Origin of the sequence: Sphingobacterium micropteri (genome assembly GCF_014692515.1) — a bacterium.
GTDB lineage: Bacteria > Bacteroidota > Bacteroidia > Sphingobacteriales > Sphingobacteriaceae > Sphingobacterium > Sphingobacterium micropteri.
Window position 1 is genome coordinate 1 of sequence record NZ_JACOIK010000019.1, and the last position, 57,671, is coordinate 57,671.

A 57,671-nucleotide genomic window follows, 5' to 3' on the forward strand; every position below is an offset into this window, starting at 1 on the left:
GCTGGCTGGAACTGTCATCACTGAAGCGGTCCTTCAGTAAAATCTCTTTCTGTTTTCCTCCTGTTGATTTTGACATCTTTTTCCTCTTTTTTACCGAAAAAGTGTCAAGCTATTCTAGGAATAGACACGCTCTACTGCTGATTAACAAACGTATACGTCTCACCGGCCTTCGTACCAAACTCCACTAGCTTTGTCTCTGGAAGTTTAAAACCTTTCAAATTTGCTTTAGCGGATATCATCGGATCTTTGATCGGATGCACCCGATAGAATGGATTCTGGTTTTCTCCCTCTGCGATGTCCATCATGCGATTACCTTTCAAATTTGTTTCCTGCGCTAAGCGAAGGCGACAGTTTCCGCCTAATGTTGATTTAATGGTCAATGTCTTTAGTTTGCTATCTGCCCAAGTCATGTCAATTTCAAATCCGCCGCGCACTTTCAGACCACTGACGCTGCCATGAGGTAAGGCATCGGGTAAGGCCGGTAGAATGAAAATATTCCCGTCATAAGACTGCACTAGCATTTCCGCGATACCAGACGTACAGCCGAAATTCCCATCAATTTGGAAAGGAGGATGTGCATCCAATAAATTTGGATAAGTACCGCCGCTCTGCCCTTTATCTCCCACCGGCGGGCTCAGCTGTTCCTGAATGAGTTTATACGTTTGGTTGCCATCCAATAGACGAGCCCACCAGTTCACTTTCCAGCCCATGGACCATCCGGTCGACTTATCGCCACGGTAGATCAATGAATTGACGGCTGCTTCTGTCAAATCTGGGTTGCGGAAAGGCGATATCTGCCCGGCCGGATATAACCCATACAAGTGAGAGATGTGCCGGTGCTGGTCAGTCGTTTTATCTAAATCCTCCAACCATTCTTGTAGCTGCGTATGCTGTCCAATCTGCATAGGAGGCAAACGATCCAATGCAGCTTTAACGGAGTCCGCCAGCGGTGTATCTACAGCTAATATTTTTGCGGCATCGATAAAGTTATGGAACACATCAAAGATCAATTGATTATCCATCGTGGTACCGGCTGACACGCCGACACTACCCGGCAGATACGAGTTTTCCGGTGACATCGAGGGGCTGACGACCAGCCATTTTCCGGAACGGTCTTCGTGCAGAATATCGAGGTAGAACAGTGCTTTCCCTTTCAGTATAGCATAATGTTTCTGCAAAAAGGATGTTTGTCCGTTGTACAGGTAATGCTGCCATAGATGTTGGCTCAGCCAAGCACCTCCCATTGGCCACATGCCGTAATAACCGCCATCCACAACGCCAGTAATACGCCATAGATCCGTATTATGGTGCATGTTCCATCCACGGGCGTGATACATTTCCCGCGCGCTTTCCTGCCCGGTGAGCGAAAGATCTTCCAGCATAGAAAATAATGGTTCGTGCATTTCGGAGAGGTTTGTCACTTCGGCAGGCCAGTAATTCATCTCGGTGTTGATGTTGACCGTATACTTACTGTCCCATGGCGGAGATAGCTTCTCATTCCATATACCCTGTAGGTTCGCTGGCTGACCACCGGGCTGCGAGGAGCTGATCAGCAGGTATCGCCCAAATTGAAAATACAAAGATACTAAAGCCGGGTCGTGTGCGGTTGCAAACTCTTGTACGCGTACATCGGTTGTCTTATTAGCCTGTGCCGAGGTACCCAGATCGAGATGGACACGGTTAAAAAAGCTTTGGTATTTTTTGCTGTGGTTAGCCAGTGCCTTATCGTACTTTACGCGTAATGCCTTGTCCAATATGGTTTGTGCCCGTTTGGACGGATCTCCACTTAAATCGTTATACCGGTTGAAATTGGTGCCGATAGAAATATACAAAATCACCTCGTCCGCATCTTTGACATCAAAACTATTCCCGTTTACAATCAGCTGTCCTCCTTTTAGGACCGGACGCACCATACCCTCAAAGTTTACTTTCCCTGTTTTGCTATCCACTGATCCACTGGTGCCCGAAAGGTTCAACTGTTTTTCTGTTGCGGTTAGCGCGTGTACTTTATGAGGAGTGCTGAGCCCGATGGAAAACGAAAGGGCATTTTTCTTGGAGGAAGTTAAGCGAACGATGATAACATCGTCCGTAAAGGAAGCAAACACTTCTCGATTATATTGAACACCGTCCACCTTATACGATGTGCGTGCTACCGCATCTTGAATATCGAGCTCGCGATAGAAATCTCGGAATGTGTCGTGTCCTGGAAAATTTAGCCAAAGACTTCCAAAGGTCTGATAGGGCATCCCATAATCTAAACCATCGGGTGCTTGTCGTGGGAAGGTCGCATTCGAAAGATCCTGTGCTTCCTTGGCTTTACCTTCTGCCAGCAGTTTTCGGATCGCTACAATCTTGTCATACGTGTTTTTGGGAACGTTATTACCCGGTTCACCCGCCCATATCGTTTCTTCGTTAAGCTGTATTTGCTCCTTCGCTGGATTTCCAAAAACCATGGCACCTAGCCGACTGTTTCCAATCGGCAGGGCTTCGTTCCAATCGGCAGCAGGTTTATCATATATCAGTTTTAGCTCCTGTTGTGCGTGCAACAGTGTCCACGGAGCGAATAGTACCGTGGCCATCAATAAAATCGTCTTTAGCATATTTTTATTCCTCATTGTTTCTGTTTTTAATTAAGTTGCACCGCTTCTTTATTTGCACCATGATGGAAACTCATACCACTTTTATCAATCGGGGTGTTATTAATCACAATATTAGACGAATTAGAACCATGTACTTCAACGGTATGTGGTTGCTTCTTATCGAATTGTAGCCCTTTAAATACAAGGTTTTTTGCACTTTCGATATACAATAAAGGTGTTTCCGTTTGCGTATTTAGCATCGCATTTTCTATCGTAATATGCTGTGCATCTTTTATTTCAATTCCTTTATTCACGGTCAGGTTTAAATTCTTCATGTGGATATGTTGTACGGGCATTTCTGGTAGCCCACGAACGAAAACACCTACCTTAGCTCCGTTGCAATGGATGTTTTCGATGAATATATTTCTGATTTGTGGGGTCTCTACGGTTACGGGCGGAATCTCCTGGACTTCATTTGCTTCTGGTGGTTTGGTCCAGTAGTACATATCGAAGAAAATGGCTTCGTCAACAATATTTGACATGTTTATATCACGGATATGAATATTCTCTACGATACCACCGCGACCACGTGTGGTCTTGAAACGTATCCCTTTGTCAGTTCCCATGAACGTACAATCCTCGACAAAAATATCTCGCGCTCCTCCAGACATCTCGCTGCCTACGACAAATCCTCCGTGGCCTAAATATACTTTATTGCGGCGAATGATCACTTTCTCTGTAGCAATTCCCCTTTTACGGCCTTCTTCGTCCTTCCCTGATTTGATACAGATTGCATCATCACCCACATCTAAAATACAATCTTCAACGAGTACGTTGGAGCAGGATTCGATATCGATGCCATCTCCGTTTTGGGCATAGTCGGGATTTTTGATCTTAACATCCCGGATGGTGATATGCTGGCTCATCAGCGGATGTAGGTTCCATGCCGGCGAGTTCTGTAAGGTAACACCTTCGAGTAATACCTTTTCACATTGGGTTAAAACAAGTAAATTGGGGCGTAGGTAGTCCTTAATATCTTCAAAATCTGCCAAGGTTTTCCCTTCGCCCAATAAAACGGACCGTTTTTCCACATGGGCCAGCTTCGTTTTAGCGGATGGAAACCAAGTTTTACCGTCGTCACTGACCAGTCCGCCGGAGGCAACTTTGTCTCGCCATTCTCTTTCGGTTAATGCAATCTTTCCTACCATGCGCCAGGCGTCACCGTTGCCGTCGATTGTACCGCGACCGGTAATAGCGATGTTTTTCAGGTTTTTGCCGCTGATCGGCGATTGATTACGAGCAGATGGTTTACCTTCGTAATTTCCCTCTACAATTTGATACTGATCAAAATCTGCCGTGAACTGTAAGAAGGCGTTGTCGTCTAAATGTAGGTTCACGTTGCTCTGTAATTCCAGTGGTCCGGAAAGCCAGTATCCAGCGGGGATTAAAACGACACCACCGCCGTTTTTGCTCGAGGCGATAAGCGCTTCTTGAATACTGTGGGTATTGAGCGTGTGACCATCGCCCTTAGCGCCGAATTGTTGTATGTCGATGGTATCTTTCGGAAATTCCGGTTGTATAACTTGCGGTAGATTGTCCCAATGATAGGGACTTGTGGTGGACTGTGCCTGCGCGTGATGGATGCCGCTTAGCATACATAAAACAGTGGCTCTGAGCAAAAAAATCTTCTTTGTGCGGTTAAAAATCATATTCGTTCTTTAAAAATTACAGTTCCTATACTGATTGATGAATGTTTTATCTAGGTGTCGTTTACCCATCAATTATCAGCTATTACCAAATTTATATCATCGGCGATAAAGTTGGGGTGCTTGTCTCCGATTACTTTATCATAACTGAAGTTAGCAGCTTGCTCATCGTTTAGCTGCCTAGACCATGAAACGCGGGTATCTATGCTAGCGCCTGCACCGGTAGATTTGTATTCGGCATAAAACGCTGTTTTTTCATTATCGGGATTCCCCCAATTATGCCACCCGGGTTGCTGTATGTGCTTATCCATAGCGCATTCGATGAATATAACCTTTGCATTCGGACGCCAGGGCCTACCGAGGTAGACGGAATTGCTGGCGATCTCCGGGCGGGCCGTAAGGGTACAATGATGAAACACATACCCATAAGCCTGCGCTTCGGGAGTAGATGCAGCCGTGATATAACCATTTCGGGTACTCTCCAGCTGGCAATTGTCAAAAAAAGCCGTAGACCCTCCAAAAATAAAATCGACAGAGCCTTCTATAAAACAATCTTTTAGATATTGATAAGTGCCATTGCCAGCATACCACGTATCCTGATGACCTAAAAATCGGCAATTCCGAAACGCAGATTGGCTTCCGTTGATGTTAATCGCCAATGCCTGTCCGGCACTTATCCCGGCGGTGTTTTCAAAGGTTATATTTTCGGCCACGAAGTTATTGCCCTGTACAAAGAATGAGGCAGATCCGCTTGTGCCATACTCCGATCCATCTGGTTTTAGTCGGCTGGCGTAATTGTCATACGTTAAAACGGTAGTTACTTCGTTTTCTCCGACCACGTATATATAGTCTTTATTCCTCGGCACGGTGACGACCTCTTTATACGTGCCTTTTTTTATATAGATGTAGTAATATGCTGTCCTATTATTTGGTGCGGCATTAATCGCGTCTTGCAAGGATGTGAAATCCCCGGTGCCATCTGCCGCGACAACGGCATCTGCGTTGATCGTTTTGTCCTCTTCTTCTATCGGCGTAGTTTCATCCGTTGTTTCCGGACTTTTAGAACAGGATATCAAGATAGGATAAACGGCTATTAGTAGGATAGAGCATAGCATAGAGATATGCGGCATATAATTTTTTATTTTCGATATGGAGATCATACTGTATTTATTTTCTATTTACGATACTGTTGATGTATACTTCGATATTGTCATAAGCTGTACTAAGATCACGTCCATTGGCGTTTGGCTTATGAGGATCAAGGTTATGGGCAATCTCCCAATCGTCCGGTATGCCGTCACCATCCGAATCTTTTGGAGCAGGCTCTGATTTTAGCTCGGGCCAACCCCCTACATCGTTTGGACTGTCGATAATCCCAAACCGGCTATTTTGATCGCCGCTGGAACCATGGACAGTATATGTTTTATTTCGTACGTCATTTACAATACGGAGATCAACAGCGTCTCTTTTTAAACTAGCTCCGGCGTGCTCCAAAACTTTTTCGTAAGCTTCTTGCGCCGTATGGGTTTCGATATTGCTTTGATTGTCATGAGGAATATCAATGCGCATCGCCGCTTTATCTGCTGCCGAGACTTCGCCATAGCTGTGATGGAACTGATTGTACACACCGTAGGTCCAGTTATCGCTTGTCACTTCCGGTTCGCCCTCGAAATAGTTTCCTGCGATATAATATTTTCCCCATATATCATACATGGGCTCATTGGGGTTCTTGCTTTTATCAATTGAATAAACCCGTGTCTTTGCGCGTGTGGCAGGACCCGGTTTATAGTAATTATTGACCAGATTGATATGCATGCCCTCACCGCCGTAGGCACTGTTGCCGGCCCAATTATAGATCACATTATTTCGATAGTCTACAAGTGAGCGTTTAGCAATATCTGTTCCGCCACGTTCTCCAAAACGAGGATTGCGACTATCGTGATGTGCCAGCAAATTGTGGTGAAAGGTAGCCTTTATCCCACCAAATATGCCCCCATACCCGTGTGCGCCTTTATCATGCGCAGAAACCCGCAAACTCTCCGAGATAATGCACCATTGCATGGTGAAGTTTTCATTGCTATAAAAAGATACACATTCGTCGGTAGACCAGCTCATCGAACAATGATCGATAATGATATTTTTTTGTTCGAACCCGCCCAGAGCATCGGCCTCTACATTTTTTTCATCGCCCATTCGGAAGCGCATATAACGTATGATAACATTCTCGGTGGAAACGACCACCGGATAATTTTTAATGGTAATACCATCTCCTGGAGCCGTCTGCCCAGCTAGCGTAATATGAGGGTTGCGGATGTTTAACTGCGATTGTAATTCTATGGTGCCAGAGACCTCGAAAACAATTATTCGTGCTCCCGAAGCGCTTACAGCAGCGCGTAAGCTGCCCAGACCCGCGTCGTTCAGGTTGGTGACTTTGATAACCTTTCCACCACGGCCACCGGTTACTTTTTGTCCAAAGCCCTCTGCTCCTGGAAAAGCTAATGCTTCTTCCACAACGGGCGTTGGTACGTTATCGTCGTCACTACCGCCACCGCTACCATCCTCAACCACACCGCTACCTTTGCTACAGAAAGTAAACCCGATTAAGGATAAAATTGCCAACGGCATAAATAAATTATAATACATTTTTTTTATGTCCATAAATAAGCTGTTTAGATCTTAAACTCGTTATCGAGTTCAAAGAAAATATGCCTACAGGAAAGCGATTCCCTGTAGGCGCATATATTTGTTTACTACTCAATCCACCGCGGATCGCCAGCTGTTCCACGACCGCCAAACCCGTTGTTTGGTTTAATCCTAAAATCGCCGGCATCTGGATCGACAAAAAGATCGGTAGCGCTACCGCTGAAAAGCGTAATATCTGCAAATCCACGAGAATCCCTCTCTATTTCAAACTCATTCGTCCGATAGCTACCAGCGAAGGATACAGGGAGAGAAAAATCTCCATGGTTATAGCTGGTCGCATTCAGCTTCGCACCGCTGTTTGTACCAGAAATAATATTGTTGCCCGCCAACAGTTCTAGCGGTAACCTATTTGTATCAAAACGTAACAACTGGCTCATGGCAGCGTTCTGATTGTAAAACGTACAGTTTTGTACAACAATCTTTTTCACTGCTACCCTCACATCCATGAGCTGGGTAGCAAGATCCGTTAGCGTGCTGTTGGTAAACTTGATAGAATCGACAACGGCCTCACTTCCTCCCACATTCACGACTCCCCAACCGCCATTTTTATGAATTCTGCAATTATCAAACCTGATTTGTCCTACATTGACGGCATTATTCAAGCGTACCACGCCGTTGCCAAAGCCTTGTATATAACAGTTGGTGAACCAGTAGCCTGTAGCCCGCATACCTGCCTGATCGGAAGTGATGAGGAAAGAGCTTCCGCTAATAGCATGAAGATCCACATTCTCAAAAATAACCCTACTGTACTGTGTGTCAGATAATTTGAAAGAACTGATTTGCAGTACTGGATTCTTCCCGTTGGCATTCGCCGTCCCGGTTACGCTGACATTGATAACGCCCGACGGTAATGTTACGGCACCCAGATTATACGGTTGATCTCCCGAGAAATTTAAAATAATCTCTCGTTTCCCTGCTGCCAGTGCAGCGGCAACCAAGGCCGGGATATCATCTCCTGGAGAGACCGGAATGATCTCGCCTCCAGATATACCGGAGGTTACGAGAACCCGAGTACCTCTTAAAACATCGTTGTTAAAAATGGAAACCGCATAGAGTTTACCGGGTTGAAGGTCGGTAATGGTAGCAACGCCTGCTGTTTTATGGGAAGCTGTCAAATCTACCCGTTTTACTTCGGCATCGTCGTTTATCGGATCGGTGATTACAATGTGAGTCACATTGTCGGTCGCCGGCCAGTGCATCGTAATTCGGTCTAAGGATATATCGGCACCCGAAAACAATTGCTCTGCCATGGTTTTAAAAAACAATTCTACATATCCCGACTCTTGGCCGGTCTCTGTATTGATTCCTTTCATGCGTACAGAGTAAGGAGATGTTCCGTCTAAATCCTCGAATATCGTGCGGTACACTACCCGTGTTGGCGTGGTAGAAGGTGCAAAAGGCGTTAAGGTATCCGCTAGGATTTCTACCGTTTTGACAATTTCGTTAAACTCTAAGCTATCTTTGCTGAACTCAAAAATATATTTGTTGGCAGATACGGTTTGGGTATAGCCGATCTCTACATCGGTAGCCCCGATGTTGGTTGTTTCGAAACTTAGCGATCGAAAAAGTCCCGCATAGGAAGGGTCGACATCCCAATCGTTTACTTTCTTCTCGCAGCTTGACATAGCTAGTGCCGTTGCAACTAGCGTAATCATATTTATTAAAATCTTTCTCATGATTGTTTCCCCTAATGCATTAATATCCATATGAATTTTCTAAATAACCTCTTGACTCACGGATATCGTCCACATAGATGGCAAACGGATAGCGATAATTACATACGCCGTTCCCCATTTTATATTGTCGCAGTAAATTCTGGATTTCGGTGCCATACGTCAGTGTAGATAGAAATTCCGAATAGTCGTATGAAACCATCAGACCTGTTCCTGCCAATAATGTTCTTACGGGCCACATCGTGTAATTATAGGTACGGCCCTGCTCTACAGTGGCTGGTTTTTCGGCTGCTTTTGTAAACCAAGAGACAGACTGCCAATCCCCTCCTGGATTAGCGGGAAGATCGCCATAATAGTTTAATGAGCTTTGATCTATGTACTCTGCGTTCCGGAATCTGTAGTAGACGGTTTTGGGGAAATCCGAAGGTTGATAGGTTTTATCAAATATGGTAACAGGCCGTGTATTATCGTACATGAGACAAAGAGCTTTTTTCATGTCTTCGATTTTCTGATATAGTAATCCCCAACGTACCAAGTCTTGTTTTCGGATTGATTCTCCTCCAAACTCCCAAGCCCGCTCGTTAATAACCGCATTTAGGAAGTTGGGATCATATTGGCTTATCTTCGCCGATCCGGCGCCGAAAGCCCTCTCACGTACCTTTTCTAGGGCTTGGCGTGCGGATATGCCGGCAGCTTCGTGTACCGCATCTGGGTTTTCTAATTGGCTCAACGCTTCGGCATACATCAGGTAGACGTCCGAATAGCGCATCAAAATCCAGTTCACCCCGGTAGCAATCCTTCCGCTAGCGGTTTTATGCATCGCCAAATAGGCATCAGACATCCAATATATCCGCCATTTTCCAAATTTAACATCATAGGGATTAGTGCTCACATTTTCCTTGTTATCTGCACCGTATCCAATCCAGGTCAACGTTACATCGCGGCGCTGATCTTCGCGGTCGAATGAGTAAAAATAGTAGGCTGTAGAGGTGACATAGCTACCGCCGAAGCCCCTCGATCCGTATTTAGATCCGCCTGCGACCGCGTAGCCCATTAACGAGCCGATATCACCGTTTTGCCCCATACCGAAGGCAACTTCGAAAAGATTTTCATTAAAGCTGTTTAATTGACCGCCACATACGGTCTCCCATATATGTTGAAAGCTCGGATCTAAGGCGTGCGGATTGTCGGGCGAGCCAATGAGCTCTGCCGTATGCTGAGCAGCAATCTCATAGTAATCACGCCAGTTTTTCGGACGTCCTACGTAGTAACCATTGGTTTCGGGAATGGTGGGGTGTTTTTCCGCGGTGGAGTTTGGAAATAGGCTCGCGTCCCTTAACGACCAGCCTCCGGCAAATAACGCGACTCGTGCCAACAGACCTTTTGCAAAGCCTTTGGTGATACGCTCTACGGTGCCGTATTCGCCAGTAGCACCTTTATAGGGTAGGTATGACTGCGCTTCGTTTAGATCCTGCACGAGATAGTGGTAAATGGTATCTTTGTCTGACTTTCCGGAATATACGTTGGAAAGATCGGATTTAGAAGCTTCTTTTTTATAGGGTGCATCGCCCCAATAGCGAGCAATCTCAAAGAAGGCCAATGATTTGAGCGTAAGTGCTTCTCCCAATAACGGTTTCATGGTTGCGGCATCGCTTTCTAATATGGGTGAGTTACGGATGCCATCTACGACAGCCGTGGACATCTCGGCAAATTCATAAAGGCGCTGCCAGCGGGTGGTTTGATTGTTGGCATCACCAAAAAAGTTGCCGGCACCATAATCACTGGTCGGTTGGACATAGTTGGTCTCGCTAAAGCTACCATTAGATTCCGTATCCGATACGCCTTGCCAATTGACGGCAAGCTTCTGACCGTATATATACGCGTCTGTCATCCGCCCATAAAGCCCCATAACGGCTGCTTTTGCCATTGAGCTGGTGTTGAATACGGTCTCTGGGCTCAACGAAGAAGGTGATTCTGTTTCTAAATACTTCTCACAAGCGGTGAAAAACGTGACGAACACGACAGAAATTATTCCTATTATCTTTTTCATTTTCATCATCTCTTAAAATGTAACATTTAATCCAAACAACACTTTTTTAGATTTCGGATATGCTGAATATCCTACACCGGGCGTTAATGCATTCCGTTGGGTGTCTACTTCGGGATCCTGTCCGGTGTATTTTGTCCACACGTGTAGGTTATATCCCGCAACGTATACCCGTAGGTTTTGCATGAGCAAACGGTTGGCGATATGAGCAGGCAAGGTGTAGCCTAGGGTTAGATTGCTCAGTCGTAAGAACGAACCATCTTCGATAGCCCAATCGGTCAAGATACGTGCATTGGCTGCCATGGGATTCCACATGGTCTTTCCTTCGTTTAATGCCCGGAACATCTCGGGATTCGCTTCGTTTCCAAACATGATGTTGTATCCCGTAGCTGGGTCGATGGTGGTGAAACGCTCCGATAGGCGCATATCTGAACTCAGGTTTTGGTAGCGTTTCGAACCCTCGAAAGCGGTGAAATCAATTTTGTCTGCATTATAGATGTTGTTTCCGTAAGACCAGTTGAACATCGCCGCCAAGTCAAAATTTTTGTAACTGCTATTCAACATAAAACCGCCGGTATGTTTAGGCTGTGCCCTACCGATAACCACCCGATCATCGTCTGGATTGACAACGGTTCCCTCTCCTTCTACTTTTTTTAGTTTGATATGACCCGGCCCAAAATAATTGCCCGAGCGTGACATGACGTGGGAAGCGTCTACCACACCATCGTTCAGTATCCACTTATTTTGATCCCCATCAAAATGGAAATCATCAAAAGTATAATAACCATCTGAAAGAAATCCGTACATCAGCCCGACAGGTTGGCCTACTATAGCTCGGAAATCATCCCGCCCAAAATCCAACCATGCCGAAGCAGGTGTATTCATCTCGTCCAATCCATCTAGAAGCGCTCGGATTTTATTTCGGTTAAACGAGATATTGAAGTCAGCCGATAAACGAAAATCTTTTTTCTCCATTAACACGGCCGAGGCGGAAAACTCTAATCCCTTATTGGAAGTGCTACCGATGTTTTGGTATTGATTTGCATATCCGGAGCTGGAAGGAAGAGGAACTTGAAGAATTAGATCGTTTGTAATATTATTATACGCATCGATGGTGACATTGAACCGGTTGTTCAAGAAGCTTAGGTCTAAACCGATATTGGTAGAGACTGTGCTTTCCCAAGTCAAGTTTTCATTTTTGAGCGTGTTTTTTGTACGTAATGCACTCTGTGGTGTTTCACCGATGTAATACAGCTGATTACCTCCGGTGACGAAGCCATATTCCTGTCTCCAATATGAACCCACTCTAGCGTTGCCCACCGCTCCACGGCTTAAGCGTAATTTTGCATCAGAAAGCCATGCACGCGTATTCTCCATAAAAGCTTCGTCGGACAAACGCCAGGCGAAAGCGGCGCCGGGAAAGAAGCCCCATCGGTTGCCGGGTGCAAAAACGTTCTTGCCATCTACTCTTCCGGTTAGCGTTAAGATATACCGATCACGGAAGGTATAGTTGGCCCGAGAAAAGAAGGAGGAAGTCCGGGATGGCTCACCAATGGTGGTATAGGTCGGTTGCGGTGTACCGTAATTCCACATCGCTAATACATCTTGGGGCGTGAAGTCTTCGGGATAGAACTTGGACTCCACTAACATATCGTTCCGTTGGCTGTTCGTGAACTCCTGCCCACCTACGATGGTGAAGCGATGTTGATCTTCTTGTAGATTGAAATCATACGTCAGTACGTTTTGTATAGAATACAAGGTTCCTTTTTTATCTTCTCTACGGGCCACGGGCTGTCCGCCGTTAGAGCTTGACTGCCCTGTGCCACGCACCCAGATATTATCCGTAAAATCTTTGTTATACCCAAAGGATCCTTTGGTACTAAAGCTTAACCCATCGATAATTTTCCAGTTGAAACCGGCATTAAACGTGAGGTTAAAACGATTTTGATCTTTATATTCGTTTTCCACATTCACGACAGGATCTCGCAAAGAACTTAAAGCTTCTGGCGAGGTGATATCTTCTGCACCGCCAAGGGCATCCTCGGTCAACGAGGCTAAACTACGTACCGGCGCGTATTTAACGGCTTCCCGGAGTTTTCGTCCATCAGATATACTGGGGCCCTGTATCTCGGTGTTGGACATACGGGAATTGAACTCGAAGGATAATTTAGGGCTGATTTTCTTATTTAGTTTGGCACTGACATAATCACGCTGATAGGCAGAGTTTAGCATAATATAGTCCTCATCGTCCCGGGTATAATTGATATTATACGTTAAGCTGCCATCTTGGTCGCCCCCGCTGAGTCCAACATTGTAATTCTGCTGTATACCGGTATTGCCATAAAGTCGGTCCTGCCAGTTGATACCCGCTTTGGATTTGTAGATATCCAAGTCTTCCCACAGCCCGTACATGGAATTGAAACTGTTGTTAGCTGAAGTTGAAGGATCAAGTTCCCGTTGCCAATAGACATATTCGTAAGGGGACAATACTTCTGTAAGGTTGTAGACATTACTTACACCTAAATACGAACTTAATGTGATCTTAGGCGAGCCTCCTTTACCGGACTTGGTCGTGATCAAAACTACACCGTTAGCTCCCTCTGACCCATAGATAGCAGTTGATGCGGCATCTTTCAATACGTCGATCGTTTCGATGTCGGTCATGGGAATGTCGTTGATATTGGCAACCCGGAAGCCATCCACGATATATAGCGGAGAGTTATCTTGCGTGATGGAGTTCCCTCCGCGAACACGGACCTTTATATCGGCATCCGGAGACCCTTCGGTAACGGTGACATGCACGCCAGGCATCCTTCCTGCAATAGCTTGGAGAACAGAGGTGGTGGGGAGATCTTTCAGCTTTTCTGCGTTAATGGAGGCTACGGATCCGGTTAAATCTTTTCGTCGGGCTGTTCCGTAACCGATCGCAACGACTTCTTCAAGACTAGTAGAGCTATCTTGTAACACCACGTCGATTTTAGCACGTTTGTTTACACTGATTTCTTGCGGAGCTTTTCCCACGAAAGAAAAGACCAATGTAGCATCATCCGGGACGCCCTTAATGGCGTATGAACCGTCGGGCTCTGTTGCTACATCTTTAGCGAATCCTTTTACGCTTACTCTAACTCCAGCAATAGGAACACCTTGTGCATCTCTTACAGTTCCCGATACATCTATAGTCGTCTGTATTTTTCCGTTCCAGGCAACGATAAGATTTTTCTCCGACACGGCTGTTGGATAGAAGGATCGCATGCTTTCCTCTCCCAAGGCTCCTTGGGATACGGCAGTAAGCATCAGGAATGTAAAGCTGGATTTACATGAGGGTAATTTAATTTTCTTCATATAAATATGGTTTATAAAAGTTTGTGCTTATGATTGATTATCGTCACTTCCATAGAAATGACAATCCAAATGTATTGGGAACACGCCTTGGAGAGGTCTAAAAATTAGTAAAATTGGTTCAAAAATTAATAACTGCGCCGGGAACTAGGTTTCTGATGCGTTTTTAGAAAACTCTTTAGGAGAAACACCGTACTTTTCCTTAAAGCAGGTGCTAAAGTACTTTGGATTATTAAAGCCCACCATATAGGCTACTTGGGAGATATTCTCCAAGTTATCATTTAACAGCTGGTGAGCGCGTTGTAACCGCATATCCCGGACAAACTCGACAGGAGTGAGTTTGGTTAGGCTTTTGAATTTTTTATAAAATGTGCTTCTCCCTAGGTTCAGGTGATCGGCAACCATATCAATATTAAATTCAGGGTCGGACATTTTTTCCTCCACCGTTTTGACGACTCTTTGTAGAAACTGTTCATCCATATCCGTGATGATCACATCTGTGGGTTTTAGCAGGACTTCTCGTTTTTCTACTAGCGCTTCGAAAAACTGTGTACGTCTTTTCAAAAGATTCTCTATGGAACTTATAAGAAACTCGATATGAAAGGGTTTCGTGATATAATAGTCAGCTCCATAGCGCATTCCTTCTATCTGGCTTTCAATGGCATGTTTGGCCGAGAGTAATACGATCGGTATGTGACATATCGTGACGTTATCCCGAATTTTGCCTAGCATCGTAATCCCGTCCATGTGGGGCATCATGATATCACTGATAATTAGGTCCGGCATGTGCTCTTTAGCCAGTTTTAGGCCAATCCAACCATCTTCTGCTGTGAGGACTTCGTAATACCTTTTTAATTGTTGACTTAAAAAACGTACTAAATCTTCGTTATCCTCAACAATTAACACCAATGGCTTTTCTGTTTTTTCGCCCGTTTCTTTCGGAAGAGCTACAGCGGGTATGGATACGTCTGCAACAGACGTCGACCGAGACTCGGGGAGGGTATTATGGGTTTTATCTTGTTTTTTTGGTAGTGTTACGCTGATGGTAAGGCCTCGGTCCACATTGTTATGGGCCTCAATATGGCCTTGGTGTAGGTTGACTAACTCTTTGGTCAGAGCAAGCCCTATACCACTGCCCTTTCCATGCACCTTCGATGTCGGAGCATCAATGTAAAAGAGCTCGAAAATACTTTTTAGGCTATCATCACTTACGCCCGTGCCTTGATCGACAATACGGACGATGATCTGATTTTGTTTATCATAAACCGTTACGGCAATTGTGGTATCATCGGGCGAGTACTTAAATGCATTTGATAGGATATTAAAAAAAATCGTCTCGAGCTGGTCGCGGTCTGCGTCTATACCCAACGTATCGTTGGGTGCCTGATAGGTCAACAGCATAGACCGTTCTTTTGCTAACGGCTGGAAACTCGCGACAACTTCTCCGAGCACTGCGATGACGTCTATATGCTGCAACGAAAGCTTGAATTTATTTTCCTGTACTTTTCGTAGGTCGAGCAACTGATTGATAAACGATTCCATGCGGATGGCATTCCTCTGTATCATACCTACATATTGCTGGTTTTCGTCCGAAAGACTATTATCGTTTAATAATTGCTTTACGGGGCTCAAAATAAGGGTTAGCGGTGTACGGAGTTCGTGCGATACATTCGTAAAAAAAGTCATTTTAAGTGTTGCAACCCGTTTTTCTATCTCAATCCGATTTTTCAACGACAGCATCGTGGACAAAATGCGCCAGCCTAGGACCAATCCCGATAGACCCAGAATGATGTACAAGGTGTATGCCCACCAGGTTTGCCACCAAGGAGAAGAAACGATGATCGCCAAACTTTTATAAGGAGCAGTTTCATATAGATCGCTATGTCCTTTTACTTCCAACAGATAATTGCCGGGTTTGAGGTTCGTAAAGGTTATCCGGTTCAGGTGTTGGTTGCTGTGCCAAGTTGTGTCCAACCCAATAAGCCGGTACAGATAAGTGTGTCGGCTGTGTCTATAGTCTATGATTGTGAAATCTAAACTGATGTTGTTCTGGTCGTGGTTTAGGATAAGTTGATCTGTATACTGCACGTGAAATTCCTGCCCGTTGATTTTAGGGTTGGGCGTCATCTCTTTATTATTGACCCATAGGTGACTAAATACCAAGGTAGTATTTCCCCTTCCCGCTGAAAAAGTGGTCGGTGATATATCAATAACCCCTTTGTTCGTACCCCAGATAATTTCTCCAAAGGCAGTTTTTATCACAGTTTTCTCTGCAAAAGAGAACCTGGCCCGATCGTAGAAAGAATCAAAAGTGAAAAAATATCCTATCTTGGTATCGTACTTGGAAAGACCGCCTTCCGTAGCAAACCACAGGTCGCCGTTAGCATCTTCAATACCGCTTAATACATAGTCGTTGCTTAACCCTTTCTGTGTGGAAAGATTTTCAATCTCCAATCTCCCAAATGGGTCGCCAATGGCACGAGATATTCCCCCGCCCGAGGTACATATCCACATTTCATTATTGGAGCGCCGGAGGATATATTGAAGATCATTTGCTTCTATATTTGCCGTCGGAAGACGATTGTCTTTAAATGTGCGAAACTCGCCTTTCCGATCATATACTACTAATCCGAAGGTGGTTGCAATCCATATGTTTCCCACTTTATCCGTGCAGAGATGTCTGACCTTGTCAAAGCTCCCTTCAGGATACGCCTCATTATCAAACGGGGTGGGTCGAAAATCAATCCTATTAGACTTTTGAATGACCTGCACTAACCCGGCACCAAAAGTTCCGAGCCAAACATCGCCGTCTTCATCCAATAAAAGGGAATAGATCTGATTAATGGGCAGGTTGCTGTTGTTTTGACGAAAGTTTTGAACCCGATAGCTATTTCCGTTATCCTCAGACGAAGCGACATACACCCCGTGATTCTTTGTTGCCATCCATATATTGCCTTTATGGTCTTCCAATAGAGAATAAAGGCCGCTAAAACCGTCTTTAGGTATATTGACGATGGGAGCAGTTTTATACGCTTCTCCTTCTTTTACAACCAATGTGCCGCCCTTGGTACCTATCCATATCCGTCCTTTGCGGTCGTATAATAAACTACGAACTTCCGGGTCGCCTCCCTTTGTCAATATCTCCGCCAGATTCCCTTTGCTTAAAGCGGCGTCTCGAACTTGTAATTTAATCAGCCCCTTCTCCTCTGAACATAACCAAATGATCCCGTCGTCATAAAAAAAAGAGTAGATCTGTTGGGGAAAAGCAAGATGATTTCCGAAATCGTCGCTATTTTTGGTGATTAACGCTTCCTTTTCTGCGTTATAGTAACCAAATCCCCCACCTTTCAGCGTTATCCATAGCAGGCCTTGACGGTCTTCGAAACACTGAAAAGGTACGTTGGATTCGTAACGCCCAAAGGTGGATCGAAGGTGTTTGGTCTGGTCTAGCTCTCGGTTCCACAAAATAGCACCGGCGTAGTAGGGCTCTAGCCACAGGTTTCCTTTTCTATCTTCGTAGATTCTTTTGATTTCTTCGTTGAACTGTTTTATGAGAACGAGGTGACTTCCATAGATGTCATAAGTAAACAACTTCCCTTTGGTGCTAGATATATAGAGTTGGTTCTTATCGTTAGAAAGTAGAATATGAAGAGTTCCTGGTTCAGAAACCACTATCTTTTTTAAACTGTGGGTCTGTTTATTGTAAATAAGCAGTATGCCATTCGTTGTTGAAAAGTAAATTTGGTTTTCGTCTTCCCGGGCTTCAATCACATTTAATCCTATAGTCTCTTTCTGAATGTATTCGTTGGAGCTTAATCCGGTTTCCTGACCGTCTGATAAAGTTGATAGACCCTGTTGCGCACCAACCCAGATATGTTTTGCGCTATCCTGATGCAAAAAGTTAATCTGGTTGGAAATCAATTTTACGGGAGACTGTTGGGTAGAGTCGATGTGTACGAAATCTAGATGTTGACTGTTTAAACCAATACATTGATATAGTCCATCGTCGGCAGAGGCCAGATATAGTAGCTCTTCATTAATTTTGAAGATTTTATTGATGATAATCTGTCGGTTAAACTTTTTTGTCAAAATCGACGAAACCGAAGTGAATCGTTCCCTCTTTTTATCAAAGAAATATACCTGCGCATCGTACGTCCGTATCCATAGCAATTGTCCAACGGTTTCTTCCAGCTGTACAATACGTTCACTATCTAAGTAAGGTTTGTTATTAGATGTTGACTTATAGGTTTTAAAATGTTTACCATCAAACCGGTTGAGACCATTCCATGTTCCGAGCCAAAGAAAACCATCGCAATCTTTCACAACGGCGGTAATGGTGCCGTGAGAGATTCCATCCTCGCCCGAATAGTGTTCTATCTTACAATTTATTTGCGCTTTTAGGTGAGGGATAGAGATATAGAAGATTGCGAGTAGAAAAAGCAATAGCCTTGTAGGGGCCAATAAAAATCGACTTGATTTAACTCCATGCTTGACAGCTTTCCCCAAGTGTTGTTTCATCGCATCTACTATCGCCGCGTTAAAAATTATTTATTCCATCACACTGAATCCCACAGTTTGCAAATTACCTCTCACAGCCCTTTCATAGCGTCGAAAACTAACTGGGCAACAGCCTTTCCTCCGGCAACCTGGAAATGGGTATTGTCCTTCTGGCCATCAGGATAAGCCTCAAAGCGACCAGCGGGAAAATTCATAAAGTAATGCTGTGTCACATAATCCTGCCCTTTTTCAGTGAAATAGGCCATGGAAAGTTCGTTTAGATCAATCAACTTGACATCCATTTCGATAGCCACGTCCTTCACAGCCTGGGGATACGCACCGTGCACATTGTGTAATTTGCCTTCTTTCCAAGGATAGTTGCGTGCTACTGGGGTAAGCAGAATAGGGAGTGCCCCTCGTTGGCGGGTCTGATCGATAAATAAGCGAAGGAACTCTTTATATCCTTGAATATCTACGTACCTTTCCGGCTTATTCACAGCGCCGTCATTGTGTCCAAACTGCATCATCACCACGTCTCCCTTTTGAAGATTTTTATATATGGCGGCCCACCGCCCTTCCTGAAAAAACGTGCGCGTACTTCGCCCACCTTTGGCCCGATCGTCAACTTTTACTTGTTTCACGTTGCCAAGGAGATGTTCCACGTGCTTTAAGCTGTCCTTGGCAAAGAAGGGCTGAAACACTTGCCCCCAGCCCACCAAAGGATAACGCTTGCTGTCGTAATCGTCTTCCAACGAATAATCAGCCACGGTTGAATCGCCGATGAGGTAGATGGTCGTTACCCTTTGATAAGAGAACGAAGCGAGTATAACAGACAGTACTCCAATAACGAACGTTAGACAATATTTGTGCATAAGATATTATTTACAAAGGTTTCCAACCATTTAGAACTTTTTCTTTGCTATATTTTTTTACGGACGATTTCTTTAATCGATGAGACCAAGCCACTCTTTCAGACAGGTCTTTTGCGCCAGGACCACGACTCCCGTATTCCGCATAAAAGGCGGTCTTCTCTTTGTCGGGAAAGTTTTTATCGCCCGGCCAAGGATGCCATCCTTCAGGTGTAATATGTGCCCCCATTTCGGTATGGAGGAATACCGTTTGGGCGTAAGGGCGCCAAGGCCTACCGAGGTAGACCTTATTTACCTGTTCGTCTTTAGCCGTTAAACGACAGGACTCAAATACAAAGCCATAGGCATCTTCGGCTGTAGTAGATGCAGCCGTGATATACGAATTTGACAGGCTTTCGATCTGGCATCGTAGGAAGTAGGCCGTAGCAGCGCCGAAAATAAAGTCAGTAGTACCATTGATAAAGCAATTTTCGAGGTAAACACGCGTTCCCGCTACCGCCAGATAGAGCGTATCTTGATTGCCAAGAATATGGCAGTTACGGATAACGATACGGTCGTCCGCCGTATGAAGTGCGACTGCCTGTCCCACTCTACCGGCCGTATTGGCGACCGTCAGATCCTCCAGCGTGCAGTCGTTGGCATCAATCAGTAGCGTATACGATGTATAGGTGCTGAACTTCGGGTCGCCGGTAACATCGATTCCACGAAATGGTTTGCCCGAATAATCATCATACTGAATGATTGTTCTCGCTGCTCCTTCGCCTTTTAGCGTAATATTACGTTTAAAGGCGGGAATAACCACTTTTTCATTATAAGTACCTGCCTTGATATGGACAACCACCCGTTTCTCGGCGTGGTCCCTCACCTGGTTGATAGCTTCCTGTATTGTCGTAAAATCACCCGAGCCGTCCTGAGCGACGGTTAGCTCAAATCGATTATCCGAAGTTTGCGCCTTTATCCCCAAAGCAAGGAAGGAGATACACAGCGTTAATAACACATGGCGTACATACATATTTTCTTCCCTTTTATTTTACGGCTTCCACTCGGAACCAATCAAACTCTGCATAACCACTGTCGTTGATTTTATTGTCTCTTACAGCGTACAGGCCCAGTGTAGCACCAATCCATTTTCCTGGTTGAGCAGTGAAAGTTTCACCGATCGCCGTATATTTTTTGTCGTCTAAACTATAATACCACTGGCATACCGCACCCTTGTTTACTTTGACGCGCAAGTATACGTATGCTCCTTCCGTTAAATCCGTAATGTCAGTAACCGACTCCCGACCAGAAGTTAATCCCTTTTTGCAGCTGGCATAATGTAAGGTCTGCTTGCCATTGCCTTGCTTGATATAGACCTGGCTGTAATCCTCTCCTACCACCGCAAAGCCCGCACGTTCATTTTCTACCTTTTCGTTACCGATCAACCGCATTTTGGTGGTGGCCATAAATTCCTCTGCTGGAAATTTCTGGGTCAGCACATTCGGGATATCTAATAAATTCTTATAGGTCTCGGGAACTTGTTGTGTATATAACGTCAAATGGCCATGCTTACTCGGCATAAGCCAGGTACCATCCGGGTTGGCTTGCCATTGCCATTGCTTACCCAGTAGCGGCGTATCGAACTCATCCGATTCAGCAGGGGTCTCTATAGGGTAGGTTTTTCCTACATTCGGCTTTTTATGTGTCAATACTGGTTCGCCAGTACCTTTAACATCATTCTCGATACCTATAACAGGCCAGTCATTTACCCATTTCATCGGTTGCAGATGGGCGATACGGCCATAAGCGTCTTTGTCTTGGAAGTGTATGAACCAGTCCTCTCCTGTTTGGGTATCTATCCAAGCCCCTTGATGTGGACCATTGGTGGCTGCGCTTCCCTGATGCATGGCAACATGCCGCTCGTATGGGCCATATATATTTTTGGAACGTAAAACGAGTTGCCATCCGGTAGCAACACCTCCGGCGGGGGCAAACAGATAATAATATCCATTTCGTTTATGCATCTTGGTTCCTTCAATGGTAGGGTCATCTTCATGGCCGTCGTATACAATAACACCTCGATCCAGTACCTTGCTACCGGTTGCATTCAGTCGCGCAATAGCCACGACACTCTTTAGTCCAGCACGACTCCCGGCATAAGCGAAAGACAGATAATTGTTACCATCCTCGTCCCAAAAAGGACAGGGGTCAATTAATCCTTTGCCCTCAAACACCAGAACGGGCGCTGACCAGTCTCCGGCAGGGTCTTTCGTCTTGATCATATAGATGCCGAAATCAGGATCTCCCCAATAAATATAGAATTCGCCTTCATGATAGCGAATAGAGGGAGCCCAGACACCATTTCCATGTTGCACAATGTTGAATACATCTTCTGGGATTTGTCTAGGTAAGGCGTGTGAGACGATTTTCCAGTTTACTAAATCTTTCGAGTGTAATACAGGAAGCCCTGGAGCATGGTTGAAGCTCGAGGCAGTCATATAGAAGTCATCACCTACACGGATCGCATCCGGATCGGAATAATCGGCGTGTAAAATGGGATTTTGGTACTGTCCGTTGCCCAGATCAGCAACCCATACAGATGAAACATAAGGACGCTGCGCGAAAACTGCGGAGCCGGATGATAGCACAAAAGCAAGTGAAAGTATAGAAAATTTATTCATCGTTGTGTGTTTGATTTACGTATTGGTAATCACAAGGATACACATTTCCCGGAAAGATAACAACAAGTAAATGTGCAATCGTTGCCGGTAACGATTGCGTTTAATTTTATGGTTAATTCTAAAAAAATGTGGAAATTGACATGCCAAAAGAAAAGGGATATTACATAATAAACCAAGTAAATATGTGTAAAAAGAATATTTTGCGGTCATTAACTGGGATACTTGTGTTAGGGATGTTGTGCAGCTTTATAATACAGCCTAGGAAAAAGAACGTATGGATGATCGGCGATTCGACGATGGCCATCAAAGCGCCTGACAAATTTCCGGAAACAGGTTGGGGAGTGGCTTTTGCGACAAAATTTAAGGCACATACAGAGGTTCAGAATAGAGCGAGAAATGGCAGAAGCACAAAGTCTTGTATAAATGAAGGTATTTGGAAAGAAGTATACGAAGGCATTCAGCCGGGTGACTATGTTTTTATTCAATTTGGTCACAATGATGAGAAAGTGCATAAGCCGAATACGGGAACAACGATAGAGGAGTATAAAACAAATCTCTCTTTTTTCGTAACGGAGACACGTTCAAAAAAGGGACAACCGATTTTGTTAACACCTATTGCGCGCCGCGCATTTGAGGGAGAGAAGCTAGTGGATACACATGGCGAATACCCGGATGCGGTAAGACAAGTGGCAGACAGCTTAGATGTGCCTCTTATCGACCTCACGACGGAAACCTCCAGTCTCTTAGCTAAATTAGGAGAGGAAGAGTCAATAAGCTTATTTCTGCATCTTCCGGAAGGATACCCCAACTATCCAAAAGGTGCGATTGATAACACGCATCTGAACGAACATGGGGCCGAAACCATTGCCAATCTCGTTGTTCAAGATATGAAACGACAAGGTATACCTCTAGTCAATGATTTAAAAAAGAAAAGATAATAAAATGAAGAAATTAGTTTGCGTGGAGCCGGGCAGATTTGCGTATGAAGATGCAGATATTCCCACTCCAGGAAAAGGAGAATCCCTATTGCGTATCCGGAAAATTGGGATTTGTGGAACGGATATCCATGCATTTGCAGGTCGGCAACCTTTTTTTTCTTATCCACGCGTGTTGGGTCATGAAGTTGCTGCAGATTATGTCGAGGGAGACGCAGCGGGATTTGTGCCGGGCGATAAAGTGACGGTAATTCCTTATTTTACAGAAGGTAAAGACATTGCTTCTCGGATGGGAAAACCCAATTGTACCAATGATATGCGTGTACTGGGGGTTCATATTGACGGTGCGATGGCAGAGTACGTCGTCGTACCGTCGCATGCTTTGCGTAAAGAAGAAGGATTGGATTATGATGATTTAGTGCTTGTAGAACCTTTGTCCATTGGGGCACATGGTATACAACGTGGTGGAATCATTCCGGGAGAATTTGTGCTTGTGATTGGCGCAGGTCCGATCGGTTTAGGGATTATTGCGTTGGCAAATATTGCCGGTGGAAAGGTCATCGCGTTGGATGTTGATGATAATCGCTTAGCGTATGCGAAGACATTAGGCGCTTCTTATTCGGTTTCCGCGCTCGATGCAGATGTGCATACACAATTGGCGACGATCACGAATGAAGATATGCCTACACTCCTATTTGATGCAACCGGTAATACCGGCGCTATCAACAATGCTTTTCAGTATATGGCTCATGGCGCGCGTTATGTTCTTGTTGGGTTGCAAAAAGAAGAGATACATTTTAGCCACCCGGAGTTTCATAAGCGGGAAGGAACATTGATGAGTAGCCGAAACGCTTTGGCGAGTGACTTCGAGTATGTCATGCAGCGCCTGCAAGATAAATCATTAGATGCCGCACAATTTATTACCGGGCGTGTAAGCTTCGCAAATGCTGCGGAACTGTTCAGTGATCCGAGCAAACCTTTGCTTTCGGGTATTAAGACGATCATCGAGTTTAATTAGGTTTTTTACCTAAAGAGCAGGTATATTTCTTTCGCAAACGTTATCGGTAACGTTTGCGTTTTTAATTTTAGGCTAACTCACTGTTAAACTGATTATTAATACCTACATTTAACATCAACCAGTTAAGAGGGAGTATTTGTATGAAGATAAACCTGTTCATTATTTTGATTTTGTTTGGTGTCCATTCCGTTTGGGCTACTTCTTATGATTTCGTGGTGGCGAAAGATGGTAGTGGTGACTTTGGAACTGTACAAGAAGCGATTGATGCAGTTCCCTCTTTTCGGAAAAATGTGACAACAATTTTTGTAAAAAAGGGTGTGTATAAAGAAAAAATTGTGTTGGCGGCGCCTAAGCAGTATATAAAACTCGTTGGCGAGGACAAGTTTAATACGATTCTGACATATGATGATTTTGCCCAAAAGAAAAATGTTTTTGGGGAAGAAATCGGAACATCGGGCTCATCTAGTTTTTATTGTATTGGAGACGGCTTTATCGCGGAAAACATTACGTTTGAAAATAGTGCCGGTCCAGTAGGACAGGCAGTTGCGATATGGATAGGTGCGGATAAAGCAACGTTTATTAACTGCCGTTTTTTAGGTTTTCAAGATACCTTGTATACCTATGGTAAAGGGGCGCGGCAGCTCTATGTCAACTGTTATATTGAAGGAACAGTCGATTATATTTTTGGGTCGTCTACGGCTTGGTTTGAGGCATGTGAGCTACACTGTAAAAAAGCAGGTTATATTACCGCTGCTTCAACTCCCGAAACAGGCGAATATGGCTATATATTCAACAACTGTATTATTACCGGGTCAGAGGACGTACAACATTTTTATCTAGGTCGCCCATGGAGGCCGTATGCGAACGTCGTTTTTATGTATTGCTCCTTGCCTGATTTTATCGTTCCGGAGGGATGGCATAACTGGGGAAAGGAAAGCAATGAACACACCGCTTTTTATGCGGAATATAAAAATAAAGGGGAAGGAGCTTTGTCACAAAATCGTGTCAAATGGTCTCGGCAGCTAACGGACGGAGAGGCGAAAAAGCTATCTATGTCAGCTGTTTTCGGTGATTGGGATGCTGAATCGATAATAAAGAAACACCCGGTTCTCCGGTAACGATTGCATAGTTTTTTCTTTCTTTTTCTACACAAACGATGTAGACTTGTCTAAGATAAGCAACCAAAATTTAAACACATAAGAGGTAAAATGATGCAAAAGAAACAATATATCAAAATAATATATACAGCTATACTGCTAGGGTGGGGAAGTGTCTGTACACTAAAAGCGCAAGAGCCTGCACTTCCTATCGTTCAGCAGGTGAGTTTTCCGAAAGATACGCTGCAAATTACCGATTTTGGCGCAAAAGGGGATGGACAATTTATAAACACAGCGTCTATTAATAAGGCGATTACGACCATTAGTGAAAAAGGCGGAGGTGTTGTATTAATACCTGGTGGTCTTTGGCTGACCGGTCCCATAGAAATGAAGAGCAATGTAAACCTGCACATTCAGCGGGATGCTATTGTATTGTTTACCGATGATTTGGGGGCGTACGAACTGGTAGAATCGAATTGGGAGGGAGAGCCCGCCTGGCGAAATCAAAATCCTATTTCGGGGAAAAATTTGGAAAATATAGCGATTACCGGGGCTGGAGTCATTGATGGAAATGGAGGAGCTTGGCGCATGGTGAAACGGGATAAGATGACAGACTCACAATGGAAGAAACTCGTTGCATCGGGTGGTGTGGTGGATGAAGCGGGTAAGATTTGGTACCCCTCCGAAAGTTCGCTGCATGGTGCCACAACCCAGAACACAGGTAAAGGCCATGCTGGGCAGACAGCGGCTGATTTCATGGATGTAAAGGATTTTCTGCGCCCGAATTTATTGGTGTTTACCTCTTGTAAACGTATTTTACTGGAGGGCGTGACCATTCAAAATTCACCGGCATGGAATATTCATCCGTTGATGTGTGAAGACTTGACCGTAAGAAACCTAATGGTACGAAACCCTTGGTATGGACAAAATGGGGATGGTTTGGACATCGAATCCTGTAAAAATGTATTGGTCGAAAATAGTACGTTTGACGTGGGTGACGATGCCATATGCATTAAATCTGGACGTGATCAAGCAGGGCGTGATAGAGGAATGCCTACCGAAAATGTTATTATTCGCAATAACATCGTATACCACGGACATGGAGGATTTGTAATAGGAAGTGAGATGAGTGGTGGCGCTAGAAACATTTGGGTGCAAGATTGCTCATTCATAGGCACCGATATTGGCCTACGTTTTAAAACCACACGGGGTCGTGGTGGTGTGGTGGAGAACATATTTATAAATAATATTAACATGGTGGGTATTCCGGGTGAGGCGATATTATTTGATATGTATTATGGTATGAAAGGCCCGCTTCCGAAGGCCGGTGAGCAAGGGGATGCCGTGGTAGAAATTCCTGCCGTGACAGCGGAAACACCCCGATTCCAGAATTTTGTTATGCGCAATATCAATGTAAACGGTGCCGAAAAAGGAATTTTCTTCCGTGGATTGCCGGAGATGGCTATTAAAAATATAGTGATTGAGCAAGCCCATATCACTGCGAAAAAAGGTGTAGAGCTTATAGAAGCATCGGGCATCGCCGTGAAAGGCCTGACACTCAACGTAAAAGAGTCGAATCCGCTTGTTCATATAGATAATAGTGAAAATATTGTGTTCACAGATTTGAAACCGGTAGGCGATATAGATCTCTTGGTTCGTGCCTCGGGTAAGTCAACCCAAAATATTGTACTCACAGGAGCAAAGGTAGAAGAGGTCAAAAAAATAAGTGAGTTTACCAACGGTGCGTCAGAAGAAGCGTTGGTGATAAAGTAGGGGAACAAAAAATAATAAAATGAAGAAAGGTATACATATTATACTGTGCTTATTACTGTTTGCGCAGGTTGGTTTTGGACAAGAAAAAGCGTTGTCTGAAAAAATGGCCATTACCGCGATGGATTCGCTATATAAAGATGCCCGCTTTACAAACAAAGAGAAAGGCCCACAGTGGACGTATGATATGGGTGTTGTACTGGAAGGGATGGTAGACGTATGGCGGAATACAGGTGATAATATCTATTTTGATTATGTGCAGAGATGGATGGATCAGTTTGTAACCGAAGATGGCGATATCCGTAATTATAGGCCAGAAGAGTATAATATAGATCACGTAAAAAATGGGCGGTCGTTGTTGTTCCTGTATAAGGTCACCGGAAAACCGAAATACCTAAAGGCTAGCGAAAAAGTCTATAATCAGCTTCTGACGCATCCCCGGACCAAGGAGGGAGGATTTTGGCATAAGAAACTATATCCTTATCAGATGTGGCTAGATGGCTTGTATATGGCTCAACCATTCTATACGGAATATGCCGATTTGATGGGGATTGATAGTATATACGATGATGTCGTGAATCAGTTCACCTATATGGAGAATCATGCACGTGATGAAAAGACCGGATTGTTATACCACGGTTGGGATGAGTCTCGTAACGAAAGATGGGCAAATCCAGAAACAGGTCTTTCCAAACATTTTTGGGCACGTGGTATGGGATGGTACGCGATGGCTTTAGTCGATGTACTGGATTATTTTCCAACGGAACATCCGGGAAGGGAAAAGTTGATGCAAATCCTACACCGGACATTAACGGCTGTCGCGAAGTATCAAGATCCAAAGACATCGGTATGGTATGATATTGTGGATTTAGGTACTCGTGAGGGGAATTATGTCGAAGCTTCGGCATCTAGCATGTTTGTATATGCTATGGCGAAAGCGGTGCGAAAAGGGTATGTTCCGAAGACGGATTTTCAAAAGCATATTGATAAAGGGTATGCGGGCTTGGTAAAACAATTTATCACCCCAGGTGGACCGGACCGAGTGAATATCAACCATGTGGTCACGGTTTCTGGCTTGGGGGGATCGAAAAACTATCGCGACGGTAGTTTTGAATATTATATGAGTGAACCCGTGAAACCAAACGACCCCAAAGGGGTAGGGCCATTTATTTCGGCGGCCTCGGAGGTAGAGTTTGCGCGGTCGGCAAAAAGCCAAAAGAAAGTTCATGTTACGTTAGATAATTATTATAATAACGAGTACAAGAAAGCACCGGACGGTCAAATGAAACCTTATCATTACCTTTGGGACGGCCAGGATAACAATGGTTTCTTTTTATTAGGACGTATCTTTGAACAGTATGGAGGGGTTTTGAATACATTGCGGGAAGCGCCGACACAACAGAAATTGGTGAATAGTAATGTCTATATTATTGTAGATCCGGATACGGAAAAGGAAACGACAAGCCCTAATTTTATGAATGAGACCGAGGCGAATGAAATTGCCCAGTGGGTTCGTGGAGGAGGCGTGTTAGTTTTATTGGCAAATGATTCGGGAAATTGTGAAATAACAAAATTTAATACGCTGTCGCAGAAATTTGGTATTACGTTTAATGAGGATAACCGCAATATGGTGAAAGGAAGTAATTATGCGGACGGCGCGGTCGTTATCCCATCCAAAACAGGAATATTCAAAAAGACCCAAAAGATTTATGTGAAAGAAATATCTACGATAAACGCGGTAAAACCAGCGAAACCGCTTGTGCAGGAACAGGGGGATATTATCATCGCGACCGCAAAATATGGTAAAGGAACGGTGTTCGCTATTGGCGATCCGTGGTTGTATAACGAATATGTAGACGGGCGTAAACTACCTGCAGAATACCAGAACTTTGATGCGGCGCACGAATTGGTACAGTGGTTACTGAGAAAAGCTAAATAAGGAAAAAATGGAATGTACTAGATTTTCCATATTGTTTTGTTGTTTGTTCGGATTATCTTTTTTGGCTTTCGCGCAAGAAAAGGATAGCTTAGCAGAGAAGGTGCTCGTATACCAGCTCCCGAATGGTGCATGGGGAAAACAATTGGTGGATAAAAAAGCGGTTAACTATGCTTTGCCGCTAACAAAAGAGTTGCTTCAGAAAATCAAAGCGACGGACGAAAAACACGCCACGATAGACAATGGTGCAACAACGCGAGAAATTAACATCTTGGTAGATGCCTATACCAAAACACAGCGTGTGGATTATCTAAACGCGGCTCGTCGAGGAATAGAATACCTGTTGGAAGCACAATATGAAAATGGTGGTTTTCCACAATACTATCCGAATAAATCCCTCTATCGGGCACAAATCACGTACAACGATAACGCGATGATCAACGTGTTGACGGTATTGGATAATCTGGCGAAAGAAACAGCGGGTTTTGCGGCATTTGCGGACGATCGACTAAAAGAACAGGCGGCGGATGCGGTGGCAAGAGGTGTAGATTGCATATTGAAAACCCAAATTGTACAAGACGATTCCTTGACTATCTGGGCGGCACAATATAATGAAAAAACGCTTCAACCCGAACAAGCTAGAGCGTTTGAGCCTGTTTCGTTAAGTACATCAGAATCGGTCAATATTGTGCGTTTTTTGATGAAACAGCCTGTAACGCCGGCGATAGAAACGGCCATAGAATCTGCTATTCGTTGGTTTGAGGTACATGATCTGGAGGGTTATCGTTTTGATAAAACGAAAGATCCGAAAACGGGGAAAACCGTTCGTGACCTGATACCCGATAGCACTTCGGTAATATGGTCGAGGTTCTATGATATCGCAAATAATAAGCCGCTATTTGGCGATCGGGATAATAGCGTGACCTACGATTTTTCGGAAATATCAACGGAACGAAAAAATGGGTATGCCTGGTTTGGTAACTGGCCTGCCAAGTTATTGGAAAAAGAGTACCCCAAGTGGAAAAAAAATAAAGAGAAAAAAAAGTAAAAGCATGTTACTTTCAAGAGAGAATATAGAAAAAATAGATGTAAGCAAGGTTGAGTTACCACAAGGTAGCTCCTTTGAATTGCCAGAACGCGTATTACAGTTTGGCACAGGTGTATTGTTGAGAGGGTTACCCGATTACTTTGTGGATAAAGCAAATAAAGCAGGTGTATTTAATGGTCGTGTTTTAGTCGTTAAATCGACTTCGTCATCGGGAACAGATGAATTTGCAGAGCAGCAGGGGTTATATACCTTGTGCATAAAAGGAATAGAAGAAGGACAGGAAGTGGTGAGGTACAGCATCAATAACGCTATTTCGCGGGTACTGTCTGCTTCGAAAGATTGGGAAGCGATTTTGGAGGCCGCACGCAATCCTGATATGCAGGTCGTATTCTCGAATACGACCGAAGTAGGGATCGTGCTGAGTAACGATAAGATAGCGGATAATCCACCCGCGTCGTTTCCGGGAAAATTGCTGGCCTTCCTCTATGAGCGCTATCGCCACTTCAATGGTGATGTCGCAAAAGGGCTGGTTATATTACCAACGGAATTAATTTCTGATAACGCGACAAAACTGAAGAAAATCTTACACAGTCTAGCGGCTCAAAATAACTTGGGAAAAGATTTCTCGACATGGTTGGACGAAGCAAATGATTTTTGTAACACCTTGGTAGATCGTATTGTACCTGGCCGTTTGCCCAAAGAAGAACAACAACAAACAGAACAGGAGCTAGGATACCAAGATCAACTGATGATTATGGCAGAGCCCTTCCGTTTATGGGCCATCGAAACCAATTCGCAGCGGGTAAAACAAATCCTTTCTTTTGCAGAAGTGGACAGCGGTGTCGTGCTTGTTCCGTCTATCGATAAATTTAAGGAAATCAAATTACGTTTGCTTAATGGAACACATACATTGAGTTGTGCAGCAGCTTTGTGGAGCGGCTTTATCACGGTCAAAGAAGCCATGCAAAACGACTCCTTTAGTGTCTTTGTAAAGGGGCTAATGAAAAATGAAATCAGTAAAGCTATTGTAGATCAACATATTGAAACACAAGACGCCGAAGATTTTTCCAACCGTGTAATTGATCGGTTTAGCAACCCGTTCTTAGAACATCGGTGGGAAAGTATAGCCTTAAACTACACGTCCAAAATGAACATGCGAAACATTGCGCTGTTGGAGAAATGGTATAAAAAGAACTTAGTTCCCCCGCCACATATGGCATTAGGTTTTGCAGCCTATATCAAATTTATGAATACGAAAGAGCAAAACGGGCAATATGTACAGCAAATAGGTGGACAAGAGATCGCATTGCAAGATGAATTCGCGCCTGTGCTATTCGATTATTGGAAGAACCCGCAGACGGTCGTACACAATGTATTGCACGATGATAGCTTATGGGGAAAAGATTTGACGACGTATCCCGAGTTTGAATCGGCGGTGAAGCAATATTTGGATGAAATAAACGCAAATGGCGTATTAAAAACAATTGAAACCTGCATGGACTAAACAGGTCCATGCAAGCTTCATTGCCTTAAAGAGAAAAATTATTAAATGAAAATTTAAATGCAGAATGGCAAGTAGAATATTAAGAATCCATCCTAAGGATAATGTGTTGGTGGCATTGCAGAATCTGTCAAAAGGGGAGCAAATTGAATTTAATGGTGTTGTTTATACCTTACAGGAAGATGTGCCGGCGAAGCATAAGTTTTTTATGCAGGAAATGCAGCAAGGGGATGAGATATACATGTATGGGGTATTGGTAGGGAAAACACAATATACAGTACCACAGGGTGGAATCATGAATACCGATAACACCAAGCATGCGGCAGATCCTTATACGTTTAGACCTTATGAGTACGCTTGGGAGGCTCCGGATGTTTCCCGTTTTGCGGGGAGAACGTTTAATGGCTATGTGCGGGAGGATGGTAGAGTAGGCACGGCCAATTATTGGTTGTTTGTGCCAACGGTATTCTGTGAAAATAGAAACCTGGATGTTATTAAGGAAGCGCTTCACAACGAACTAGGATATTCCGTGACCGGAAAATACCGTGCTTTCACCCACGAACTGTTGGCTGCGTATGAAGCCGGACAGGACATCAGTACGTTGTCATCTGAACAGCTAAGCGTTGTCTCTCATACGAAGAACCGTGTATTTAAGAATGTAGATGGTATTAAATTCTTAAATCATCAGGGAGGATGTGGCGGTATCCGGCAGGATGCGGCAGTTTTAGGGAAACTATTGGCCGCTTATGCCGACCATCCTAATGTAGCAGGTGTCACGGTATTAAGTCTCGGTTGTCAGAATCTGCAACTGAACGATTTATTGGCGGATATAAAAGAGCGAAATCCGAATTTTAAAAAGCCGATTCACGTTTTTGAGCAACAGCAGTCGAAAAGCGAAGAACAGCTTATTAAAGAAGCGATACAAAAGACATTTACAGGGCTTATAGAAATTAACAAGCTGGAACGGCAACCTGCCCCATTGAGCAAATTGACCTTGGGGGTGAAATGTGGCGGTAGCGACGGTTTTAGTGGGATATCGGCAAATCCAGCCGTTGGGTATACTTCTGATTTACTGGTTGCTTTGGGCGGTAAAGTGCTGTTGGCAGAGTTTCCAGAATTGTGTGGTGCCGAACAAAATCTAATCGACAGGACGATAGAACCCGACGCAGCTCATAAATTTATTAGATTGATGGGCGCGTACAGCCAAGCGGCAGAAAACGTGGGTTCGGGATTTCACATGAATCCATCTCCGGGAAATATTCGGGACGGACTGATTACAGATGCGATAAAGAGTACTGGAGCGGCAAAAAAAGGAGGGACGTCTCCGGTAGTTGACGTATTAGATTACACAGAGGAAGCCACAAAAGCTGGGTTAAATCTCGTATGTACTCCCGGAAACGATGTGGAAGCAACCACCGGCAAAACGGCTTCCGGCGCTACGTTAATTTTGTTTACAACCGGATTAGGTACGCCGACCGGTAATCCTATTTGTCCTGTTATTAAGGTAGCAACTAACAATGCGTTGGCGCAACGGATGGCCGATATAATTGATATCAACACCGGATCAATCATTGACGGGGACAAAACCATTGAGCAAATGGGGGAAGATATTCTAGAGTATTGTATCAAAGCAGCCAGTGGCGAAATTATACCAAAAGCAGTTCAATTAAATCAAGACGACTTTATCCCTTGGAAAAGAGGCGTTAGTTTATAAAACCATCATGATCATGAAAACATTTTTAGACGACAATTTTTTATTAAATAGCAAAACAGCGGAAACATTATATCATCAGTTTTCCAAGAGTTTACCGATTATCGATTATCATAACCACTTGATACCAGAGCAAATTGTAAACGATACGCAATTTGAAAACATCAGTCAAGTATGGTTGAATGGTGACCATTATAAATGGCGTGCTATGCGTGCCAACGGTGTGAATGAAAAATATATTACCGGGGACGCCTCTGACAAAGATAAGTTTCTGAAATGGGCTGAAACCGTTCCATATACGTTGCGTAATCCGTTATATCATTGGACGCATTTAGAACTCCAGCGTTATTTTGGCATCAAGGATTTGTTGTCACCTAAAACGGCAGAGAAAATTTATGAAGAGACAGCCGCTAAATTGGCTGAGCCTGGTTATTCTGTTCGGGGATTGTTGGAGATGATGAATGTGGAGGTTGTGTGTACCACGGATGATCCCATAGATTCCTTGAATTTTCACCAGCAATTTGCACAAGAACAGGAGAGCTTTAAGATGCTTCCGGCGTTTCGTCCGGACAAAGCTATGAACAGCGATGATGTGGAAGCACTGAATGCTTATATTGATCAAGTAGAGGCGGTAACCAATACATCTATCGGGAGTTTTTCGGCCTATTTGGATGCGTTGAAAGCGAGACATGATTTCTTTGCTGAAAACGGTTGTTCCGTATCCGACCACGGATTGGAGCAGATTTATGCCGAAGATTATACAGATCAGGAAATTAGCGCTATTTTCGAAAAAATAAGAGCAAATCAGACGCTAACACATAGCGAAAATTTGAAATTTAAATCAGCTATGTTGGTGCAGTTTGCCGAATGGGATCACGAAAAAGGTTGGGTTCAACAGTATCATTTAGGCGCGTTGCGTAACAATAACGCACGTATGCTACGTGTAAATGGGCCGGATACCGGTTGGGATTCTATTGGTGATTTTAGCCAGGCGAGAGCGCTTTCCAAATTCCTCAATAGATTGGATAACGAGGATAGATTGACGAAAACCATTTTATATAACCTTAATCCGGCCGATAATGAATTGATCGCGACGATGATTGGGAATTTTAACGACGGATCTATCAAAGGAAAAATTCAGTTTGGATCGGCGTGGTGGTTCCTCGACCAAAAAGACGGTATGACCAAACAGCTAAATGCTCTATCGAACATGGGGTTACTGAGCCGCTTAGTAGGTATGTTGACAGATTCTCGTAGCTTCCTGTCGTTTCCAAGACACGAATATTTCAGACGATTAGTATGTGATATCTTTGGAGAAGATGTAGAAAAGGGAGAGTTGCCGAATGATGTCGAATGGATTGGCAAAATTGTAAGCGATATCAGTTATCATAACGCGAAAGAATACTTTAATTTCTAGTTGAGAGACGAGGATTTCGGTAACGAAATCCTTGTAGTAATCATTTTATGGATTTCTGCGTTCAAATGGCTATCTTTCCGAAATATTCTAATGACACCTAAACCGGTCAGCAAAAAGATGTAAGGGAAGATCTTTAAAACAGAATAAAAATATACATTATAATGAGTAAGAAAAAAGAAGTTTTAGACGCGATTTTGAAACAAGGGATGCTGCCTTTGTTTTTCCACACTGATGTGCAAGAAAGTATTGATATCGTAAAGACATTATATGCCTCGGGGATTCGTGTTTTCGAATTTACAAATCGCGGGGACGAGGCAAAAAAGGTTTTCAAAGCACTCATAGATGCACGAAATATAGAGATGCCCGAGCTTCAACTTGGTATCGGTACGATCAAAACGATGAGCGAAGCCGAAAAATTTATCAGCCTAGGAGCAGATTTTATCGTTGCTCCCATCGTCACGCCTAGTGTAGGAGATTTAGTACATAGCCATGACTTGCTTTGGATTCCGGGTTGCATGACCCCTAACGAAATCGCGTTAGCACAACAAAATAAAGCTGCTTTAATTAAACTTTTTCCGGCAAATGTACTGGGGCCAGGATTTTTGTCTGCTATTAAGGAATTATTTAAAGGGCAGTTGTTTATACCTACTGGCGGAGTAGATCTGGAGATAGAAAATTTAAAATCTTGGTTTAAGGCGGGTGTTTGTGCCGTGGGAATGGGCAGTAAATTGATCAACCCTAAACAGGTAGACGGTTTGGCAGAAAAGACACAACAAGCATTACAACTTGTCGCACAGGCCAGAGCGGAAAGTGAGCGATAAATTTATAGGGAATCACTGATTAAGAATACGAAAAGCAAATTACGAGAAACGAAAAATAAAAAACAAAAAGCTATACCAATGAACATGGAAAAGAAAAGCAATTATAGATGGACGATATGTGGCCTGCTATTTTTTGCAACGACGATTAACTATTTGGACAGACAGGTACTGTCGCTCACATGGAAAGATTTTATTGCGCCAGAGTTTCATTGGACAAATAGTGATTATGGATTGATTACAGCATTATTCTCTATATTTTATGCTGTAAGTATGTTATTTGCCGGGCGGTTTGTAGACTGGTTGGATACCAAAAAAGGGTTTTTATGGGCTATCGGTATCTGGTCGGTAGGGGCTGTTATACATGCTTTTTGTGGAATTGCCACCTCAGGTATTGTCGCAGGAGAATGGTTTGTAGGATTTGAGGGCGCAAAGGAAGCGATAGCAACGGTAAGTGATGTCGGCTTGGTAGTCAGCGTCAGTGTTACACTGTTTATTTTTGCACGTTTCGTGCTCGCCGTGGGGGAAGCTGGTAACTTCCCGGCAGCGATTAAAGCTACCGCAGAATTTTTTCCTAAGAAAGATAGAGCGCTTTCAACCAGTATTTTCAATGCAGGAGCTACTATTGGTGCGTTGGCAGCACCACTTACTATACCGGTGATTGCCGCTCATTGGGGCTGGGAGATGTCTTTTATTATTATCGGTGCGCTGGGTTTTGTATGGATGGGCTTTTGGATTTTTATGTATAAAAAACCGCATGAGCACCCTAAAATTAACAAGGCCGAGTTGGATTATATCATGCAAGATGGTGATCAGATAGTACCGGAGGATGTTGTGGGTGTAGCTCCAGCAGAGAAAAAGAAAATGTCGTTCGCAGATTGCTTTAAATATAAACAGACCTGGGCATTTGCATTCGGTAAATTTATGACTGATGGGGTATGGTGGTTCTTCTTGTTCTGGATGCCTGCTTATCTTTCTTCGGTTTATGATATCAAATCGTCCGATACAGAAGGACAATTGGCATTGTTCGTCCTATATTTGATAACGTTATTGTCCATTATTGGCGGGTGGTTGCCTACCTACTTTGTGGACAAAAAAGGATTAAATCCATACGACGGACGCATGAAAGCGATGTTGCTGTTTGCTTTCGTACCACTAATTGTATTGCTAGCGCAACCACTTGGACATCTTTCCTATTGGGTACCGGTGATATTTATAGGATTTGCCGGAGCTGCTCATCAGGCTTGGTCTGCTAACATTTTCTCCACAGTAGGCGATATGTTCCCTCGGAGTGCGATTGCGACAGTTACGGGAATCGGTGGCCTTGCCGGCGGAGTGGGTTCAACGTTTATCAACTTTGGTTCTGGAAAGCTATTTGATCATGCTGCACAAACACAAATGGTGTTTATGGGCTTTCAGGGAGAAGAGGCCGGATATTTTATTGTTTTCTCATTCTGTGCCGTAGCCTATCTAATCGCTTGGGCGGTGATGAAAACGTTGGTGCCGAAAATGGAAATAATTAAAGAATAACATAAATATATACTTCTAAGTACGCAGTATATTTTTTAACAAGAATATGGGCAGATTTTTTATCTGCCCATATTTATTTTCCCGGATAACAACTTTATTACCTACCGACAAGGTATTTTAATATATCGGCTATTTTAGGTATTATTACAACATAATTACCTGTTATGGCGTTTGAAAACTATACGATAAAAGATATTGCAAAGGCCTTAAACCTTTCCACTTCAACTGTTTCCAGAGCTTTACGGGACAGCTATGAAATCAGCTCAGAAACCAAAAAGCTGGTGTTGGAGTATGCGGAAAAAATAAATTACCGGGCAAACCCCATTGCACGGAGCTTGAAAGAAAGAAAAAGTTATAGTATTGGTGTGATCGTAACAGAGATTGCAAATAATTTTTTCTCGCAGGTAATCGATGGAATAGAGTCTGTGGCTTATAGTAACAACTATCAGGTCGTTATTTCTCAAATGCGCGAATCTTCTGCACGGGAACGACTTAATGTGGAACACCTTTACTCCCGTTCGACAGATGGGTTGTTGATCGCGCTATCCGCTGAAACGACCGATCTATCCTATTTAGAGCATTTGATCGGTAAAGGATTTCCGATCGTGTTTTTTGATCGTGTGCCTAACCTTGCAGCATGCCATAAGGTAATTGCGGACAATCGTCAAGGAGGATTCGATGCTATTCAGTACCTTGTCGGAAAAGGGAAACGAAAAATTGCTCACCTTACCGGAACGAAAAAGCTCTCCATTACAAGAGAACGGTTGGAAGGCTATAAAATGGGACTCGAAGCGAATGGTCTTCCGTATGCTCCCGAGCTTGTTAAGCACTGCGAATACGGAGGGCTTCACCAAGACGAAATAGAGCAGGCCGTTACCGAGCTTTTACAAGAAGAATACGATGCAATCTTTATCTCCGGAGATAAATTGAGTATGGGGTATTTGCAGGCTATGAAAGAGCGGCCTGAGGCTGACTTGCGGCAAATAGAAGTAACTGGCTTTACCAATTCTAAAGTCGTGAATCTCTTATCACCTCCCATTACGGCTGTACGTCAGCCTGCGTTTGAAATGGGCGAAAAAGCCGCCGAGCTATTGATTCAACAAATCGAATCTAAACACCCTATAGAGGATTTTGAGACTATTGTGTTTCCGACTACGCTTATTCAACCCTAACGATTACTTTCTGCTAAACACAGCTAACCGACTGGTCAATACAAACATCAGTAGGCCAAAGCAAGCGAATACACCGAAAGAATGCCGTAAACTAAATAATTCGGCAATATATCCAATAAGTGGAGGCCCCATTAAGAAGCCTAAATAGCTGACGCTAGAAACCATTGCTAATGCCACGCCCGAAGAAATAGTTTTATGTTTGCCGGCAACGGAATACACAGACGGGATGTTGCACGCAACGCCTAATCCGACGAGCATAAAGGCAAGAGTACATAATACAAGTTGTGGAAAAAGAACCGCTCCCATCATGCCCGTAAACATGAGAATCCCACTAATCTGTAGCGTCCGCTTACGACCAATTCGGCTGATAACAGCGTCTCCGATAAACCGACCCATTGCCATCATAATCATAAACGAAGCATATCCGACGGTGGTCCATTTTTCCGGCGCCTGCACAATGTCGTGAAAATATACACCGCTCCAATCAAACATCGCCCCTTCTGTAGCCATGCTACAAAAGCCAATCAACCCCAAGGATATTAACACACGATCGGGTTTAAATGAAAAGGATTTTTTTTCTGACGAACTCGAAATATCCTGTACAAGATGAGCTTTGTTTAGTAAAATATTGATGAGCATTAAGCCCATGATAATATAAAAGTGGGTCTGCGTGGATAAATCAATGTTAAGGGAAACCAAGCCAATGACAGCGCCCGTAAAACCCGCTATGCTCCACGCACCATGGAAGGAAGACATGATGGATCTCTTATAGAGACGCTCAGCCAATACGCCCTGCGTGTTGACCGAGATATTACAGATATTGCCAGTGATCCCAAAAAGCAAGAGCATACCACCTAATTGCCAAGCGTTAGCGGCTAAGGGAATCCCACATAATACCATCAAATAAACGAATGCCGCGATAGGCATAATGCGATGACTTCCATATTTGCTGACAAGTTTTCCGGAAATAGGCATAGTCATCAATTGACCGATAGGCAATGCGAGTAAAACGGTGCCTAATTGTGCTTCTGTGAGCTGCAATGCTGACTTAATCACGGGTATACGGCTTGCCCAACTGGCAAAAGCCAACCCTTGTCCGAAATAGAATAGCGAAACGGCTAAACGTATCCTTTGTTTATTTCCATACACTGCCGTGTTTTGTGCGTTTGTTGACGAGTCCATGGTTGCTTCCTGATGTTGAGGCAAAAGTACGCTAAATTTTGTTCATTAGAAATTGATCTCACTTTTGTAAATTTGATTGTCCATCAAGAGATAACCGAAAGGCAACGCTCCAACTACCGACGTTGTGAAAGGCAGATTTCGTTTTAGATAGATGCTACTTCTGTATGGATGAACAAAGAATACTAATTTAAACGTAAATGAACATGCTATCGATATTACGAGAAACAACGCCACTTTCCGAAAAAGATTGTTTTATGGTGTTCACCAGAGAGAAAACCGATTTTGATTTTCCAGTTCATGTTCACCCGGAGTATGAATTGAATTTTATTGAAAATGCGAAAGGGGCACAACGTATTATGGGTGATAGCATAGAAGAAATAGAAAATATAGAGCTTGCGCTGGTTACGAGTTCGAATCTGGAACATGGATGGATGAACCATCGATGTGTGCCAGGAACGATAATTAAAGAAATTACTATTCAGTTTCATCCCAATCTTTTAAATGATCAGTTATTGAACAGGAATCAGTTCCGAACTATACAAAATATGTTCGCCAAAGCGGCTTACGGAATCTCCTTCAGTGAGACCGCTATCGAACAGATTAAGACAAAGATTTATGATCTGGCAGCGGATAATGATGGTTTTTATTCTGTGATGAAACTCATTGAGCTTTTGTATGAACTTTCACATGATACAGCGGCACGTATGCTCTCCAGTCGCTCGTTTCACGCGGAAAAACAACAATTCAATAGCCGACGGGTAGAAAGGATTATCCAATTTTTAATGGAGAATTATACACGGGAAGTGACTTTAGGGGATGTCAGCGATCTGGTCGGGATGACGGCGGTCTCCGTAAGCCGCTTTCTAAAGTTGCGAACGGGAAGGAGCTTTGTCGATACACTGAACGATATCCGGTTGGGACACGCAAGCCGGAGGCTGATCGACACCACCCACAGCGTCGCAGAAATAGCACTGCAATCTGGATTTAATAACTTGTCAAACTTTAACCGAATTTTTTTAAAGAAAAAAGGGTGTACCCCGTCTGATTTTCGGAATAAATATCGTGCCTCCAAGTTTTTTCTATAAAAATTTGTTTTGGCTGTAAACACTGCTTATACTTCTTAAGGATAAGTACATGCTCCTGTGGAATGCCTTCATTTGATAGCAGAGGGTGATATTGGCTTGATAAGTGTCTTTAATAGATAAAAAAGTATTACCGCCGAACGACAAGTTCTTACTACATTTGGATATTGCTTATTGTAGAGCAATAATAAACCACCAATTTTAAACAATATACTATGATAAAAAAAGTACTTTTCAGAACGAGATTCCCGTTTCATTTCAACATTTTGTTCGGCCATTGAGCCTTTTTCAGGACTAATATAAACTAATACCATCGATATGAATAGATTATTTTATTTCATGCTGTTTGTCATGTTATTGCCTGCCCTGCTGCAGGCACAGAACATGCAAGTTAGCGGACGGGTAACCGATTTGATGCATGGAGGGGCGATTTCGGGCGTTTCTGTCAGCGTGAAGGGAACAACTAACCAAACAAGTACAGATAACGAAGGTCGCTATCGTATTCAAGCCCAAGCGAACAGCATGCTTGTATTTTCCTATATTGGAATGGAAACCCAAGAAATTCGCGTTACGAGCAACGAACTGCACGTGCAGATGGTGGCCAGCGTAAACGAACTTGACCAAGTGGTAGCCATCGGTTATGGTGCCGTCCGTAAAGGTGACTTGTCCGGTTCTTCGGTCACCGTCAGCGAGGAACAATTAAAAGGGTCGGTTGTGACCAATCTAGATCAGGCGTTACAAGGCCGGGCGACGGGTGTCACGGCTACCATGACTTCCGGTGCACCTGGGGGAGCAATGTCCATCCGGGTACGGGGGCAGGCCACAATCAATGCTAATGCGGAGCCTCTTTACGTTATCGACGGCGTGATTGTACAAGGAGGAGGGGCTAGTGGCGCATCTTTTGGTTTGGGGGATGCGCTCGGAAATGGAAGTGTGTCTACCATCTCTCCTTTGTCTACCATCAACCCTGCAGATATTGTCTCCATAGAAGTCTTGAAAGACGCCTCTGCAACGGCAATTTATGGTGCTCAAGGGGCGAATGGCGTGGTATTAATTACGACAAAAAGAGGACGAGCAGGCGAAGCTAAGTTCGGTTACGAAGGGCTAACAGCCATACAAAACCAGCCTATCCGGCTGGATATGATGAATTTACGGGAGTTTGCAGCGTTTAGCAATAATATTGCCGGAGAGACTAATTCCAGAGACAGCCGCGTGGAGTTTCGTGATCCGTCTTTGCTTGGTCAGGGAACAAATTGGCAGGAGGCGATTTTCCGGAATGCCCCAATGCAGCAACATCAGCTATCTGCACAGGGCGGTACGGATGCTGTGAAGTACTACGTTTCGGGCTCTTTTATGGATCAAACCGGAACAGTCATCGGTACGAATTTCGATCGATATTCTTTCCGGTCCAATCTAGACGCACAGCTTAAAAGTTGGTTCAAACTAGGTTTAAATGCGATGTATTCCTCTACAGGCGAACGCCTCAGTTTGGTAGATAGTGACGAAGGGGTAGTGAAGTTTTCACTGTTAACCCCGCCGGATATCCCGATTTATGATATAGATGGCAACTACGCCAGCGTGGTACGGGAAGGCTACACAACATTAAACCCTATAGCGAAAGCCTTGAGTGACAAGATACTGCTAGATAGAACCAAGTTGAACGGAAGCGTCTTCGCCGATCTGACCATTTTGGAAGGGTTGGTGTGGCGATCAGAGCTTGGATTTGATATTAGCGGATCACGCGCAGAGGTATTCGAGCCTACATTGGAATTAGGGAACTGGAGAAGATCAATAAATATGAACGCGTGGCAACGCAACAACAGTAAATTCTGGCAGCTCAAAAACTATTTGACGTACACCCGTAACTTCGGCTCAGGGCATGCTATCAACGCTATGCTCGGACAAGAAGCATGGGAATCTACTTACGAGTTTATGCGTATCAGTGCTACAGGGCTCCCTTCCAATGACGTGCAAAACCCGCGCTTAGGGGAAGATCCGCAAATAAACTCCGGGTTTGGAGAATCCGCGATGTCTTCTTTTTTTGGACGCCTGATGTATAATTACCAAGATCGATTTATGGGAACCTATACCTATCGTCGGGACGGCTCATCTAATTTTGGGCCAGAAAACCGTTGGGCAAGCTTCCATTCGTTTGCGACGTCTTGGCGTTTCTCTAATGAAGTGTTTTTTGAGCCTTTGAAATCTGTAGTGTCTGATGGTAAAATACGTGTTGGATGGGGACAAACGGGGAACTCCAGCATAGGATCCTATCTCTGGGGAGCAAGTATCACGATGATGCCCACTGGACTTGGACCCGGATATCGACAGTCTAACATAGCTAATCCCTATATACAGTGGGAAACACAGGAACAATGGAACTTCGGATTAGACCTAGCGTTCTTCAACGACCGGCTAAGAGTTGTCGCGGATGTCTACGATAAAACGTCCAAAGACATGTTAATGGCGTTACAGCTTCCATCCTATATGGGAACACGCGGTAACGCTTCGTCCGCTTTGGCGTCGCCGATGGGAAATTACGGCACGATCAACAATAAGGGATTCGAATTGGCCGTATCGACCAAAAATATGACGGGAGCTTTCGAGTGGGATACGGATCTCCAGGTAACTGTCAATAGGAACAAATTGGTCGCATTGGACGGCACGGCTTCTGCACATATTGAGGGATACGGACAGTGGAGTGACGTCGTCTCGGTATCTCGGATCGGCGAACCGTTATATAGTTTTTACGGATATAAAGTGATCGGTGTGTACCGTGACTTGGAAGATTTGCAGAACTCACCTAAACCCGAAAAATATCCTTCCGACGGCGTGTTTAATAGAGCTAATACAACTTGGGTAGGTGACCTCAAGTACGCGGATATCAGCGGACCCGATGGCGTGCCAGATGGTATCATTGATACTTACGACCGGACGGATATCGGTTCGCCGATGCCGAAATTCACCTTTGGCATTAATAATACGCTTCGGTATAAGAATTTTGATTTCAGCATATTTCTAAACGGATCATACGGCAATAAAGTAATGAATTATATGGGGATTAACCTATCTAATATGTTGACAGGATGGAATAATCAGCATCAAAAAGTCACAGATCGCGCTATTCTGCAACCGATAAATCCAGATAAGAGTTACCCTGCAAACGTCAATGGAACCGTTGTCAACAATTGGTTTGAAGATGTCACCAACATCGAGGTAAGCAATCCGGACACAAAAATACCGCGGGCAATTTTTAATGATCCGAACGATAACGACCGGATTAGCGATCGTTATATCGAGGATGGTTCTTACCTGCGTGTCCGCAATATAGCATTAGGATATACCTTGCCTTCGACATGGACAGAGCGATGGCGGGTGGATAACGTGCGGGTATATGTCAATATCCAAAACCTGTACACTTTTACCAACTATACGGGATATGACCCGGAGATTGGGGCTAGTATGGCCAGTTCAAATGTGTTTGGTTTGGATAACGGTCGTTATCCATCTCCACGTACTTTTTCTGCCGGTATCAATTTATCTTTTTAACAATGCAAAGAATGAGAACAATGAAAAGAATATATACACATATACAGCACGCCGTTTGTTGGGGGATGTTGGCGTTCGCTTTCGGGTCTTGCGGCGATTTTTTGGATCGCCCGACGGTGGACAGCTATACCATCGATATCTTTTACCAAACGGATGAACAATGCTTTCAGGCCGTTAATCCAATCTATAATTCACCCTGGTACGACTACCAACGCGGATTCTTCAAGGTCGGCGAAGTGCTTTCGGGGAATTATTATATGGGCAATTCGCCTTACCTGACTTTTACTATTAACTCTACCGATCAGGATCTCGTCAACATGTCGGCTTCATTATGGTCCGTCAACGCGTATTGTAATGGTATACTGGAAAATATTGAAGCTAAATCCGGACCTAACGTTAGCCAGGTTGTGAAGAATACCGTGAAAGGAGAGGCATTGGTTTGGAAAGCAATGGCTTACTTTTATTTGGTCCGCACATTTGGAGCCGTGCCTATTGTTCACAACAATTCCGAAGAGATTGCAGCAGGAAACTATAACGAAGTATTTAAAGCGCCTGTAGAGGACGTGTATCAGTATATCGTAATGACCTTGGAAAAGGCTATCGAGTGGCTCCCGCTTAGCAATCGTCCGGGACGTATTGATCGCTTCAGTGCATACGCCCTGCTGTCCAAGGTCTACCTGACGAAATCAGGGTACGGACAAAGTGGTTCGCGTGATCAGACGGATTTAGACAAAGCAGCCGAATATGCGCGGAAAGTAATCGATGAAAGCGGCCGTGTATTAGCACCAGTATATTCCGATATTTTTAGGCTGGAGAACAATTTCTCCAGTGAAAGTCTTCTTGCCTGGCACTGGGTATCATCGGAAGTGTGGACGTCACAGAACACGTTACAATCTGACTTGGCACTGACCGGGTTCTCCGAATTTGGTGATACCTGGGGAGACTGGGGCGGTCCTTCTGTCGATCTCCAGGATGATTTTAACGAAAACGCCCTTTCATTGACGCGTAACAATGTCGATGTCCGAAGAAAAGTCACCATGATGATGTACGGTGATGTTTATGCATATTTTTGGGCCGATCAGGGAGGATTCGATTATGCAAATTTTGCCGAAAATGTTACAGGCGAATTTCGCTCACCTACGGGAGCTAACAGTGTGAAGCACCTCGTTGGGAACAATAGCGACCACGTGGCGGGTATCGGGGCACCCATGCGGAATATGTCAACGAGTTTAAGTACCCATTTGCTGCGGTTGGCAGACGTGTATTTAATCTATGCAGAAGCCATCATGGGAAATGCGGGTTCAACGACGGATGCCAGGGCGCTGGAGGCCTATAACGCCGTACGCAAACGAGCTGGCTTTAGTGGTAACACCAATTCCATTACCTGGCAGGACGTCTGGAAAGAAAGACGTCTGGAATTGGCCTGTGAGGGCGACCGCTGGTATGACTATGTGCGTTGGCATTATTATGAACCCGCGGCGGCAATAGCGGAGCTAAAAGGGCAACGAAGAAGTTTTTACATAGGACTCGACGATTTCTATAAGACCGAGAGCTTTGATCCCAACGTGACCCGTTATGATGATAATCCAGTAATCCCGAATATCACTAGTGCACATTTTCAGTTACCCTTTCCGGACACCGACCTGACGATGAACCCGAACCTGCTGAAGGATCCGGTGAAGTTTGATTTTAGCAGTATACAATATTAAACCTGAGAAGACATGAAAACAATTTATAAAACAATGTCGAAGATAGGTATAGCATGTGTAGTTCTATTCCTTTTATTGTCGGTAAATGCTTGTAAGGATGATACGGCGATGTTTGAACTTGAAGATGGTATACCCACCATTCGCTATGTGCGTGTGCCAGACGAGAACGTAAGTGATTCGCTTCTGACGAGTGCCTTCTTAGGTAACAGTATAGCTATCATCGGGGAAAATATGAAAAGTGTGTCTGAGATTTGGTTTAACGATCAAAAAGCAGTACTGAACACGAGTTTTATGACGGACGAGGTTATTATTGTATCGGTACCACAAGGCATACCAGAACACGTTACCGATAAGATTTATTTTGTAAATAGCTCGAAGCAGGATACCGTGTCGCACGGCTTTAACGTATTGGTTCCTCCACCGGCAGTCGTGGCGATGGAATGTGAATACGTGCCGGAAGGCGAAATCGCTGTACTGAAAGGCAATTATTTTCTTTCGACGGCGACACACGACCATCCGGTGGTGGTATTTTCGCCCAATATAGAGGCAACGGAAATCGTATCGTATTCACTGACAGATATTCAGGTGGTCGTGCCTGCAGGGGCGACGGAAGGACCAGTTTCTGTGCAGTCGCGTTATGGAACGGCGCGATCTACCTTCCATTTTAGAGATACCCGCGGAATGATTACAAATTATGATGCCGATTATCCGATTGTGAACAGTTGGGGCCGAACTGGAAGACTCGAAAACGATCCTGCCTTTGCATTATCCGGAAACTACCTGAAGTTGTCGGGCTCATTTGCCGAGCCGACGGAATGGAGTGCTGCGAGCGAGAATGACGGACTTAGCCATTATTGGGGGAATGAAAACGGGCATACGGGTGCGATTTTCGACGGCAATCCAGAAGAAATGGTGATGAAATTTGAAGCGTACGTTCCAAACCGATGGAGTGCAGTGGGCCTTTCCTTTATTTTTGCGGCTACCGGTACGACGAATGGTCCGCTCTACGAGGATGCTAAACCACGTGGAATATGGATGCCATGGAGAAATACGGGAGCTTACCAAACCGATGGCTGGGTAACCGTTGTGATTCCACTTTCGGAGTTTAAGTACAACGGAGCAGGGTCGTCTTTGAACGTCTTGCCGGAGGCTTTTGACAACCTGAATATTTTCTTGGCTAACCGTGGATTAGTGTATGTAGGAACGGCATCCGACCCGGTGATTTTAATGGATAATTTGAGAATTGTGCCACAGTAACCTAAAATAACGATGATGACAGTCTTTAAAATAAAAAAATACCGATTGGCTCGTTGGCTAGTCTGTTTGCTGATCGGGGGGCTATTCTTCACCTCTTGTGAAAAAGAAGAACAAGCGGCAGGTGAAGATACTGTACAACTTGAGGTTTTTGGGCCATCGCCGGCCTTGCGCGGCAGCGACATTCGGTTTATCGGAAACGGAATGGATAAAGTAAAAGCCGTGGTGTTGGCAGATGGCACGGAGATTACGGAAATTATCGTCGTAAACTCCGGTGAGATCAAGATAACCATACCGCAAGAAGCACCGCCAGGACATCTCGTCCTAAAGTATGACGGTGGGGAAATAAGGACAAAAACGCCACTAACGTATTCGGAGCCTATTGCGATAAATAAGATAGCGCCTATGCAAGTTAGAGCTGGTGACATATTTGTCATCGAAGGGGACTATTTAAACCTGATTGCGCAGGTCATATTTGCGAAAGGTGTGGCGGTAGATAGTGTAGACTTCATGAGCCGGTCGCGGTATAAGATTGAAGTAGCCGTTCCTCGGGAAGCACAGACAGGTTTGGTCAGTGTCTCCAACGGAGCTGAGGTTCCTATCTTAGTTTATGCAGAAGAGGAGGTAGAAGTAGTAGTGCCCACAGTGCTATCTATTGCGCCTAACCCCGTAAAACCGGGGAAAGGATTGCTGATTACCGGAACTGATTTTCAGTTGGTTGAATCTATACTTTTTCCAGAGAATATCGCGGTAGGCGAGTTTACCATTAATGAATCGTATACGGAAATCAAGGTGGATGTGCCGCAAGAGGCAAAAGAGGGGCCGGTCAAGTTGTTGTCGTATTCCGGCCTGGAAATCCTTTCGGACGAATTGGGCTTGTTGGCTCCTGAGATTGAAAGTATAGCACCTAACCCCGTAAAGAGTGGCACAAAATTGGTCATAATGGGGGAAAATTTAGATCTAGTTACTTCCATCATCTTTTCCGGTGATGCGGAAGGAGAAATCGTGGCGCAGTCTGCAACAAAGCTTGAGGTCAACGTTCCGCTGTCTGCGAAAGATGGTGAGCTTGTTCTAAGTACGCATTCGGGCAAGACGGCAACGGCTGCCGTTACCTTGGTACGACCAACGGTTAGCAGCTTAAACCCGACGAATTTGATGGCAGGGAACGAACTGACTATCACGGGAACACATCTCGACTTGGTACGAAAAGTGGTATTTGGTGGAGGGCACGTTGTTGATGATATACAGGCTACGTCCGCTACCACGCTGCGTGTGCAGGTACCCATGTCGGCAGAATCCGGTGTTATAACTTTAGTAACAGCGAATGGAACAGAGGTGAAATCATCGATGTCGCTGGCTGTAACATCACCGAACATACCTGTTATCACCAAAATCTCAACATCGGCCAAACCGGGAGAATTGATCCGAATTGAAGGTACGAAGTTACATTTGGTAGAGAGTGTCTATTTTCAGGATAATGTAAAAGGAACGCGATACGGAATGCGTAACGAAAGTCTGATAGAGGTATACATTCCACAAAATGCCGTTAAAGGAAAAGTCAAATTGAAGCTTGTTACATTCGACGGTAAGGAAGTAGAATCACCGATATTTACCATTTCAGGTGTTGACCCGGTAGTTGACCCTAGCTATGTGTTTTTTGATTTTGACTCGAAAGGAAGTTGGTGGGGATCGCATGGGCAGGTGGAAAATGAGCCAAACTTATCTATCAGCGGCAATTATTTTCGAGTTAATAAGCAATTGGCAGGCGGATGGGATGATTTCTTCTGGCGGAATGGACGCGACAATTTCAAAACCGATGGAGTTTCCGTGGCAGAATGGGCGATAAAAATGGATGTGAATGTATTAGGTGGTACGACACAGGCACTAAAATTCCGGTTGAATGGTGCAGACGGCGATTTCTGGGCGATTATCCCGCCGTTGGCTAACCAAGGGGGGTGGTATACCGTCACGATTCCATTAACAGACTTTAGAGATGGTGACGGAACAGGTAGTGGCCGACTTCCAAATGTGCAGAATATTGATCAGGATTTTGGAATGGCGACAAATGGCGCTGCTGGCATGTTGAATATCGCGATAGACAATATCCGGTTTGAGAAAATAAAATAGAATCCTTTAAAAAGACGATTATATTTATGGAGAATAAACGGTGCGCGTTATGGCTGTATATTGTTTTCTTATCGTTTAGCTGTTCCAAAGGCAATCCAAACCAGGAGATAACGGATGCCCCCCAGCCCCTTTTGATTTCTTCCTCTGTAAAAGATGGCGCGGACGACGTACCTATCGGGGAGAATACCATTGTCCTGCAGTTTGACCAGAATATTGTGCTGGACCAACAACACGGCATACAACTCAACGGACAAACTGTGGAACAGGTGTATGCGGCTTTCAAAGAGCTGAAAATAACCGTTCACTTACAGCGTGGAACACGTTATACGCTGAACATCCCCGAACAGACCATAAAAGGCCCTAGGGGGGTGTTTGCAGCGGAAATACAATTGTCCTTTACGACCGATGACTTTCATGATCCAGATATCGGTACGGCTTTGGTAACCCCAAATGCCAGTGCGCAAGCAAGGAAGGTATACGACTTTTTGCGCGAGCAGTATGGGGCGAAAATGATATCGGGTGCCATGGCGAACGTCAACTGGAACAGCAACGAAGCCGAATGGGTATACCAGCATACGGGAAAATATCCTGCATTAAATTGTTTTGATTACCTACACTTATACGCTTCGCCTGCCGATTGGATCAACTACGAAAACACACAGGTAGTCGAAGATTGGTGGCATAGTAGGGGATTGGTGGCCGCTTCTTGGCACTGGAACGTACCGGCGTACGAAGGAAGTGCCGATTATCACTTCTATACCAAAGATACTCGTTTTGATATCTCCAAGGCAGTTATTAGCGGAACCTACGAAAACACGTTTGTTAGGGCCGACTTGGAACGCATGGCGAATCATCTTATCCTTTTGCAGGATAAGCACATTCCCGTTTTGTGGCGGCCGCTACACGAAGCTTCGGGAAAATGGTTTTGGTGGGGAGCGAAAACGGCAGAAGACTACCGAAAACTGTGGATAATGATGTTTGAAATCTTCCAAGAGAAAGGACTAAATAACCTTATCTGGATTTGGACGAGCCAAGGTGATGATGCAGCGTGGTACCCGGGAGATGATTATGTGGATATGATTGGATGCGACCTTTACGAAAAACCAAATGCGAACGAAATCGCTGCCTTGTATGCGTCGTTGCAAAAGGAGTATCCGAATAAGATGTTGACACTAAGTGAGTTTGGAGGAGTGGCAGACTTGTCGACACAGTGGAATAGCGGGGCGAAATGGTCTTGGGCAATGCCCTGGTATGATTATGACCGAACCAAAAACATGTCCGGATCGGAGTTTAATAAGGAAGGGCATATGCACGCCGATATCGATTATTGGAATCGTGTATTGGCAGATGAACGAACGATTACCCGAGACGAGATGCCGGACTTACGTTAAGAATGGATTCGTCTTATAAAAATAAAACGTATGAAGAACTATTTGTTTAAAGCCGTAAAGGCGTTATTTTGGAGTGCAGGGGTATGGTTTCTTGTCAGTGGATGTTCCGCTGGAACATCGAACACCATATCGGAACGTGAAGAAGCTCCGGCGACTGTGGTGGAGGAGCATGGGCAGCTATCTGTGCAAGGGGTAACCCTGCACGACCAGCATGGCCGGCCGGTTGTATTGCGTGGTGTGAGCTTGGGCTGGCATAACTGGTGGCCGCGCTTTTATCAAATAGAAACCGTAGGATGGCTGGCACAAGATTGGAATATATCCGTTATCAGGGCCGCAATTGGTGTCGGACCGGAAGGGTCTTACCTTGACAACCCAGCGTTTGCACTTGACTGCCTATATCAGGTTGTAGATGCGGCCATCGCGGAGGGAATTTATGTTATCGTAGATTGGCATAGCCATGAAATTCATACCGACGAAGCAAAGGATTTCTTTAAGAAAGTGGCCACGAAATACCAGGAATACCCAAATCTGATCTACGAGATATACAATGAACCCGTAGAAGATAGTTGGGCAGAGGTTAAGCACTATGCGGAGGAAGTCATTGCGGAAATTAGAAAGATTAATAGCGAGGCAATCATCTTAGTGGGATGTCCGCATTGGGATCAAGATATTCATCTTGTAGCCGAAGATCCGATACAGGGCTATGATAACATCATGTATACTGTCCATTTCTATGCGGCCACCCATAAGCAGTATCTGCGGGATCGCACGGATGAAGCAATGGCCAAAGGTATTCCGGTTTTCATATCCGAATGTGCGGGAATGGAAGCCACCGGCGACGGACCGATCGATCACGAAGAGTGGCAACGTTGGGTTTCGTGGATGGATGACAAGAAATTAAGTTGGGCGGCTTGGTCTATCGCCGATAAAAATGAAACTTGTTCCATGATCCGCGATTCGCAAGCGCCTCGGGCATCTTGGAGTGAAGATGATTTGAAGGAATGGGGAAAGACTGTCCGAAGCGAGTTGAAAAAAGGAAAGTCGAACTAAGATGATACGATGAACGATTTATTTGCTACGCGCGTTGCAGCCATGCATGCAGCACACCAACAATTGATCAATCGGAAAAATGAGCCGATTTTACATGGCAATGGAGTCTTTGAACGTTATCGATATCCAGTGCTTACGGCAGAGCATACACCGGTTTTCTGGCGCTACGATCTCTCGCGGGATACCAATCCTTATTTTATGGAACGGTTTGGCATCAACGCAACGTTCAATGCCGGAGCCATCCGGTGGAAAGAGAAATTTGTACTCGTCGTACGGGTTGAGGGAAATGATCGTAAGTCTTTTTTTGCGATCGCCGAGAGTCCTACCGGCGTCGATAATTTTGTTTTTTGGAACCACCCTATCGCAATTCCCGAACTGGATGATCCGGACGTCAATGTGTATGATATGCGTCTCACGGCGCACGAGGATGGATGGATATACGGGCTGTTTTGTACCGAACGGAAAGATCCCAATGCACAAGCCGGAGATCTATCGACGGCTGTGGCTTCAGCGGGCATTGTCCGGAGCAAAGATCTCGTGGTATGGGAAAGGTTGCCGGATCTACAATCCAAAAGCCAGCAGCGAAACGTCGTACTCCATCCCGCCTTTGTAAAAGGAAAATATGCCTTGTACACACGCCCGCAGGATGGCTTTATTGATGCCGGAAATGGCGGTGGAATTGGGTGGGCATTGGTGGACAGTATGGAACATGCGGTAATAACGGAGGAGCGTATACTGAACCATCGGTTTTACCATACCATAAAGGAGATGAAGAACGGAGAGGGTCCCGCCCCGCTCAAAACACCCAAAGGTTGGTTGCACCTGGCGCATGGTGTCCGTAGCTGTGCCGCAGGGCTTCGTTATGTTTTGTACTTATATCTGACCGACCTGGATCAACCGGACAAACTGATCGCCGAACCAGCCGGGTATTTTATGGCACCGGAAGGTGAAGAGCGGATCGGGGATGTGTCCAATGTGCTTTTTTCGAACGGTTGGATAACGGATGAAGAAGGAAAAGTGTATATTTATTACGCCTCTAGTGATACTCGTATGCATGTGGCTGTGTCCAGTATAGACAGATTATTGGATTACTGTTTGCACACTGCTGCAGACGGGTATCGTTCGGCCACATCCGTACAGGTGTTGACGGATCTGATTAATAAAAATAGCAACTTAAGGCTCAACCCCAGTATATGGAAAGCAACCGGATCAGTGTAAAAGAAAAAATCGCCTACGGCTTGGGCGATGCCGCATCTTCTATGTATTGGAAGTTGTTTGGGATGTACCTGATGTTTTTCTATACAGATATTTTCGGAATGGAGGCGAAGGTGGTCGGCACCATGTTTTTGATTACCCGCGTATGGGATTCCCTGTTTGATCCTGTCGTCGGCGTTTTTGCCGACCGCATCCATACCCGCTGGGGGAAGTTCCGGCCTTTTATGCTCTATATGGCGATACCCTTCGGTATAATGGGCGTGCTGACATTTTATACACCTGCATTTGGAGATATCGGCAAGGTGGTGTATGCGTATCTGACCTATTCCATCATGATGATGGTATATTCGGCTATCAATGTTCCTTATGCGTCCTTGTTAGGTGTAATCAGTCCTTCACCCAAGGTCCGTAACGTATTGGCCACGTATCGGATGACCTTTGCTTATCTAGGGAGCTTCGTAACCCTGCTGTTGTTCAGTCCACTAGTAAGTTACTTTAGTGGCGGTAGCAAGGCGCTTACAGACCAGCAGCAGGGCTGGACCATGGCAGCTGTGGTTATCGCCGCATGTAGCGTAGTTCTATTTTTGTTGTGTTTCTCATGGACGCGTGAACGGGTAACCAACATTCCAGAGCAGCAATCCACCCTCAAGGAAGATCTCCGGGACTTGGTGCGCAACGGTCCGTGGTGGATATTACTGGGCGCCAGCATCATGACCTTGTTGTTTAATTCCGTGCGGGATGGGGCAGCTCTGTATTATTTTAAATATTACGTCCAAGAGGAGACCTTTGGTGAGATTAGCCTATTTCGTATTCCTTTTGTATTGAGCGGACTATATCTGTCCCTTGGGCAGGTGGCTAATATCGTGGGTGTTATCTCGGCGGCTCCGCTGAGTAATAGAATTGGAAAAAAAGCCACTTTCGTCTTAGCAATGGGTTTAGCAACTATAGGTAGCACGGCTTTTTTTTGGCTCGGAAGCGATGACTTGTGGGGAATTTTTGGATTACAGGTGTTGATCAGTATCTGCGCCGGCACGGTATTCCCCTTACTTTGGTCCATGTATGCCGATTGTGCGGACTATTCCGAGTTTAATACCGGGAATAGGGCGACAGGGCTGATTTTTAGCTCGTCTTCCATGAGCCAGAAACTCGGCTGGGCTTTGGGAACCGCCGTTACAGGATGGTTACTCGGCTATTTTGGTTTTCAAGCGAACTTCGAGCAATCCGCCGAAACGCTAAAAGGTATCCGGATGTTCCTGAGCCTGTTTCCCGCCATAGGGACGGCTTTATCGATTGCCTTTATCTGTTTTTATCCGCTGAACGAAAAGAAAATGCTCCTGATCTCCGATGAGCTGCAAACGAGAAGAAACAACGATAAAACGGGTGCATCTTAGTGGTTCAAAAATAGATCCAGACTATACTGTTTTTGCGGTACTCCTTAATGGATGGGCAATTTACAACTATAAAAAAACCAACTAATTGAAAAAGACGGAAAGCTTTTCTATTTAATTTATCAGCTGCACATGATTACAGCAGTAACTCTGTTCCAAGGGGTCGATGCCTATGATTGCTTGACAAAATTTTTCTGCTTGACAGGATTGTCTATCCGTGGAAAGATCGATATAAAAGGAAATGTTATCACCTATTGCAATGTCATCCGGCATATTCCAGATCCCAATGACATTTTTGTAAACTTTACCATCAAAACGCCATTCTTGGTTGATATTCGCATTGGTAATCTCGACCACGGCATAGCTTGGGCAATCCCTTGCAAGTAACCGTCCCGTGTAACGCTTATCGGTACTAATTTCAGTTTTATCGCATGAAAGTGAAAAACTCAATGCTAAAAAGGTTAAGCAATATGCTAAATAAAGTTGTTTCATACATGAAAGATAGGCTTGATAACTAATTAATTTGTTATGTTATTACGTTTTATCTTATAACGTCGTATTGCTTTAAAATGCTACATTTCGGCCTAGCGCCTCATTTTATGGTTATGGTCTGGTACTAGGAAATCCAAAAATTTAGGTTAAATTTAGATGGAAAATAGAAAACATGAAGAAAATACAGGGATTGATAATCATCTTTTGCTGTTGGGCGGGGACATTACACGCACAAAATCCACAAAAATTAGGTTGGATATGGGGGCCGTCTGTAGGATGGCAATACCAAAGTGGGAACTTCCTGAAAGCTTCGGGCTGGGGGTTATTTGCACCAAATGATTATCAATATATAAAGTTTAATGCTGGCGCAAACTTTGCGTGGATGCAGCGTAAGACTACCATCATCCCTGAAGTGAGCATAACCTATTATTTAAGCAATCGTTTAATTTTTCCATTTATACAGGCAGAGGCTACACCCTATACGATTACACCCAAAGTAGGCATAAGTGTACTTTCCATGGTGGATTTAGGGGTAGGCTATGGATTCGATATACGGACAAAAGAAGATTTTAAACCACTGAAAGGGCTAACCGGTTCCGTGACGTTGAATATTCCACTTAAATTGTACTAAAATTGACGAAAGCGATGAGGCGCTGTCGTCATATATTTGCGGTCGACCTATCTAAAATATAGTAAATGGTTGATACAGAAAAGTTTTTGAATGGACGAAGTTTGGTAAAAAAACAAAATAAATTTTTAAACATCATAAAAAAAAGATACTTTTGCATCCCCAAACTGCTGTTGCGTTAAGGGTTGAGAAATAAATAATTACAGTAAAAACAGATATGACTAAAGCAGAAATTATTGCGGAAATCTCTAATAAAACAGGCTTAGAGAAAGTAGATGTTCAAGAAACAGTAGAGGCGTTTTTTAAGGTTGTGAAAAATGCGATGATTAGCGGAGAGAATGTATACGTTAGAGGTTTCGGAAGTTTTGTTGTGAAGAAAAGAGCAGAGAAAACAGCTCGTAATATTTCAAAAAACACAGCGATTATCATTCCGGCACACTATGTGCCAAGCTTTAAACCGGCAAAAGTTTTTGTGGAAAAAGTTAAACACGGTAACAAGTAAAACTGAACCAAAATGAATACCAAACAAATCATAGTGATCGTTATTGTCGTCGCCTTAATGGGTGGACTTTTGGCGCGTCCTATAAAAGGTTTGGTAGACGAAAACAAAGGAGCTAATAGTTCAGCAGATGCGACGACTTCTTCAGCTTTTAATTTCCAAAGTGTATCTGAAATTACCAAACAGTCGATAAATGCCAGCATTGCACAGGAAATTACGGCGTTGGAGGAGAAAGTAGCGCAGACCAGTGGAGAAGAAAAGCTGGCGCTGTTGGAACAATTGGTGCAAAAATGGGACGATGTGGCTAAGTTTGCTCCTCAAGGGTTTGTCTATGAGGAAATGGCCGAAATTTCACCTAAATTTGAGTATTTGTTGAAAGCTGGAGACGCCTATCGGACGGCATACACGAATCTGCAAGATACAGCAATGTCCGCAGAGCTAAACAGACTAGCCATTCGATCGTATGAAAAAGCAATAGCACTAGACGAAAACAATTTGGACGCAAAAACAGGATTAGGTGCAGCTATGGTAACAGGAGGCGGTAGCCCAATGGCAGGAATCGCTTTGTTACAGGAAGTTGTTGCGAAAGACCCGAAAAACATTAATGCAAACAAAACATTGGGATTGTTTTCTTTACAATCTCGACAATTCGACAAAGCTATTGAGCGATTCAAAACAGTTGTCGAATTGAGCCCCGATGCAGAGTCGTACTTTTATTTAGCAACGGGCTACGAAAATATTGGATTGAAGAACGAAGCCATCGCCGCTTTTCAGAAAAGTAAAGAGATGGCCGCAGATCCAACCTTATCTCAGTTCATCGACAGACGTGTGGAAGAACTCAGCAAGTAATTAACATATTAATTTATTCATTAAAAACATTAAAGCTATGCCAAGCGGAAAAAAAAGAAAAAGACACAAAATGGCTACGCACAAGCGTAAAAAACGTTTAAGAAAAAATAGACACAAGAAGAAATAAGCTTGTTGGTCTTTTAGGCCGAAGCCTATAAGACGTCATACAATCTATAGTTTTACGTTTGAAAAACTGTAGATTGTATTTTTTCATTAATGCGTTTTTATGTTTCATCAGGCTAAATACAGCGCGTATAGAGCCGTAAATGAGTAGCTGTTGGTAAAGGAATTAATTATTGATTCAACTCCCGACAAGGGGGTGACTATTGCTTTACTACAGGACAAACAGCTTGTTGAGCTGAACAAGGAGCAGGCCGATAATAATTTTGCCGTAGGCGATATTTATCTGGGGCGTATCAAAAAGATCATGCCTGGCCTCAATGCCGCTTTCGTAGATGTAGGCTACGAAAAAGATGCGTTCTTACATTATTTGGATTTAGGACCTCAGGTTCAGTCTTTGCTCAAGCTAACACGAATAGTAAAGAATGGCAGCTATCAAGAGAAGCTGCTCAATAGTTTGAAGCTTGAAAAGGATATTGATAAAGCAGGGAAGATTTCGGATATATTAAGCCGAAACGTGCTTTTACCAGTGCAGATTGCCAAAGAGCCTATCTCGACTAAAGGTCCCCGATTAAGTTCGGACCTCTCCATCGCAGGTAGATTCGTTGTATTGGTTCCTTTTTCAAGCGCAGTTTCCATATCCAAGAGAATTAAAGGAAGTGCTGAACGGAATAGACTGAAGAAAATAGTGGAAAGTATTAAACCACCCAACTTCGGCGTTATTATACGGACAGTTTCGGAAGGAAAAGGTGTAGACGAATTAGAGAAAGACCTTTTAGATTTAATCTCGAAATGGGAACTTTTTACCAAACGCCTTAAAAGTGTTGAACCCGCTCAGAAAGTATTAGGGGAAATGGATAGAGCTTCTACCATTTTGCGCGATATACTAACGGACGAATTCACACATATTCATGTCAATGACTATGCATTATATGAGGAAGTAAAATCGTATGTGCAAGAAATTTCGCCTGACCTGGAAAAGATAGTCAGACTTTATAAACATAAAGAACCTATTTTTGACCATTTCGGTGTCGAAAAACAAATTAAGGCGGCTTTCGGCAAAACGGTAAACCTGCAAGGGGGGGCTTATCTCGTTATTGAGCACACCGAAGC

38 protein-coding genes (1 of these 38 running past the window's edge) are annotated in these 57,671 nt (G+C 44.2%); 26 read left to right on the forward strand and 12 right to left on the reverse strand.

The features are described 5' to 3' along the window. Nucleotides 1-131 precede the first annotated feature (131 nt). The 11 genes from H8B06_RS19760 to H8B06_RS19810 form a co-directional block, all read right to left on the reverse strand. The gene (locus H8B06_RS19760; protein ID WP_190995917.1) at nt 132-2,615 is read right to left on the reverse strand and encodes a glycoside hydrolase family 95 protein; all 2,484 of its coding nucleotides are present in this window, start codon (nt 2,613-2,615) and stop codon (nt 132-134) included. Between the two features lie 11 nt (nt 2,616-2,626). After that, nucleotides 2,627-4,234 carry a glycoside hydrolase family 28 protein gene (locus H8B06_RS19765; protein ID WP_190995918.1) on the reverse strand — a complete coding sequence of 536 codons (1,608 nt, stop codon included), beginning with the start codon at nt 4,232-4,234 and terminating at the stop codon, nt 2,627-2,629. A gap of 122 nt (nt 4,235-4,356) precedes the next feature. After that, nucleotides 4,357-5,415 carry a pectinesterase family protein gene (locus tag H8B06_RS19770; RefSeq protein ID WP_223857811.1) on the reverse strand — a complete coding sequence of 353 codons (1,059 nt, stop codon included), beginning with the start codon at nt 5,413-5,415 and terminating at the stop codon, nt 4,357-4,359. Nucleotides 5,416-5,452: 37 nt separating this feature from the next. Further along, nucleotides 5,453-6,943 carry a pectate lyase gene (locus H8B06_RS19775; RefSeq protein ID WP_223857812.1) on the reverse strand — a complete coding sequence of 497 codons (1,491 nt, stop codon included), beginning with the start codon at nt 6,941-6,943 and terminating at the stop codon, nt 5,453-5,455. A gap of 92 nt (nt 6,944-7,035) precedes the next feature. Next, nucleotides 7,036-8,664, reverse strand: coding sequence for a DUF5123 domain-containing protein (locus tag H8B06_RS19780; protein WP_190995919.1), 1,629 nt, complete (start codon nt 8,662-8,664; stop codon nt 7,036-7,038). 19 nt (nt 8,665-8,683) lie between these two features. Next, entirely contained in the window at nt 8,684-10,711 is a 2,028-nt protein-coding gene (locus H8B06_RS19785) for a RagB/SusD family nutrient uptake outer membrane protein (RefSeq protein WP_223857813.1), read from the reverse strand. 12 nt (nt 10,712-10,723) lie between these two features. Continuing rightward, the gene (locus H8B06_RS19790; protein ID WP_190995920.1) at nt 10,724-14,050 is read right to left on the reverse strand and encodes a SusC/RagA family TonB-linked outer membrane protein; all 3,327 of its coding nucleotides are present in this window, start codon (nt 14,048-14,050) and stop codon (nt 10,724-10,726) included. 144 nt (nt 14,051-14,194) lie between these two features. After that, complete coding sequence (locus H8B06_RS19795; protein ID WP_190995921.1) at nt 14,195-18,565, reverse strand: hybrid sensor histidine kinase/response regulator transcription factor; 4,371 nt, start codon at nt 18,563-18,565, stop codon at nt 14,195-14,197. Nucleotides 18,566-18,636: 71 nt separating this feature from the next. Next, nucleotides 18,637-19,416 (reverse strand): rhamnogalacturonan acetylesterase, encoded by a 780-nt coding sequence (locus H8B06_RS19800; protein WP_190995922.1) that lies wholly within the window; start codon nt 19,414-19,416, stop codon nt 18,637-18,639. Between the two features lie 10 nt (nt 19,417-19,426). Continuing rightward, nucleotides 19,427-20,425 (reverse strand): pectinesterase family protein, encoded by a 999-nt coding sequence (locus H8B06_RS19805; protein ID WP_190995923.1) that lies wholly within the window; start codon nt 20,423-20,425, stop codon nt 19,427-19,429. A 13-nt stretch (nt 20,426-20,438) separates the two neighbouring features. Further along, a complete protein-coding gene (locus tag H8B06_RS19810; RefSeq protein WP_190995924.1) occupies nt 20,439-22,073 on the reverse strand; it encodes a glycoside hydrolase family 43 protein in 1,635 nt (544 codons plus the stop codon). A 278-nt stretch (nt 22,074-22,351) separates the two neighbouring features. On the opposite strand from H8B06_RS19810, the gene H8B06_RS19815 reads away from it, so the two are divergent. From H8B06_RS19815 to H8B06_RS19870, 12 genes are all read left to right on the forward strand, one after another. After that, the gene (locus H8B06_RS19815; protein ID WP_223857814.1) at nt 22,352-23,011 is read left to right on the forward strand and encodes a rhamnogalacturonan acetylesterase; all 660 of its coding nucleotides are present in this window, start codon (nt 22,352-22,354) and stop codon (nt 23,009-23,011) included. A gap of 4 nt (nt 23,012-23,015) precedes the next feature. Continuing rightward, the gene (locus H8B06_RS19820) at nt 23,016-24,026 is read left to right on the forward strand and encodes a zinc-binding alcohol dehydrogenase family protein (RefSeq protein WP_190995926.1); all 1,011 of its coding nucleotides are present in this window, start codon (nt 23,016-23,018) and stop codon (nt 24,024-24,026) included. Nucleotides 24,027-24,166: 140 nt separating this feature from the next. Beyond that, nucleotides 24,167-25,144, forward strand: coding sequence for a pectinesterase family protein (locus H8B06_RS19825; protein WP_190995927.1), 978 nt, complete (start codon nt 24,167-24,169; stop codon nt 25,142-25,144). Nucleotides 25,145-25,234: 90 nt separating this feature from the next. Then, a complete protein-coding gene (locus H8B06_RS19830) occupies nt 25,235-26,896 on the forward strand; it encodes a glycoside hydrolase family 28 protein (protein WP_223857815.1) in 1,662 nt (553 codons plus the stop codon). A 19-nt stretch (nt 26,897-26,915) separates the two neighbouring features. After that, complete coding sequence (locus H8B06_RS19835) at nt 26,916-28,832, forward strand: glycoside hydrolase family 88 protein (RefSeq protein ID WP_190995928.1); 1,917 nt, start codon at nt 26,916-26,918, stop codon at nt 28,830-28,832. A gap of 7 nt (nt 28,833-28,839) precedes the next feature. After that, the gene (gene pelA / locus H8B06_RS19840) at nt 28,840-29,877 is read left to right on the forward strand and encodes a pectate lyase (RefSeq protein ID WP_190995929.1); all 1,038 of its coding nucleotides are present in this window, start codon (nt 28,840-28,842) and stop codon (nt 29,875-29,877) included. A gap of 4 nt (nt 29,878-29,881) precedes the next feature. Then, a complete protein-coding gene (locus H8B06_RS19845) occupies nt 29,882-31,381 on the forward strand; it encodes a tagaturonate reductase (protein WP_190995930.1) in 1,500 nt (499 codons plus the stop codon). 64 nt (nt 31,382-31,445) lie between these two features. Beyond that, entirely contained in the window at nt 31,446-33,092 is a 1,647-nt protein-coding gene (locus H8B06_RS19850) for a UxaA family hydrolase (protein ID WP_190995931.1), read from the forward strand. A gap of 13 nt (nt 33,093-33,105) precedes the next feature. After that, on the forward strand, nt 33,106-34,506 hold the full coding sequence (gene uxaC / locus H8B06_RS19855) for a glucuronate isomerase (protein WP_190995932.1): 1,401 nt from the start codon (nt 33,106-33,108) through the stop codon (nt 34,504-34,506). Nucleotides 34,507-34,667: 161 nt separating this feature from the next. Continuing rightward, entirely contained in the window at nt 34,668-35,327 is a 660-nt protein-coding gene (locus H8B06_RS19860) for a beta/alpha barrel domain-containing protein (RefSeq protein WP_190995933.1), read from the forward strand. Between the two features lie 78 nt (nt 35,328-35,405). Next, a complete protein-coding gene (locus H8B06_RS19865) occupies nt 35,406-36,854 on the forward strand; it encodes an MFS transporter (RefSeq protein WP_190995934.1) in 1,449 nt (482 codons plus the stop codon). Between the two features lie 164 nt (nt 36,855-37,018). After that, a complete protein-coding gene (locus H8B06_RS19870; protein ID WP_190995935.1) occupies nt 37,019-38,026 on the forward strand; it encodes a LacI family DNA-binding transcriptional regulator in 1,008 nt (335 codons plus the stop codon). Between the two features lie 3 nt (nt 38,027-38,029). Here H8B06_RS19870 and H8B06_RS19875 read toward each other — a convergent pair whose 3' ends face one another. Continuing rightward, complete coding sequence (locus tag H8B06_RS19875; protein WP_190995936.1) at nt 38,030-39,208, reverse strand: MFS transporter; 1,179 nt, start codon at nt 39,206-39,208, stop codon at nt 38,030-38,032. A gap of 203 nt (nt 39,209-39,411) precedes the next feature. Between H8B06_RS19875 and H8B06_RS19880 the strand changes: the two genes are divergently transcribed. The 14 genes from H8B06_RS19880 to H8B06_RS19945 form a co-directional block, all read left to right on the forward strand. Then, entirely contained in the window at nt 39,412-40,293 is an 882-nt protein-coding gene (locus H8B06_RS19880; RefSeq protein ID WP_223857816.1) for an AraC family transcriptional regulator, read from the forward strand. A 315-nt stretch (nt 40,294-40,608) separates the two neighbouring features. After that, complete coding sequence (locus tag H8B06_RS19885) at nt 40,609-43,836, forward strand: SusC/RagA family TonB-linked outer membrane protein (protein ID WP_223857817.1); 3,228 nt, start codon at nt 40,609-40,611, stop codon at nt 43,834-43,836. A 20-nt stretch (nt 43,837-43,856) separates the two neighbouring features. Continuing rightward, entirely contained in the window at nt 43,857-45,545 is a 1,689-nt protein-coding gene (locus H8B06_RS19890) for a RagB/SusD family nutrient uptake outer membrane protein (protein ID WP_190995938.1), read from the forward strand. A 12-nt stretch (nt 45,546-45,557) separates the two neighbouring features. Continuing rightward, nucleotides 45,558-46,802 (forward strand): glycan-binding surface protein, encoded by a 1,245-nt coding sequence (locus H8B06_RS19895; protein ID WP_190995939.1) that lies wholly within the window; start codon nt 45,558-45,560, stop codon nt 46,800-46,802. 12 nt (nt 46,803-46,814) lie between these two features. After that, nucleotides 46,815-48,926, forward strand: a complete 2,112-nt coding sequence (locus H8B06_RS19900) for a glycan-binding surface protein (protein WP_190995940.1) — start codon at nt 46,815-46,817, stop codon at nt 48,924-48,926. Between the two features lie 26 nt (nt 48,927-48,952). Further along, entirely contained in the window at nt 48,953-50,317 is a 1,365-nt protein-coding gene (locus H8B06_RS19905; RefSeq protein ID WP_190995941.1) for a glycosyl hydrolase, read from the forward strand. A 30-nt stretch (nt 50,318-50,347) separates the two neighbouring features. Beyond that, complete coding sequence (locus H8B06_RS19910) at nt 50,348-51,367, forward strand: glycoside hydrolase family 5 protein (RefSeq protein ID WP_190995942.1); 1,020 nt, start codon at nt 50,348-50,350, stop codon at nt 51,365-51,367. Between the two features lie 9 nt (nt 51,368-51,376). Further along, nucleotides 51,377-52,585 (forward strand): glycoside hydrolase family 130 protein, encoded by a 1,209-nt coding sequence (locus tag H8B06_RS19915; protein ID WP_190995943.1) that lies wholly within the window; start codon nt 51,377-51,379, stop codon nt 52,583-52,585. Further along, nucleotides 52,561-53,973: an MFS transporter gene (locus tag H8B06_RS19920; protein WP_190995944.1), complete on the forward strand. Its 1,413-nt coding sequence runs from the start codon at nt 52,561-52,563 to the stop codon at nt 53,971-53,973. The genes H8B06_RS19915 and H8B06_RS19920 overlap by 25 nt, the downstream gene beginning before the upstream one ends. A 129-nt stretch (nt 53,974-54,102) precedes the next feature. Continuing rightward, the gene (locus H8B06_RS19925; protein WP_190995945.1) at nt 54,103-54,357 is read left to right on the forward strand and encodes a hypothetical protein; all 255 of its coding nucleotides are present in this window, start codon (nt 54,103-54,105) and stop codon (nt 54,355-54,357) included. A 277-nt stretch (nt 54,358-54,634) separates the two neighbouring features. Further along, nucleotides 54,635-55,093, forward strand: coding sequence for a hypothetical protein (locus H8B06_RS19930; protein WP_190995946.1), 459 nt, complete (start codon nt 54,635-54,637; stop codon nt 55,091-55,093). 214 nt (nt 55,094-55,307) lie between these two features. After that, nucleotides 55,308-55,592, forward strand: coding sequence for an HU family DNA-binding protein (locus tag H8B06_RS19935; RefSeq protein WP_130142325.1), 285 nt, complete (start codon nt 55,308-55,310; stop codon nt 55,590-55,592). A 12-nt stretch (nt 55,593-55,604) separates the two neighbouring features. Then, nucleotides 55,605-56,438 (forward strand): tetratricopeptide repeat protein, encoded by an 834-nt coding sequence (locus tag H8B06_RS19940; protein ID WP_190995947.1) that lies wholly within the window; start codon nt 55,605-55,607, stop codon nt 56,436-56,438. Nucleotides 56,439-56,715: 277 nt separating this feature from the next. Beyond that, nucleotides 56,716-57,671, forward strand: partial view of an Rne/Rng family ribonuclease gene (locus tag H8B06_RS19945; RefSeq protein WP_190995948.1) — the 5' portion only. It continues 598 nt past the right edge of the window; 956 of the gene's 1,554 nt are visible here — the first part of the coding sequence; the start codon lies at nt 56,716-56,718; its stop codon lies beyond the right edge, outside the window.

Coding starts and splice junctions, on each gene's coding strand:
- H8B06_RS19760 (WP_190995917.1), bottom strand. CDS start 2,615: ATGAGGAATAAAAATATGCTAAAGACGATTTTATTGATGGCCACGGTA.
- H8B06_RS19765 (WP_190995918.1), bottom strand. CDS start 4,234: ATGCTAAGCGGCATCCATCACGCGCAGGCACAGTCCACCACAAGTCCC.
- H8B06_RS19770 (WP_223857811.1), bottom strand. CDS start 5,415: ATGCCGCATATCTCTATGCTATGCTCTATCCTACTAATAGCCGTTTAT.
- H8B06_RS19775 (WP_223857812.1), bottom strand. CDS start 6,943: ATGGACATAAAAAAAATGTATTATAATTTATTTATGCCGTTGGCAATT.
- H8B06_RS19780 (WP_190995919.1), bottom strand. CDS start 8,664: ATGAGAAAGATTTTAATAAATATGATTACGCTAGTTGCAACGGCACTA.
- H8B06_RS19785 (WP_223857813.1), bottom strand. CDS start 10,711: ATGAAAAAGATAATAGGAATAATTTCTGTCGTGTTCGTCACGTTTTTC.
- H8B06_RS19790 (WP_190995920.1), bottom strand. CDS start 14,050: ATGAAGAAAATTAAATTACCCTCATGTAAATCCAGCTTTACATTCCTG.
- H8B06_RS19795 (WP_190995921.1), bottom strand. CDS start 18,565: ATGAAACAACACTTGGGGAAAGCTGTCAAGCATGGAGTTAAATCAAGT.
- H8B06_RS19800 (WP_190995922.1), bottom strand. CDS start 19,416: ATGCACAAATATTGTCTAACGTTCGTTATTGGAGTACTGTCTGTTATA.
- H8B06_RS19805 (WP_190995923.1), bottom strand. CDS start 20,425: ATGTATGTACGCCATGTGTTATTAACGCTGTGTATCTCCTTCCTTGCT.
- H8B06_RS19810 (WP_190995924.1), bottom strand. CDS start 22,073: ATGAATAAATTTTCTATACTTTCACTTGCTTTTGTGCTATCATCCGGC.
- H8B06_RS19815 (WP_223857814.1), top strand. CDS start 22,352: ATGATCGGCGATTCGACGATGGCCATCAAAGCGCCTGACAAATTTCCG.
- H8B06_RS19820 (WP_190995926.1), top strand. CDS start 23,016: ATGAAGAAATTAGTTTGCGTGGAGCCGGGCAGATTTGCGTATGAAGAT.
- H8B06_RS19825 (WP_190995927.1), top strand. CDS start 24,167: ATGAAGATAAACCTGTTCATTATTTTGATTTTGTTTGGTGTCCATTCC.
- H8B06_RS19830 (WP_223857815.1), top strand. CDS start 25,235: ATGATGCAAAAGAAACAATATATCAAAATAATATATACAGCTATACTG.
- H8B06_RS19835 (WP_190995928.1), top strand. CDS start 26,916: ATGAAGAAAGGTATACATATTATACTGTGCTTATTACTGTTTGCGCAG.
- pelA (WP_190995929.1), top strand. CDS start 28,840: ATGGAATGTACTAGATTTTCCATATTGTTTTGTTGTTTGTTCGGATTA.
- H8B06_RS19845 (WP_190995930.1), top strand. CDS start 29,882: ATGTTACTTTCAAGAGAGAATATAGAAAAAATAGATGTAAGCAAGGTT.
- H8B06_RS19850 (WP_190995931.1), top strand. CDS start 31,446: ATGGCAAGTAGAATATTAAGAATCCATCCTAAGGATAATGTGTTGGTG.
- uxaC (WP_190995932.1), top strand. CDS start 33,106: ATGAAAACATTTTTAGACGACAATTTTTTATTAAATAGCAAAACAGCG.
- H8B06_RS19860 (WP_190995933.1), top strand. CDS start 34,668: ATGAGTAAGAAAAAAGAAGTTTTAGACGCGATTTTGAAACAAGGGATG.
- H8B06_RS19865 (WP_190995934.1), top strand. CDS start 35,406: ATGAACATGGAAAAGAAAAGCAATTATAGATGGACGATATGTGGCCTG.
- H8B06_RS19870 (WP_190995935.1), top strand. CDS start 37,019: ATGGCGTTTGAAAACTATACGATAAAAGATATTGCAAAGGCCTTAAAC.
- H8B06_RS19875 (WP_190995936.1), bottom strand. CDS start 39,208: ATGGACTCGTCAACAAACGCACAAAACACGGCAGTGTATGGAAATAAA.
- H8B06_RS19880 (WP_223857816.1), top strand. CDS start 39,412: ATGCTATCGATATTACGAGAAACAACGCCACTTTCCGAAAAAGATTGT.
- H8B06_RS19885 (WP_223857817.1), top strand. CDS start 40,609: ATGAATAGATTATTTTATTTCATGCTGTTTGTCATGTTATTGCCTGCC.
- H8B06_RS19890 (WP_190995938.1), top strand. CDS start 43,857: ATGAAAAGAATATATACACATATACAGCACGCCGTTTGTTGGGGGATG.
- H8B06_RS19895 (WP_190995939.1), top strand. CDS start 45,558: ATGAAAACAATTTATAAAACAATGTCGAAGATAGGTATAGCATGTGTA.
- H8B06_RS19900 (WP_190995940.1), top strand. CDS start 46,815: ATGATGACAGTCTTTAAAATAAAAAAATACCGATTGGCTCGTTGGCTA.
- H8B06_RS19905 (WP_190995941.1), top strand. CDS start 48,953: ATGGAGAATAAACGGTGCGCGTTATGGCTGTATATTGTTTTCTTATCG.
- H8B06_RS19910 (WP_190995942.1), top strand. CDS start 50,348: ATGAAGAACTATTTGTTTAAAGCCGTAAAGGCGTTATTTTGGAGTGCA.
- H8B06_RS19915 (WP_190995943.1), top strand. CDS start 51,377: ATGAACGATTTATTTGCTACGCGCGTTGCAGCCATGCATGCAGCACAC.
- H8B06_RS19920 (WP_190995944.1), top strand. CDS start 52,561: ATGGAAAGCAACCGGATCAGTGTAAAAGAAAAAATCGCCTACGGCTTG.
- H8B06_RS19925 (WP_190995945.1), top strand. CDS start 54,103: ATGATTACAGCAGTAACTCTGTTCCAAGGGGTCGATGCCTATGATTGC.
- H8B06_RS19930 (WP_190995946.1), top strand. CDS start 54,635: ATGAAGAAAATACAGGGATTGATAATCATCTTTTGCTGTTGGGCGGGG.
- H8B06_RS19935 (WP_130142325.1), top strand. CDS start 55,308: ATGACTAAAGCAGAAATTATTGCGGAAATCTCTAATAAAACAGGCTTA.
- H8B06_RS19940 (WP_190995947.1), top strand. CDS start 55,605: ATGAATACCAAACAAATCATAGTGATCGTTATTGTCGTCGCCTTAATG.